This window comes from Methylobacterium sp. C33D, assembly GCF_053345825.1.
This window is the reverse complement of sequence record NZ_JBKFAV010000017.1, coordinates 56,382-111,429: the sequence shown is the minus strand read 5'-3', so window position 1 is coordinate 111,429 and position 55,048 is coordinate 56,382. Positions and strand designations below refer to the sequence as shown.

Annotated in this window: 57 protein-coding genes and 2 pseudogenes (2 of these 59 only partly in view); 17 read left to right on the top strand and 42 right to left on the bottom strand. The window is 68.6% G+C overall.

Annotated elements, in window-relative coordinates; translation table 11 throughout:
- The 5 genes from ACLBXO_RS15685 to ACLBXO_RS15665 all read left to right on the top strand — a co-directional run.
- A protein-coding gene (locus tag ACLBXO_RS15685; RefSeq protein ID WP_447685905.1) for a hypothetical protein crosses the window boundary here: on the top strand, positions 1-375 show its 3' portion. The gene continues 90 nt to the left of window position 1, outside the view; 375 of the gene's 465 nt are visible here — the last part of the coding sequence; its start codon lies off the left edge, out of view; its stop codon occupies positions 373-375.
- 267 nt (positions 376-642) lie between these two features.
- Positions 643-1,755 (top strand): ABC transporter substrate-binding protein, encoded by a 1,113-nt coding sequence (locus ACLBXO_RS15680; protein ID WP_244435107.1) that lies wholly within the window; start codon positions 643-645, stop codon positions 1,753-1,755.
- 11 nt (positions 1,756-1,766) lie between these two features.
- Positions 1,767-2,627, top strand: a complete 861-nt coding sequence (locus ACLBXO_RS15675) for an ABC transporter ATP-binding protein (protein WP_331319072.1) — start codon at positions 1,767-1,769, stop codon at positions 2,625-2,627.
- A 97-nt stretch (positions 2,628-2,724) separates the two neighbouring features.
- Positions 2,725-3,474 carry an ABC transporter permease gene (locus tag ACLBXO_RS15670; RefSeq protein WP_419149842.1) on the top strand — a complete coding sequence of 250 codons (750 nt, stop codon included), beginning with the start codon at positions 2,725-2,727 and terminating at the stop codon, positions 3,472-3,474.
- Between the two features lie 47 nt (positions 3,475-3,521).
- Positions 3,522-4,442: an acetamidase/formamidase family protein gene (locus ACLBXO_RS15665; protein ID WP_331319071.1), complete on the top strand. Its 921-nt coding sequence runs from the start codon at positions 3,522-3,524 to the stop codon at positions 4,440-4,442.
- 342 nt (positions 4,443-4,784) lie between these two features.
- On the opposite strand, the gene ACLBXO_RS15660 is transcribed toward ACLBXO_RS15665, so the two are convergent.
- From ACLBXO_RS15660 to ACLBXO_RS15640, 5 genes are all read right to left on the bottom strand, one after another.
- Positions 4,785-5,117: a nitrile hydratase accessory protein gene (locus tag ACLBXO_RS15660; RefSeq protein WP_331319091.1), complete on the bottom strand. Its 333-nt coding sequence runs from the start codon at positions 5,115-5,117 to the stop codon at positions 4,785-4,787.
- 11 nt (positions 5,118-5,128) lie between these two features.
- On the bottom strand, positions 5,129-5,752 hold the full coding sequence (gene nthA, locus ACLBXO_RS15655) for a nitrile hydratase subunit alpha (RefSeq protein ID WP_331319090.1): 624 nt from the start codon (positions 5,750-5,752) through the stop codon (positions 5,129-5,131).
- A gap of 10 nt (positions 5,753-5,762) precedes the next feature.
- On the bottom strand, positions 5,763-6,497 hold the full coding sequence (gene nthB, locus ACLBXO_RS15650) for a nitrile hydratase subunit beta (protein ID WP_447685904.1): 735 nt from the start codon (positions 6,495-6,497) through the stop codon (positions 5,763-5,765).
- 29 nt (positions 6,498-6,526) lie between these two features.
- Positions 6,527-7,534: a CobW family GTP-binding protein gene (locus ACLBXO_RS15645; protein WP_447685903.1), complete on the bottom strand. Its 1,008-nt coding sequence runs from the start codon at positions 7,532-7,534 to the stop codon at positions 6,527-6,529.
- A 215-nt stretch (positions 7,535-7,749) separates the two neighbouring features.
- Positions 7,750-8,427: an HD domain-containing protein gene (locus ACLBXO_RS15640; protein WP_331319085.1), complete on the bottom strand. Its 678-nt coding sequence runs from the start codon at positions 8,425-8,427 to the stop codon at positions 7,750-7,752.
- A 118-nt stretch (positions 8,428-8,545) separates the two neighbouring features.
- Here ACLBXO_RS15640 and ACLBXO_RS15635 point away from each other — a divergent pair, with 118 nt between their 5' ends.
- Entirely contained in the window at positions 8,546-9,511 is a 966-nt protein-coding gene (locus tag ACLBXO_RS15635; protein WP_331319083.1) for a GlxA family transcriptional regulator, read from the top strand.
- Between the two features lie 82 nt (positions 9,512-9,593).
- Here ACLBXO_RS15635 and ACLBXO_RS15630 read toward each other — a convergent pair whose 3' ends face one another.
- From ACLBXO_RS15630 to ACLBXO_RS15600, 7 genes and pseudogenes are all read right to left on the bottom strand, one after another.
- Positions 9,594-9,788, bottom strand: coding sequence for a tautomerase family protein (locus ACLBXO_RS15630; RefSeq protein ID WP_331319082.1), 195 nt, complete (start codon positions 9,786-9,788; stop codon positions 9,594-9,596).
- An 82-nt stretch (positions 9,789-9,870) separates the two neighbouring features.
- Positions 9,871-10,137 (bottom strand): annotated as a pseudogene (locus ACLBXO_RS15625) (SDR family NAD(P)-dependent oxidoreductase); the annotation flags it as partial.
- Positions 10,138-10,163: 26 nt separating this feature from the next.
- Positions 10,164-10,868, bottom strand: coding sequence for an ABC transporter ATP-binding protein (locus tag ACLBXO_RS15620; RefSeq protein ID WP_331319080.1), 705 nt, complete (start codon positions 10,866-10,868; stop codon positions 10,164-10,166).
- The gene (locus ACLBXO_RS15615; protein WP_447685902.1) at positions 10,865-12,754 is read right to left on the bottom strand and encodes a branched-chain amino acid ABC transporter ATP-binding protein/permease; all 1,890 of its coding nucleotides are present in this window, start codon (positions 12,752-12,754) and stop codon (positions 10,865-10,867) included. Before ACLBXO_RS15615 ends, ACLBXO_RS15620 begins: the two co-directional genes overlap by 4 nt.
- Entirely contained in the window at positions 12,754-13,629 is an 876-nt protein-coding gene (locus ACLBXO_RS15610; protein ID WP_058606372.1) for a branched-chain amino acid ABC transporter permease, read from the bottom strand. The genes ACLBXO_RS15615 and ACLBXO_RS15610 overlap by 1 nt, the downstream gene beginning before the upstream one ends.
- Positions 13,630-13,639: 10 nt before the next feature.
- On the bottom strand, positions 13,640-14,947 hold the full coding sequence (locus ACLBXO_RS15605) for an ABC transporter substrate-binding protein (RefSeq protein WP_447685901.1): 1,308 nt from the start codon (positions 14,945-14,947) through the stop codon (positions 13,640-13,642).
- Between the two features lie 44 nt (positions 14,948-14,991).
- The gene (locus ACLBXO_RS15600) at positions 14,992-16,005 is read right to left on the bottom strand and encodes a carbon-nitrogen hydrolase family protein (RefSeq protein ID WP_447685900.1); all 1,014 of its coding nucleotides are present in this window, start codon (positions 16,003-16,005) and stop codon (positions 14,992-14,994) included.
- Between the two features lie 137 nt (positions 16,006-16,142).
- Between ACLBXO_RS15600 and ACLBXO_RS15595 the strand changes: the two genes are divergently transcribed.
- The gene (locus tag ACLBXO_RS15595) at positions 16,143-17,126 is read left to right on the top strand and encodes a LysR family transcriptional regulator (protein ID WP_447685899.1); all 984 of its coding nucleotides are present in this window, start codon (positions 16,143-16,145) and stop codon (positions 17,124-17,126) included.
- A gap of 598 nt (positions 17,127-17,724) precedes the next feature.
- Here the strand turns inward: ACLBXO_RS15595 and ACLBXO_RS15590 are convergent.
- The 6 genes from ACLBXO_RS15590 to ACLBXO_RS15565 form a co-directional block, all read right to left on the bottom strand.
- The gene (locus ACLBXO_RS15590) at positions 17,725-18,888 is read right to left on the bottom strand and encodes a GlxA family transcriptional regulator (RefSeq protein WP_447685898.1); all 1,164 of its coding nucleotides are present in this window, start codon (positions 18,886-18,888) and stop codon (positions 17,725-17,727) included.
- 90 nt (positions 18,889-18,978) lie between these two features.
- The gene (locus ACLBXO_RS15585; RefSeq protein ID WP_447685897.1) at positions 18,979-19,698 is read right to left on the bottom strand and encodes an ABC transporter ATP-binding protein; all 720 of its coding nucleotides are present in this window, start codon (positions 19,696-19,698) and stop codon (positions 18,979-18,981) included.
- The gene (locus ACLBXO_RS15580; RefSeq protein WP_447685896.1) at positions 19,695-20,486 is read right to left on the bottom strand and encodes an ABC transporter ATP-binding protein; all 792 of its coding nucleotides are present in this window, start codon (positions 20,484-20,486) and stop codon (positions 19,695-19,697) included. The genes ACLBXO_RS15585 and ACLBXO_RS15580 overlap by 4 nt, the downstream gene beginning before the upstream one ends.
- Positions 20,483-21,709 carry a branched-chain amino acid ABC transporter permease gene (locus ACLBXO_RS15575; protein WP_447685895.1) on the bottom strand — a complete coding sequence of 409 codons (1,227 nt, stop codon included), beginning with the start codon at positions 21,707-21,709 and terminating at the stop codon, positions 20,483-20,485. The genes ACLBXO_RS15580 and ACLBXO_RS15575 overlap by 4 nt, the downstream gene beginning before the upstream one ends.
- A gap of 28 nt (positions 21,710-21,737) precedes the next feature.
- Positions 21,738-22,649, bottom strand: a complete 912-nt coding sequence (locus ACLBXO_RS15570) for a branched-chain amino acid ABC transporter permease (protein WP_042669307.1) — start codon at positions 22,647-22,649, stop codon at positions 21,738-21,740.
- A gap of 23 nt (positions 22,650-22,672) precedes the next feature.
- A complete protein-coding gene (locus ACLBXO_RS15565; protein ID WP_447685894.1) occupies positions 22,673-23,839 on the bottom strand; it encodes a branched-chain amino acid ABC transporter substrate-binding protein in 1,167 nt (388 codons plus the stop codon).
- Between the two features lie 219 nt (positions 23,840-24,058).
- On the opposite strand from ACLBXO_RS15565, the gene ACLBXO_RS15560 reads away from it, so the two are divergent.
- Together ACLBXO_RS15560 and ACLBXO_RS15555 are read left to right on the top strand one after the other, a co-directional pair.
- The gene (locus ACLBXO_RS15560; RefSeq protein ID WP_447685893.1) at positions 24,059-25,036 is read left to right on the top strand and encodes a dipeptidase; all 978 of its coding nucleotides are present in this window, start codon (positions 24,059-24,061) and stop codon (positions 25,034-25,036) included.
- Positions 25,037-25,041: 5 nt separating this feature from the next.
- Positions 25,042-25,572, top strand: coding sequence for a DUF5943 domain-containing protein (locus tag ACLBXO_RS15555; protein ID WP_447685892.1), 531 nt, complete (start codon positions 25,042-25,044; stop codon positions 25,570-25,572).
- A 52-nt stretch (positions 25,573-25,624) separates the two neighbouring features.
- On the opposite strand, the gene solA is transcribed toward ACLBXO_RS15555, so the two are convergent.
- The 6 genes from solA to ACLBXO_RS15525 form a co-directional block, all read right to left on the bottom strand.
- A complete protein-coding gene (gene solA / locus ACLBXO_RS15550; RefSeq protein WP_447685891.1) occupies positions 25,625-26,785 on the bottom strand; it encodes an N-methyl-L-tryptophan oxidase in 1,161 nt (386 codons plus the stop codon).
- A gap of 286 nt (positions 26,786-27,071) precedes the next feature.
- Positions 27,072-28,010, bottom strand: coding sequence for an arginase family protein (locus ACLBXO_RS15545; protein ID WP_447685890.1), 939 nt, complete (start codon positions 28,008-28,010; stop codon positions 27,072-27,074).
- Positions 28,007-29,269 carry a M20/M25/M40 family metallo-hydrolase gene (locus ACLBXO_RS15540; protein ID WP_053622291.1) on the bottom strand — a complete coding sequence of 421 codons (1,263 nt, stop codon included), beginning with the start codon at positions 29,267-29,269 and terminating at the stop codon, positions 28,007-28,009. Before ACLBXO_RS15540 ends, ACLBXO_RS15545 begins: the two co-directional genes overlap by 4 nt.
- The gene (locus tag ACLBXO_RS15535; RefSeq protein WP_447685889.1) at positions 29,256-29,921 is read right to left on the bottom strand and encodes an amino acid ABC transporter permease; all 666 of its coding nucleotides are present in this window, start codon (positions 29,919-29,921) and stop codon (positions 29,256-29,258) included. Before ACLBXO_RS15535 ends, ACLBXO_RS15540 begins: the two co-directional genes overlap by 14 nt.
- A gap of 10 nt (positions 29,922-29,931) precedes the next feature.
- Positions 29,932-30,741, bottom strand: coding sequence for an ABC transporter substrate-binding protein (locus tag ACLBXO_RS15530; protein WP_042669297.1), 810 nt, complete (start codon positions 30,739-30,741; stop codon positions 29,932-29,934).
- A gap of 32 nt (positions 30,742-30,773) precedes the next feature.
- Positions 30,774-31,538 (bottom strand): amino acid ABC transporter ATP-binding protein, encoded by a 765-nt coding sequence (locus tag ACLBXO_RS15525; RefSeq protein ID WP_447685888.1) that lies wholly within the window; start codon positions 31,536-31,538, stop codon positions 30,774-30,776.
- Positions 31,539-31,647: 109 nt separating this feature from the next.
- Here ACLBXO_RS15525 and ACLBXO_RS15520 point away from each other — a divergent pair, with 109 nt between their 5' ends.
- On the top strand, positions 31,648-32,547 hold the full coding sequence (locus ACLBXO_RS15520) for a LysR family transcriptional regulator (RefSeq protein ID WP_053622295.1): 900 nt from the start codon (positions 31,648-31,650) through the stop codon (positions 32,545-32,547).
- Entirely contained in the window at positions 32,544-33,812 is a 1,269-nt protein-coding gene (locus ACLBXO_RS15515; RefSeq protein WP_447685887.1) for a M28 family peptidase, read from the top strand. The genes ACLBXO_RS15520 and ACLBXO_RS15515 overlap by 4 nt, the downstream gene beginning before the upstream one ends.
- Before the next feature lie 240 nt (positions 33,813-34,052).
- Here ACLBXO_RS15515 and ACLBXO_RS15510 read toward each other — a convergent pair whose 3' ends face one another.
- Positions 34,053-34,448: a tautomerase gene (locus ACLBXO_RS15510; protein WP_447685886.1), complete on the bottom strand. Its 396-nt coding sequence runs from the start codon at positions 34,446-34,448 to the stop codon at positions 34,053-34,055.
- A 14-nt stretch (positions 34,449-34,462) separates the two neighbouring features.
- Positions 34,463-35,275 carry an SDR family NAD(P)-dependent oxidoreductase gene (locus ACLBXO_RS15505; protein WP_447685926.1) on the bottom strand — a complete coding sequence of 271 codons (813 nt, stop codon included), beginning with the start codon at positions 35,273-35,275 and terminating at the stop codon, positions 34,463-34,465.
- Positions 35,276-35,393: 118 nt separating this feature from the next.
- Between ACLBXO_RS15505 and ACLBXO_RS15500 the strand changes: the two genes are divergently transcribed.
- Positions 35,394-36,347 (top strand): GlxA family transcriptional regulator, encoded by a 954-nt coding sequence (locus ACLBXO_RS15500; RefSeq protein ID WP_447685885.1) that lies wholly within the window; start codon positions 35,394-35,396, stop codon positions 36,345-36,347.
- Between the two features lie 425 nt (positions 36,348-36,772).
- On the top strand, positions 36,773-37,117 hold the full coding sequence (locus ACLBXO_RS15495) for an alpha/beta fold hydrolase (RefSeq protein ID WP_447685884.1): 345 nt from the start codon (positions 36,773-36,775) through the stop codon (positions 37,115-37,117).
- Between the two features lie 758 nt (positions 37,118-37,875).
- Here the strand turns inward: ACLBXO_RS15495 and ACLBXO_RS15490 are convergent.
- From ACLBXO_RS15490 to ACLBXO_RS15440, 11 genes and pseudogenes are all read right to left on the bottom strand, one after another.
- Positions 37,876-37,983, bottom strand: a pseudogene (locus ACLBXO_RS15490) (IS110 family transposase); the annotation flags it as partial.
- Between the two features lie 39 nt (positions 37,984-38,022).
- Complete coding sequence (locus ACLBXO_RS15485) at positions 38,023-38,160, bottom strand: hypothetical protein (protein ID WP_447685883.1); 138 nt, start codon at positions 38,158-38,160, stop codon at positions 38,023-38,025.
- Positions 38,161-38,307: 147 nt separating this feature from the next.
- Entirely contained in the window at positions 38,308-40,089 is a 1,782-nt protein-coding gene (locus ACLBXO_RS15480) for a patatin-like phospholipase family protein (RefSeq protein WP_447685882.1), read from the bottom strand.
- Complete coding sequence (locus ACLBXO_RS15475) at positions 40,086-41,312, bottom strand: pyridoxal phosphate-dependent aminotransferase (RefSeq protein WP_447685881.1); 1,227 nt, start codon at positions 41,310-41,312, stop codon at positions 40,086-40,088. The genes ACLBXO_RS15480 and ACLBXO_RS15475 overlap by 4 nt, the downstream gene beginning before the upstream one ends.
- Positions 41,313-41,320: 8 nt before the next feature.
- The gene (locus ACLBXO_RS15470) at positions 41,321-42,019 is read right to left on the bottom strand and encodes a glycosyltransferase family 2 protein (protein ID WP_447685880.1); all 699 of its coding nucleotides are present in this window, start codon (positions 42,017-42,019) and stop codon (positions 41,321-41,323) included.
- Between the two features lie 3 nt (positions 42,020-42,022).
- Positions 42,023-43,075 (bottom strand): radical SAM/SPASM domain-containing protein, encoded by a 1,053-nt coding sequence (locus ACLBXO_RS15465; protein WP_447685879.1) that lies wholly within the window; start codon positions 43,073-43,075, stop codon positions 42,023-42,025.
- The gene (locus ACLBXO_RS15460; protein ID WP_447685878.1) at positions 43,072-44,430 is read right to left on the bottom strand and encodes a glycosyltransferase 87 family protein; all 1,359 of its coding nucleotides are present in this window, start codon (positions 44,428-44,430) and stop codon (positions 43,072-43,074) included. The genes ACLBXO_RS15465 and ACLBXO_RS15460 overlap by 4 nt, the downstream gene beginning before the upstream one ends.
- Positions 44,427-45,170 (bottom strand): TIGR04282 family arsenosugar biosynthesis glycosyltransferase, encoded by a 744-nt coding sequence (locus ACLBXO_RS15455; RefSeq protein WP_447685877.1) that lies wholly within the window; start codon positions 45,168-45,170, stop codon positions 44,427-44,429. The genes ACLBXO_RS15460 and ACLBXO_RS15455 overlap by 4 nt, the downstream gene beginning before the upstream one ends.
- 19 nt (positions 45,171-45,189) lie before the next feature.
- Positions 45,190-45,720 carry a hypothetical protein gene (locus ACLBXO_RS15450; protein ID WP_447685876.1) on the bottom strand — a complete coding sequence of 177 codons (531 nt, stop codon included), beginning with the start codon at positions 45,718-45,720 and terminating at the stop codon, positions 45,190-45,192.
- A complete protein-coding gene (locus ACLBXO_RS15445) occupies positions 45,717-46,490 on the bottom strand; it encodes a molybdopterin-dependent oxidoreductase (RefSeq protein WP_447685875.1) in 774 nt (257 codons plus the stop codon). Before ACLBXO_RS15445 ends, ACLBXO_RS15450 begins: the two co-directional genes overlap by 4 nt.
- Positions 46,487-47,140, bottom strand: a complete 654-nt coding sequence (locus ACLBXO_RS15440; RefSeq protein WP_447685874.1) for a cytochrome b/b6 domain-containing protein — start codon at positions 47,138-47,140, stop codon at positions 46,487-46,489. Before ACLBXO_RS15440 ends, ACLBXO_RS15445 begins: the two co-directional genes overlap by 4 nt.
- A gap of 178 nt (positions 47,141-47,318) precedes the next feature.
- Between ACLBXO_RS15440 and ACLBXO_RS15435 the strand changes: the two genes are divergently transcribed.
- Entirely contained in the window at positions 47,319-48,305 is a 987-nt protein-coding gene (locus tag ACLBXO_RS15435) for a helix-turn-helix domain-containing protein (RefSeq protein WP_447685873.1), read from the top strand.
- Between the two features lie 276 nt (positions 48,306-48,581).
- On the opposite strand, the gene ACLBXO_RS15430 is transcribed toward ACLBXO_RS15435, so the two are convergent.
- Positions 48,582-49,271 carry an SDR family NAD(P)-dependent oxidoreductase gene (locus ACLBXO_RS15430; RefSeq protein ID WP_447685872.1) on the bottom strand — a complete coding sequence of 230 codons (690 nt, stop codon included), beginning with the start codon at positions 49,269-49,271 and terminating at the stop codon, positions 48,582-48,584.
- 100 nt (positions 49,272-49,371) lie between these two features.
- Here ACLBXO_RS15430 and ACLBXO_RS15425 point away from each other — a divergent pair, with 100 nt between their 5' ends.
- Complete coding sequence (locus ACLBXO_RS15425; protein ID WP_331319025.1) at positions 49,372-50,304, top strand: LysR family transcriptional regulator; 933 nt, start codon at positions 49,372-49,374, stop codon at positions 50,302-50,304.
- A gap of 13 nt (positions 50,305-50,317) precedes the next feature.
- Here ACLBXO_RS15425 and ACLBXO_RS15420 read toward each other — a convergent pair whose 3' ends face one another.
- A complete protein-coding gene (locus ACLBXO_RS15420) occupies positions 50,318-51,034 on the bottom strand; it encodes an SDR family oxidoreductase (protein WP_447685871.1) in 717 nt (238 codons plus the stop codon).
- A 37-nt stretch (positions 51,035-51,071) separates the two neighbouring features.
- On the bottom strand, positions 51,072-51,746 hold the full coding sequence (locus ACLBXO_RS15415; RefSeq protein ID WP_447685870.1) for a peroxiredoxin-like family protein: 675 nt from the start codon (positions 51,744-51,746) through the stop codon (positions 51,072-51,074).
- 120 nt (positions 51,747-51,866) lie between these two features.
- Here ACLBXO_RS15415 and ACLBXO_RS15410 point away from each other — a divergent pair, with 120 nt between their 5' ends.
- Both ACLBXO_RS15410 and ACLBXO_RS15405 read left to right on the top strand, forming a co-directional pair.
- Positions 51,867-52,772: a LysR family transcriptional regulator gene (locus ACLBXO_RS15410; RefSeq protein WP_447685869.1), complete on the top strand. Its 906-nt coding sequence runs from the start codon at positions 51,867-51,869 to the stop codon at positions 52,770-52,772.
- Between the two features lie 97 nt (positions 52,773-52,869).
- A complete protein-coding gene (locus ACLBXO_RS15405) occupies positions 52,870-53,640 on the top strand; it encodes an enoyl-CoA hydratase/isomerase family protein (RefSeq protein ID WP_331319017.1) in 771 nt (256 codons plus the stop codon).
- A 68-nt stretch (positions 53,641-53,708) separates the two neighbouring features.
- Here ACLBXO_RS15405 and ACLBXO_RS15400 read toward each other — a convergent pair whose 3' ends face one another.
- On the bottom strand, positions 53,709-54,689 hold the full coding sequence (locus tag ACLBXO_RS15400) for an alpha/beta fold hydrolase (protein WP_447685868.1): 981 nt from the start codon (positions 54,687-54,689) through the stop codon (positions 53,709-53,711).
- 302 nt (positions 54,690-54,991) lie between these two features.
- Positions 54,992-55,048, bottom strand: partial view of a LysR family transcriptional regulator gene (locus ACLBXO_RS15395; RefSeq protein ID WP_447685867.1) — the 3' end only. Its footprint extends 861 nt past the window's final position; 57 of the gene's 918 nt are visible here — the last part of the coding sequence; the start codon falls outside the window, past its right edge — the gene reads right to left on this strand; it ends in the stop codon at positions 54,992-54,994.

Here is a 55,048-nt window from a genome sequence, read left to right as displayed (position 1 = left end):
AAAGAACTCGACATTCCTGCAGCTGCGCCGGCCGCCTCATTCGTCCAGGAGGTGCAGGTAGCTCTCCTGCAAGCGAGCCATCTCAAGCGTGTTCTCCATCTCCTTGAGAACGCGCTCTGCGAAGGCCAGCGCCTCCGGTGGGCCAACAAGCCCCGCTACGATACGAGCCTGTTCATCGCGGCGTCTCTCCGCCTCGCGTATGAACTGGGATGCCCTCTGACGAGCTGTGCCCTGCTGGTCGCCCACGATCGCCTGTTGTCGCCCAACGCCCCCCGGCGCTCGACTCGGCTAGTACACGCGAACTGTTGCGCGCGAAAAGGCAGTGCCCTGCGGCGCAACACCACCGGACACGAGTCCGATTTCGGGAAACGCTGATGGCTCTCCGCTCGGCTGATATGGGTCGGAAGAAGATCGTCCGCTTTTCCCGCGGACCTTTTCCGAAGCGGACCGGCCGCTCTCGGCCAGATCTGGTCGACTGCTTCGGACCTGCTGCAGCCAAATGCAATCCTACAGCGCAAGCTGTGATGGCGGTGCAGCGAATTGGAAGCAATTGCATGCGCCTTCCGTCGCGGGCAACCCAAGGAGCAGCTTGGCCTCCCTAATGCACGGAGCACGCGCCTGATCTGGCAGCTAATTTGCGTCGTGAACCGGCCGACGGCGGTAATCGTACAATCATATACCGAAGCCATCGCACGTCTGCAGCAATCTACCGATCGCTTGCTCACGTCTCCCGGAGATCGTATGCCTCAATCTTGGTCGCCCATGCTCCATCGGCGCTCGATCCTGAAAGGCATCGCCGGCCTGGCGGTCGGCGCGCCGCTGGCGCCCTCGATCGCGCGCGCCGCGGGCCTCAAGACCGTCCGCTTCAGCGAGGCCGTCCACAACCTGGGCTACATCAACCTCTACGTCGGGATGCACGCCGGCATCTTCGAGAAGAACGGCCTCGCCATGCAGGTGAGTGCCGCCGGAGGCGACACGCAGACCTTCGCGGCTGTGCTGGGGGGCTCGGCAGATTTCGCCATCGGAGATCCCACGATGGTAGTGATCTCGCGCGAGAACGGCGGCCCCGGGATGGTCGTCGGGACCGTCGTTCAGCGGGCCCACTACTTCGCGGTCTCGAAGACGGTCGAGCCCTTCACCGACCCGAAAGGCTTCAAGGGCAAGCGGATCGCCACCTCGCCGGAGCCCAACACCAATTTCAGCGTCACCAAGCGGCTCCTCGAGAGCAACGGCATGAAGCTCGGCGCCGACGCGACGATCGTGCCGGTGAGCCCTGGAACCGAGATCGCTGCCATGCTCGCCGGCGCGGCCGACATCGCGGTCGCCTATCAACCCGGCGTCGCTCAGGCGGTGGCACAGGGCGCGAAAATCGTCTTCGATTTCTCGAACTACGTCGGGCCCTTCTGCAACACCGGGATCATGGTGCTGCCCGGCACGATTCAGCAGGCCCCCGAGACTGTGCAGGCTCTGGTGACGTCCTTCGAGGAGGCCGGACGCAAAACCTACAGCGATCCGGACTACGCCAAGAAGGTCGCGCGGCTGGAATTCCCGGATCTGCCGGGCGAGGTCGTGGATTCGGCAATCGACGCCGAGCTGAAGTACAAGATCCCGGCCTCCAGCGTCGTGACCGAGAAGGACGCCTGGGAGAGCCTGATGGGCATGCAAAAGTATCTTGGAAACATCAAGGGGACGCTCACTTTCGATCAGGTCGTCGACAATACGTTTGCCGACAAAGCCGCGAAGCGCGCCGGTTGACCGGCGCTCCCGTGTCCCAAGGTCCCCTGCCCGCCGCGCCCCACGTCGCACGCCCGCTTGCCGTAGAGCATCTCGCCAAGGCGTATAGGACGGGCGGCCGCCTCCTGCCGGTTGTCGGCGATCTCACCTTCGCGCTCGCCCGCGGAGAGATCGTCGCGATCGTGGGGCCCTCGGGCTGCGGGAAGACGACGCTCCTCAACGCCGTCTGCGGTCTCACGCCGGCGGACTCCGGCCGCATCCTCTGGAACGGTGTGCCCCTCGAGCGCCGCGGTCGCACGCCCAGCGGGATCGGTTACATGCTGCAGAAGGACCTCCTGCTGCCCTGGCGGACGGCCCTCGACAACGTGAAGCTCGGCACCGAACTGCGCGGGATGCCGCGCGGGCAAGCCGATGAGCGGGCGCGCGCGCTCCTCGACCAGCTCGGTCTGCACGGTTTCGCCGGGGCCTATCCCGCGACCCTGTCGGGCGGCATGCGCCAGCGCGTGGCGCTCGCCCGCACCCTGATCAACGATCCGGATGTCCTGCTGTTCGACGAGCCCTTCGCGGCGCTCGACTTCCAGACAAAGCTCCTGATCGAAGCCGACACGGTGCGGCTCGTGCGCGACGGGGCCAAGTCCGCGCTCCTGATCACGCACGACATCGAGGAAGCCGTCTCGATCGCCGACCGCGTCCTCGTGCTGAGTGGGCGGCCGACCACCGTCAAGGCCAGTTACGCGATCGACCTCGACTGTGCGCCCGACGACATGATCGGAGCCCGGGAGAGCGCCGGTTTCGGCGATTACGTCCGCCAGATCTGGGCCGATCTCGACATCCCACGCTCCACGCTCGGCCGCGCTGGGCAAGGCATCAGCCGTGCTGCAGCGAGGTCCTGAGATGTCGGATGCCGTGACCGGACCCGCGACCGTTGTCAGGACGAGCCGGGATGACCCGCCCGCACCGCCGCGCGACGGTGCGCGCCTGCGCTCAGGCGTGCTCGTTCTGCTCGTGCAGATCGTGCTCCTCGCGGCTCTGCTGACGGTCTGGGAATGGCAGACGCGCCTGAGCCCGCAATCAGCCTTCCTGTTCGGCTCACCCTCGGCCATCGGCCGGTTTCTCTGGCAGGGCCTCGCCGACGGCACGCTCCTGCGCGATGCCGGCGTGACGGCCCTCGAGACGGGGCTCGGGTTCCTCATCGGCAACGTCGTCGGCACGCTCGCCGGCCTGTCGCTCTGGTACTCGACCTTCGTGTCGCGGGTCGTCCAGCCCTTCATCGTCGCGATCGGCTCGATCCCGATCATCGCGCTCGCGCCGATCATCATCATCTGGTTCGGCACCGGGCTCGCCTCGAAGGTCGCGATGTCGACGCTCTCCGTCGTCGTGGTCGCCCTCGTGACCTCCTACAAGGGCGCGCTCGGCGTCGACCCGGACCAGATCAACCTGCTGCGGACTCTCGGCGCGCGGAAGCCGCAGATCTTCGCCAAGCTCGTCGTGCCGTCGAGCCTCGCCGACATCTTCGCCGGCCTGAAGCTCACCGTCGGCTTCGCGCTGATCGGCGCCATCGTCGGCGAGTTCATGTCCTCGTCCGTGGGCCTGGGCCATGCCATCTTCCAGGCGGGATCCCTCTACGCGATCCCGAAGGTCTTCGCCGCGCTGGTCGGCACGATCGCGCTGGCCCTCGTCCTGACCTTCCTGGTCGGCCGGGCCGAACGGCTGCTCATGCCCTGGCGGTATCATCTCTGACCCGCGCCACCCCTCAAGACCAACGCCATCGCCACCAGGAGCTCCATGTGACGCAGCGCATCAGCAAGCAGGGAACGATCAAGTACGCCCTCTCGGGCGACGAGCCCTTCGTGGCGACGATCGCACCGGGTGAGATCGTCACGGTCGAATGCGTGATCAACATCGGTGACGGCGTCATCAAGGAGCTCGGGCAGAATCTGACCGAAGCCGACGTCACCTTCCCGTTCGTGAACGGGGCGACGGGGCCGATCGAAGTCGCGGGCGCCAAGCCCGGCGACATGCTGAAGGTCGAGATCCTCGACATGGAGCTCGGCCAGCGCGGCTACAGCTCCCTCTGGCCCGGGCACGGCATGTTCCCGGACTGGGTGCGCCGCAAGGAATGGGGCATCCGGACCAAGGTCGTCGACGTGCACGACGGCCATATCATCTGGAACGACCGGCTCCGGCTGCCGGTGAAGCCGATGGCCGGCGTCATCGGCGTCGCGCCGGTCCACGGCGCGGTCCTCACGGTCGACAACGGCACGCATGGCGGCAACCTCGACGTTCAGGAGGTCACCACCGGCAACACGGTGATGCTGCGGGTGGAGAAGCCCGGCGCGCATTTCTTCATCGGCGATTGTCACGCGCTCCAGGGCGACGGCGAAGCCGTCGGCATGGGAGCAATCGAGATCGGCGCGAACGTCACCCTGCGGGTGAGCCTCGTGCCCGCACCGGCGCGACTCGGCCACCCGCGGATCGAGACGCCCACGCATCTCTGCACGCTCGGCTGCGCCCGCCCGCTTGAGGATGCGATGCGCATCGCCTTCGCCGACATGATCTACTGGCTCGCCGACGAGTGGAACATCCCTGAGCCGGAGGGTTACCTGCTACTTGCGCAGATCGCCGAGGCGCGCTGCACACAAATGGTCAATCCGAAATACACGTACATCTGCAAGGTGCCGAAAGCGATCCTTGCCGCTTTCGGATAAAATTGGAGTACATTGGTTCCAGCGCCCAGGTCTAGCCAGTTGAAGCCTGCCCACTTGCCCGGCCATCTTTCTCAGAAGCAGACTGGCGGCGTGCTGCCAGACTATGCCATGCCCGATGGCAGACGATCGCAAAACCGGCCGTTCAGCTTTGCGCCCATCTCGGCTGCTCAGCCGCGTCTCGCGGATTCTCCGAAGTGGTCGCTGTGGCAGCACAGCTTGTGTGTCTCAGCCTCGTCCATTGCTGCCGAACAGTAGTCCGCGGCCGAATCCCGAGATTAGACTTTACTCAGCAATGAGCCAGAACACAGAACATACGCATCCGTGTGGCCTTATAAGAGTGCTTTAGGTCGTTGGCATTGTCGAGACCAAAGCGGCGGCCTTGCCTGAACCGAAATGGATCCGCGTGACGCGTTCAAGAGCGTTCAGCCAGCATTCGTAGTAGTCCCAACCCGGGTCGTCGCGAGAATGGCATGATTCCCACGCCGCGATCTCCGCGATCAATGCCTGCCGGAAGTCTTCCCACTCGAAGTGGCCGTCCCGGGCAAGGGCCACCGCCAAACCGAACGCCTGCCGCTCCCAAGGTTGATGGAAGCAGAGGCTGCCGTTGGCACGGGGTGGGGTGTCGGGTTGCCCCATCATGCTGGCGACGGCGAAGTGCTCGAAGCTCGTTTGCACGACGGATGCCCTCAAGCCGCCTTCGGCATGGCAACGGCCACGCCCATCATCGCCTCGGGCGTAACCAGCTTCGCGAGGTCGTCCTCGCTCATTCCCTGGGTGCCGTCCGGCCGCTCGGGCACGACGAACCAGCGGATCTGGGCCGAGCTGTCCCAGGTGCGGATCTCTTTCGCGGGGTCGACCTCCAGGCCGAACTCCTTGAGCACCGCCCGCGGCTCCCGGGCCGCACGGGCACGGAAGGACGGGTCCTTGTACCAGTAGGGCGGCAGCCCCAGCACCGGCCAGGGATAGCAGGAACACAGCGTGCAGATGATGAGGTTGTGGACCTGAGGTGTGTTCGCGACGGCGCGCATATGCTCGCCCTCGGCGCCCGCCGCTCCTGTAGGCAGACCGAGTTGGGCGACGGCCGCCATCGTGTCGGCCACGAGCAGCGCCTTGAACGCGTCGTCGGTCCACGCTCTCGCCACGAGCTTGGCGCCATTGAACGGGCCCATCTCGGTTGCGAAGGTCTGCATCACTTTGTCGACGGTCTGGTCGGTGATGACGCCCTTCTCGATCAGCAAGGCTTCGAGCGCCCGCACACGCGCCGCGTTGCGCGCCTCACGGTCCGGGGGGTAGGCGAAGCGGTCGGTCATCGGTTCTCCCTCACGCGGCACCCCGGTCCTCGACCGGGCGCAGGTAGGCGTCGAACAGGTCGGCGTAGATGAAGAAGCCGGGCTCGGCGTTGCCGGGCCAGAGTTGCTGGGGGTCGAACTTCACGCAGTAGACTGGCATGGGTGGGCCGATGCCGTCGGGCCCGGTCGAGCACAGGTAGCTGAATGCGTCGTCGTAGACGGTCTCGACGACCCCGACCTTGTTGCGCAGGTAGCCCGGTAGGCGGGTGTGCTCGACCGTCGGTGGATCGGCGACCCGCACCGTGTCGCCCAAGGCGAAGCGTGGCTTGTGCGCCCACTGGTGCCAGGGTGAGTCGCCGTCCATCAGGTACTTGTGGATACGGTCGTCAATTTCCGGCGTGCCGCCCGACGGCAGCGGCTTGACCGGATCGGCGAGGTACTCGTCCGTGCGCGCGTCGAGCTCGGCCTGCGTGATGTACCCGTTGGCGACGCAATAGCCCGAGATGCCGCCGAGCCATTTCTCGTAGTAGCGGTACTTGAAGTAGTCGAACGGGTTCATGGCCTCGGCGCCTTTGCGCAGGTCGGCCCAGGTCCAGAAAGTGCGGAAGGTGCTCGACGTCTGCGGCAGGTTGAGATGCGGGCTGAGCGCCATCATGGCGGTATGGATGCCGAAGATGCGCTCCTCCCAAGTCTCCACGAAGACGCGCAGCTCGGGCTGAACGGGGTCGAGGCCTTCGAGGCCGCCAAGGGTGTGCTGGAGCTTCATGGGGCCTCCGTTCAGCTTCGTGAGCTCGCTCAGGCCGCCTGCGCCGCACGGCACTGCGCAAGGCCGGCCGCGATCTCCTGGGCATCGAGGTTGCGGCCGATGAACACGATCTCGCCGCGCCGTGGCTCGCCGGGTCTCCAGGGTTTGCCGGGCCGGCCGTCGAGGGTCATGTGCACGCCGTGGAAGACGTAGCGCCGAGCCTCGCCGACGAGGGCGACGATGCCCTTGATGCGCAGGATGTCGGCGCCCTTCGTCTGCACGAAGCGGTTCAGCCACCCGAAGAACGCCGTTGCATCAAGATCGCCCTCGGGGCGGAGCGAGACGCTCGCGATGGCGTCGTCGTGCGTGTGCTCCATGTCCGACAGGAGGTCAGGCTCGATGGCCAGCGCGTTCTTCAGGTCGAAGGCGCCGATGCCGAGCACCTCCGCGGCTGAGACCGTCCCGTCCCGCATGCGCCGGATGCGGGCGAGCGGATTGATGCGGCGAAGCTCGGTCTCGCAAGCCTTCAGAGCAGCCTCATCGACGAGGTCGATCTTGTTGAGGAGAAGGAGGTCGGCGAAGGCGATCTGCTCCCGTGCGACGTTCTCTCCGCCCGCCGCCTCGGCCTCCTCGCCCATCGACAGCCAGAGCGGGTTGTGGCGGGCATCAACCACAGTCACGAGCGCGTCGAGTTCGGTTCGGGCCCGGAGATTCTCGTCGAGCATGAAGCTCTGAATGACGGGGGCCGGGTCGGCGAGGCCCGTGGTCTCGATCAGGATGCGTCGCACCTGCTGCGGCCGCGCGAGCAGGCGCCCGATCGTGGTGACGAGGTCGGCGCGGACCGTGCAGCAAATGCAGCCGTTGTTGATCTCGATCACGTCCTCGTCGACGCCCACGACGAGGTGGCCGTCGATGCCGACCTCGCCGAATTCGTTGACGATGACGGCCGTCTTCTCGGCCTCGCCCTGCGCGAGCAACTGGTTGAGAAGAGTGGTCTTTCCTGATCCCAGGAAGCCCGTGAGCACCGTGACAGGCACTTTTACCGCCGTCGCCGCCATGCGTCACCTCGACCTTGTTCCGCTTCGGTGCCGCGAAGATTAGGCGGTCGCTCGTGCCGGCGTACAGTTCGGCATCACGACAGATCCTGCCAGATCAAACGCAGTTTCGGACACGCCCGAATGGGATGGGCACCGACCGGGAACCGATGCCGCGATCCCTGCAGGCGGCGTGCCATGCGGCCTGCCGGCCGGTCCGAGCGACCGGCCGGCGACGCTCAATCGTGCCCGCCGCAGCCGCAGCCCGGGGCATGCGTCCCGCCGAGCCAGCGGGACATGCGGATCACGCTACAGAAGTTGCCCTTGCGGAAGCCGGGCTCCTTGTCGGCGATGACGTCGGCCTTAACGTTGCCGAAGGTGGTGTCCGGCTTGTGCTTGATGCCGTCGTAGAAGGCCTGGATGATGTCCTCCTTGAAGTCCGGCGTGCGGGGGAAGGCCGAGACCACCGCCTCGCGCTCCGCGTCGGAATACTGCGCGTAGGTCAGGCCCAGCACGTCCATCTCGACGCCGGCCGTGACCAGGGCGACCACCGGATGCATGTGGACGGGGATGCCCGGCGTGGTGTGGAGCGCGATGGCCGTCCAGACAGTGTAAACGTCCGCCTCCGACACGCCGTGCGCCTTCAGGAACTCGCGGGCGGCGTTGGCGCCGTCCACCTCGAAGCGCTCCGCCGTGCTGCTGTGGTCCGGCATCAGGCCGAGATCGTGAAACATGGCGCCCGCGTATAGCAGCTCGCGGTCGAAGGTCAGGCCGCGATGGACGCCGGCGAGGGCGCCGAACTGATAGACCCGGCTCGAATGGTTGAAGAGCAGTTCGGTCTCGGTGTCCCGGACGAACTCGGTGATCGCCCGGGCGAGCTTGCTCTCGGGAATGGCGGCTTCGGACGAAACGCTCATGGACGAGGCTCCTTTGCGCTGCATGTCCTGTTGAGCTAGGGGGAACCGAGTTTGGCATCAATCATCGTGATACGATGATTGATGCCAACGTTCCTACATCCTCGGACACCGGATTCCCATGCCGTCCCGGTCAGTCGCCCTTCTCGCCTTGCCCGACGTCCAACTCCTCGACGTGGCAGGCCCCCTCGACGTCTTCGCCGAGGCGAATGCCCAGTGCGGTCGGGAAATCTACAGCCTCGCCCTCGTCGGGACCGCACCGGGCCCGATCACGACCTCGTCGGGACGGCGGTTGCTGCCGGACCTCATCGCTCCCGCTGAAGCGGGCCCGGCCTTCGACACGCTCCTGGTCGCTGGCGCACCGCGGATGCACGAGGCAGCGCTCGGGGCCGAGCTTCTCGCGTGGCTCCGCGCTGCCGCCGCCCGCTCTCGTCGCTACGGCTCGGTCTGCAGCGGGGCCTTCCTGCTCGGCCAGGCCGGCCTTCTGGATGGTCGCCGCTTGACGACGCACTGGGCCGTGGCAGAGGTGCTGGCCGAGCGCTTCCCTGAAGCGCAGATCGAGGCAGATGCGATCTGCCTGTTCGATGGGCCGCTTCGGACCGCCGCCGGCGTCACGGCGGGGCTCGACCTCGCGCTGGCACTCGTGGAGGAGGACCTCGGGGCTGAGGTCGCCCGGCGGGTGGCGGCTCAGCTCGTCATGTTCTTCAAGCGCGGCGGCGGCCAGCTCCAGTTCAGCCGGCGCGGGGTCAGCGCACCATCTGGTCGCTCGGCGCTACAGGAGGTCCAGCGCTGGGTGGCCGCGCACCCGGCCGAGGATCACGGTGTCGACAGGCTGGCTGCCCGGACCGGCATGAGCCCTCGCCACTTCGCGCGAGTATTCCGGGCCGAGACCGGCCTGACCCCGGCCGCCTACGTCGAGACCGTCCGGATCGAGGCTGCTCGCCGCCTCCTGGAGACGGGCGAGGTGGCCCTCAAGCAGGTCGCTGGCGCGTGCGGGTTCCGGGACGCCGACACGCTCCGGCGCGCCTTTGTCCGGCGGGTCGGCACCACGCCCGCCGAGTACCGGCGCCTGCATGCCCCCGGGTGACACTCAACCATGACGGCCACAGGAGCGCGTCTGTGGCGCGCCGCTTGGGAAGCCGCATGACTGTTTCGGCCGCGACGGGCGGTCATGGCTTCGGTGCGCGATAGTCTCGCAAGGGTAGACTGCCCTGCCCGAGGTCCTTGATCCCGTACTCGTGGAAGATGACGGTCGTGTTCTCGCGGGGCTCGCCCATCACGTCGAAGAGCAGATCGGCGATGCCCTCATAGACTGCGGCCTTCTGCGCATCGATGGTGCGGTCCGCACCCGGAGGCGTGCCCACGGGTCACGAGGATGTTCACGATTGGCATGCGGCTCTCCAGGACAGACGGGGAGAGCGCCCGATGCGTGCTCCCCGTAATGGGTCAGCGACCCGCGATCAGGCCACCGTCGACGTGGAGGATCTCGCCCGTCGTGAAGGAGACGTCCTCAAGATAAAGCACGGCGCGGACGATGTCCTCAACTGCGCCCATCTTGTTCATGGGGTGGAAGGCGGCCAGGGCACCGTAGTCCTCCGGCGCATGCATCGGCGTCTTGATGACGCCGGGGGCGACGGCGTCCACGCGGATGCCGCGCTTGACGTACTCGATGGCCAGGCTCTTCGTGGCGGCATCCATGCCCCCCTTCGTCAGCATTGAGCCGGTGTCTGTGGTCTCGCTCACGGCGCCAAGCCCATGAAATCTCGCATCGGAGCGGGATCCGTCCGGAGAGCCGAGGCCTGTCCCTCATAGACGATATGGCCGTTGTTGAAGCCGTAGACCCGGTCGGCGAAGCTCAGGACCGCCGCGACGTTCTGCTCGACCACGACGATCGTGCGCCCTTCCTGGACAAGACGCTTCGTCAACTCGACCAGATCCTGCACGATCAGGGGGGCCAGCCCCTCGAAGGGCTCGTCGAGGAGCAGGATGCGGGGGTCGCGGATTAAGGCGCGGGCGATCGAGAGCATCTGCTGCTCGCCCCCCGAAAGGGTCCGCGCCCGCGAGGTGCGCCGTTCCTTCAGGCGGGGGAAGATCTCCCAGATCCGCTCGATAGGCCACGCCCCGGACGCGGTCAGGCGGGCGACGCGGAGATTTTCCTCGACTGTCAGGCCACCGAACACCGCCCGCTCCTCCGGCACAAGTTGCATGCCAACGCAGGCGATCTTCGAGGGGGGAAGACCGTGGATCGGCTTACCGTCCAACCGAATCGTCCCGCGCCGGGGGCTCAGCACGCCCATGACGGTGCGCAGCGTCGTGGTCTTGCCCGCGCCGTTGCGGCCGAGCAGGGCCACCACCTCGTTCTCCTCGACCCGCAGGGAGACGCCGAACAGGACGTGCGAATCGCCGTAGAGGGAGTCGATGCCCTCGACTTCGAGCAGGCTCATGCGGCGCTCCCGAATTTGGCGCCGGCTTCCGCAGGTCCGGCTCCGAGATAGGCCCGTTGCACGGCGGCGTCCCGGCGGACGAGGTCGGTGGGGCCGTCGGCCAGCAGGCGGCCCTCGCACAGAACAGTGATCCGCTCGGCCAGTTCAAAGATGGCGTCGAGGTCGTGCTCCACGACGACGACCGTACAGGCCTTTGCGATGCGCCGGATCAGGGCGCAGGTCGCCGCCCGCTCCGACAGGCTCATGCCCGCCAGCGGCTCGTCCAGAAGCAGGACGTTCGGGCTGATGGCGAGCGCCATGCCGATCTCCAGCCTTCGCTTCTCGCCATAGGCCAGGACGCTTGCCGGGGTTTCGGCCCGCTCGCCGAGATCGAGAAGGTCCATCAGGGTCGCGACCTGCGCCTCCACCTGGGGGCGGCCATCGGCGGGGGCGAGGAGATCCAGGCGGAAGCCGCCCCGCGCCCGTGACAGCGCCGCCACCCGCAAGTTCTCCCGCACCGTCAGATTCAGGAAGAGCTGGTTGAGCTGGTTGCTCTTGGCGACGCCTCGCCGGGCCGCCCGGCTCACCCCGCCCCCGGTCAGCCGCTCTCCGAACAGCAGCACCTCGCCCGCGCTCGGGCTCACCTCGTCGGAGAGCATCTTGAACAGGGTGCTCTTGCCCGCCCCGTTCGGCCCGATCACCGCATGGATCGCCCCCCGGCGCACGGTGAAGCTCACGCCGTCCACCGCTTTCAGGCCGCCGTAGTGCCTGGCGAGCCCGCGCGCCTCCAGGGCGATCTCCCCGTGCGCGCTGCGTCCGTCCACCGCCGGGCGCGGCATCGGCAGGGCGATCTCGGCCGGGATGGCAGGGGCCGGTGCCCCGCCGGCCGCCTCGATGGCCTCCGTCCGGGCGAGCTGCGCGCGGAGGCGCCGGGCCTCTTGGCGGCGGTTCCAGAGATGTACGATCTCCCCGCAGATGCCCCGGCGCAGGCCGATCACGAGGCCGATGAAGGCGAGCCCCAGGACGAGCTTCCACAGGGGTCCGAGGCCGGGGATGAGTTGCAGGTTGTCGCGCAGCCAGAGCCAGAGGGCCGCGCCGACGAGCGGCCCGACCAGGGTGCCGACCCCGCCGACGATGGTCTGCACCACGAGCTGCCCCGAAGTCTCCAGGGCGAAGGCATCCGGCGGCATGTAGCTCTGGAACGGTCCGAGCATCGCCCCGGCGAGCCCGGCATAGAGGGCGGCGATGGTGAAGGCGGCGAGCTTGTAGGCCGGGACGTCGTGGCCGAGCATCGCCACGCGGGCGGTGTTCTCCTTCACCGCCCGCAGAATCAGCCCGACGGGAGATTTCGCGATGCGGCGGGCCAGGACGAAGCCGACGAGGAAGGTGGCCGCCAACAGCGCGTACATCGGCAGCCCGGCGGTGATCCGCACCGCATTCGCCCCGAAGCCGATCGTCGGAAGGGGCACCCCGGCGATGCCGTTCTCGCCGCCGGTCCAGTCGGAGAGCGGGGAATTCTCGATGAAATAGGCCATCTGGCCGAAGGCCAGGGTGATCATGGCGAAGTAGATGCCGATGCGCCGCACGGCGAGCCAGCCGACGAGGAGGCCGAACAGGCCCGCCGCCAGCGTCCCGGCCAGGAGGGCGAGCCAGACGCTCCCCACCGTGCCGGAGACAAGGAGGGTGGCGGCGACGAAACCGCCCGTCCCGTAGAAGGCCGCCTGCCCGAAGGAGAGGAGGCCCGCGAGACCGAACAGGATGTCGAGTCCAAGGCCGAACAGCGCCCAGTTGAGCGCCCGCGACAGCAGATCGTGCGAGAAGCCCAGCGGCGGCAGCAGGACGGGGGCGAGGATCAGGAAGGCAGCGAGGGCCCGTTCGGGGAGGATGCGGCGAAGGGCAGGAGGCATCACACGCGGCCCTCCGTGCCAAACAGCCCTTGCGGGCGCGCCACCAGAACGAGGGCCATCAGGCCGTAGAGCATCACCTCCGAGTAGGCGGAGCTGAAGGCGCTCGTCAGGCTGATCACCTCACCCGCGATCAGCCCGCCCACCACCGCGCCGGGGAACGAGCCCAGTCCGCCCAGCACGATGACCACGAAGGATTGCACCATGAAGCTCGCGCCCATGTCGGGCGTTACCGAGACGACGGGGGCGTAGAGCATGCCGGCGAGCCCCACCGCGACGATGCCGATGGCGAAGACGAGGAGGAAGGTGCGGCGCACATCGATGCCGAGGATGCCGACCATGCCGGCATTCTCGATCCCCGCCCGCACCACGAGGCCGATCGCCGTCCGGTAGAGGACGAGGTAGAGCCCGACGAGGAGCGCCGCGACGATGCCGATGAGCTGGAGCCGGTAGGTCGGGTAGACGAGGAAGCCGAGCTTGGTCGCCCCGACGCCCCAGGAGGGCACCGGCACGCGCTGGCTGTTCCCGCCGAACCACGCGCGCAACGCCTCCACGAGGACGATGCCGATGCCGTAGGTGACGAGGATCTGGTCCTCGTCGGGCCTCGCGTAGAAGTGGCGGATCACCAGCCGCTCCATGGCGAAGCCGAGGATCAGCATGATGGCGCAGCCGCCGAGCAGGGCGAGCAGGAAGGAATGCGTCGCCGACATCATCACGAAGGCGGTGTAGGCCCCCACGGCGAACAGCGCGCCGTGGGCGAAGTTCAGGACACCGAGCGTCCCGAGGATGATGGTGAGCCCGCTGGACACGAGGGCCAGAAGGCTTCCGAGGGCGAGGCCGTTGAAGGCCTGGGAGAGGAGAACCGCCGTGCTGGGCATGACCGGTCCCTCAGGTGTAGGGGCCGAGCTTGCAGCCGAACAGGTCGGGCGCGTTCATCACGCTCTCGCCCTCGACCATGTCCACGATCTCGTAGAAATCCTCCGGCCCCTTCATCGCGCCGGGCGTCTTGCCCTTCAGGATCGGTATCGGCCGGACCATCTGATGGTCCTCGGCGCGGTAATAAACCTTGCCGATGGTCGAGTCGTAGGGCTGGCTCTTCGAGGCCTCCATCGCCTTGATCATATCGACCGGGTTGAACCCGCCAACCCGTTCCGCCGTGAGCGCCCAAAGGTAAGTCTGCATGTAGGCGATGTGGGCGCCCCAGCGCGGGTGATACTTGTTCTTCTCCAGGAAGCTCGCCACGAACGTCTTGGCCAGGGGATAGCGGTCCTCCAGCGTCCACCAGAAATCGCAGGAACCGTAGACACCCTGCATCAACTCGGCGCCTAGTTCCTTATCCTGGAAGGAGGACAGGTTCGGCACGACGAGCTTCATGCTCGACAGGACACCGAACTGCTCGGCCTGCTTTGTCGAGGCGACCGCATCCGCGCCGAAGCAGATGTTCACGAAAACGTCGGCGCCGCTATTGGCGATGTTAAGGAGTGCCGAGCTGTAATCGGCGGTGCCCAGCGGCACGGTTTCCTTCAGAACCTGCGTCCAGCCCGCCTCCTTGGCGAACTTGGCGAAGGATTCGTAGACCGTCTGGCCGTAGGTGTAGTCCGGCACCAGAAAGGCCATCTTGCGCTTGGGGCCCAGCGCCTTGGCGACCACCGGGGCCAGCGCCTTGGCGGCCATGTAGGCGTTCTGCTGCGAGCGGAAGCCGTAGCGCTGGCAGTTCTTGCCGGTGACGTCGTTCGAGCCGGCGATGCCGACCATGTAGAGGACCTTGTCGCGGCTCGCGAGCTCTTCGAGGGCGATGGCCTCCGAGCTGCTGACCGAGCCCGAGAACTGAATCGCCTTGTCCCGCTGGATGAACTGCGTCGCCGCCTGCACCGCGACGTTGGGCTTCCCCTCCGTATCGGCGACCTTGTAGCGGATCTGGCGCCCGAGGACGCCCTTGCCCTTGAGGCCCCAGGCGGCCGGGATCTCGCCGCCCGCATTGATCTGTGCGATGGCAAGTTCGTAGCCGAGCTTGAGATCGCTGCCGTCACCGGAGAAGACTCCGGTCAGGGGCATGGTGAGGCCGAGGAAGACGGACTCGGCGCCGACGCCCTCCGGGAAGGTGCCGATCGTGGCGGGCGCCTGCGCCCGGGCCAAACCCGGCAGCATCAGTCCGGCGGCGCCCCCGAGGAGCAGCTTGCGACGGTCGAACAGCATGGCACATCTCCGCTCAGGCAGGGGTCGGGGCAAAGCTCAGCAAGTCACGCGCCGTCGCCGGGGACGGCCGCCGAGGGCGGAGCCGAGGCGGTATCGCGAAAAGTCGCGGGGGCGAGGCGGCGGCGGTTCACCGCGAGGTCGAACACGTCGAAGCGGTTGTAGTAGCCGACCACATCGTGGAACTGCTTCGGCTCGATGCAGGCCGCAAGGTCGATCTCGGCGTAGAGGATTCCCTCCTCCTGCAGCGCCTCGCCGATCTGGGTCCCGGTAGGATCGAGGAAGAACGAGGCCGCGCGCGGGGTCCCTTCCAGCACTTCGGCGGCCCGGGGATCGCAGGCAGCGATGGTATCGAACGCCGCCCGGTCGAGCACGCTCGCGGTGACGAGGCCGAAGACCTTGGCCTCGAAGCAATGGGCGCCCGCCCGGAGGCGGTTGGCGGCGAGGTTGTCGTAATTGCCCCCACCCGCCGGGCGCCGCGTCGGCCAGACCGGCGGCCAGGACGAGATGTGGAGCTGCTCGCCCTGCGCCATCAGGCTGTAGCGGGCCAGCGGGTTGGTGTTCTCGCCGCAGATGAGCTGGCCGATGCGCCCGATCGCGGTCTCGACCACCCGCAGCCCGGCCCCGTCCCCCGCAGCCCAGATCAGCTTCTCGTAGAAGGTCGGGACGAGCTTGCGGTGGTGGTTGAGGATGTCGCCGTCCTCGCCGATCAGCAGGTTGCTGTTCCACAGGCATCCGACGCTCACGGGCGACCGCTCGCTGATGCCGATGGACACGACGATCCCCGCCGCCTTCGCGGCTTCGCGGATGCGGACGACTTCCGGCCCGTCGACCAGGATCGACTGGTCGGCCATGCGGGCGAACAGGTCGTGGTTGTCGATCGGCGCCGCCAGGGCGGCCCAGACCGGAAAGGCCGGGATGAAGGTTTCTGGGAACGCGACGAGGGCCGCGCCGGCCCTGGCCGCCTCGTGGACGAGGGAGACCACCTTGTCCGTCGTCGCCGTGGCGTCGAGGAAGACCGGTGCGGCATGGACAGCCGCCGCCTTGAAACGGGGATGCATGAACGGGGATTCCTGGATTGCCCTTTCGAGGCCGAGCTTAGGCAGCCTGTCCGCCGCTTGAAGCGGTCAATTCCGCAAGCGCCCTTGCACGGATCCCGAGCCGCAGACGTGGCGCGACTCTTGCGGCGCGCGAGGCTATGCGTGCCCTCGATCAGCTCGACTGGGATGACCTGAAGGTCTTCGTCCATGCCGCCCGTGGGGGCAGCCTCGCGGGAGCGGCCAAGAGGCTGAGGGTCGATCAATCGACCGTCAGCCGGCGCCTCGCCCATCTGGAAGCCGCCCTGGGCGTCTCCCTGTTCGAGCGCGTGCCCTCCGGCCTGCGCCTGAGCGAGGCCGGCCAGCGCCTGCTGCGCCACGCGGAGCGGGTGGAGAGCGCCATCATCGCCATGGAGGAGGAGGTCACTCCCGGCTCCGGGCAGGCCGGAGGCCGCGTCCGTCTCGCGACGATGGAGGGCATCGCCTCCCTCTATCTCGCCGAGCGGTTCGTGCGCCTGCACGAGACGCATCCCGACCTCACCGTCGAGCTGCTGACATCGCCCCAGACGGTCTACGTGAACCGCCGGGAGGCCGACCTCTTCCTGAGCTTCTTCGAGCCACCGGGGCAGGGGCTCGTGTCCGAGCGGATCGGCCGCTTCCGGCTCGGGCTCTACGCCTCACCAGGCTACCTCGACCGGGCGGGAACGCCACGATCCATCCAGGATCTGGAGCGCCACGCCTTCGTGACCTACGTCGAGGATCTCGTGCAGGTCGACTGCGTGCGTTGGCTCGACGAGATCATCGCGAACCGGCGTACTGTGTTTCACTCGACAAGCATGATCGCCCAGAAGCAGGCGGCGGCCGGTGGGCTCGGCATTGTCCTTCTCCCAAGCTTCGCGGTTGCTGGACGTGACCTCTTGGTCCCCGTAATGCACGATGACCTGTCGACGACCCGGGATCTCTGGCTTAACGTCCACACCGACCTGCAATTCTCGCCCCGCATCAGGGCAGTCTCGGCCTTCCTGAAAACCCTGTTCCGCTCCGATCCCTCGCTGCAGGTTGGTCTTCGGCTTTCGCAACCGGTCTCAGTTTCAAGGCCTGCAATATCTTCGAGGGACTGGCGCGAAACTGCCAAGGCCGTTTGATTCTTGAAGACGAAAAAAATTCAACTGTCGTTTGACGGTAATTTGTCGAGTTATCCCCAGTGGACAATCAGCTTCCTTGCGGTTGAGCCGATCCTCTTTCTGCGATCCATCTTCCATTGCGATGAGAATATACGTTTTTGGCAACCGCGCCGATCATGTTCTGTGACCAGGTTGGGTCGATAGAAGCTTGTCCGCTTTTCCGGCGACCCAACTCGGAAGCCGCTCTTCCGCTTCCGGCCAGTCTACGCCACATCGGATCTCCGCCGGGTGCAAATCCGGACGTTCGACTTGGCGCCCATCCCAGTCATTCGCTCGCTTCCCGCAGCGTCTCCGAAGCAGACTTGAGTTTACCATGAGCTACCGTTCTCGCCGCCGTACTTCGGCCTGTCCCGTGGTCTGCGGAAAGTCGGAGGCGGTCATGCCGATCCTCAGCACTCGCTGCGCCGAAGCGGAGTTGCTCAGGCTCACCAAGGGGGCCCAGGACAGGATCGCAGATTGCCACTGCAGCGCCGTCCGCATGTAGAACGCTTGATTGTGTGCCGACGTCGGATGCGCCGGCGGCGACCCCGTCTAGCGAATCGCCAGCCGCGCCTGGGGGCTACTGGGCGTAGGGACGCCGCTCACAGTTCAGGAACCGATTGATTCCAAGAACTCCGGCCGGTTCGTCGTTCAGGTAGCGATGGAAATCGCCCTGGCTGTCGGGAGATCCGGCCAACGCCCGCAGGCTGTCCCACTCCTCCGACTCCTCCGCCGAACCTTGGCTGTCACCCCGACGCATGGTCGATGGCGAACATCCGAAGCTGCGACGGAACAGGCGGTTAAAGTGGGATACGTCCGAGAACCCGCATTCCGTGGCGACCTCCGTGATGGTCTGCGGCGAGTTCGCCAGGAGCCAGCGTCCATAGAGGACGCGAAGGTCTCGTGAGTATTCCTGGACGCTCTTGCCGACGAGTTTGCGGAAGACCCGTTCGAGCTGTCGCTTCGACAGTCCCACGGTCTGCGCGATCTTCTCGACCCGCTGGGGCGTGCTGAGATTCTGCTCGATTAGCAGCATCGCCCGGCGGACCCGGTTGTCCTCGACGATTCCGGCACTCGGCGGCTGGGGCTGGGCCCCGGCCGCGGGACGAGCCCGGTCGGTGACCATGATATGCAGGCTCTTCTGCGCATGGCCAGGACCGAGGTGCCGGTCGATCAGCCAAGCCCCGAGATCCAGGCTGGCGAGACCGCCCGCGCAGGTGATGAACGGGCCATCCTCCACGAAGAGCTGGTCCGCGACCGGAATCACGTCGTCGTGCCGCGCGACGAGATCGGTGAAGTGGTACCAGCTTACGCAGCAGCGGCGGCCGCGCATCAACCCCGCCTCGGCCATGGCGATGCCGCCGGTGCAGATGCCGATGAGGCGCACCCCGGCGGAATGGGCCTCTCGCATGAAGGCGAGAGTCCGGGAATTGTAGGGCTCCCGGTCGAGCAGCCCGCCGACGACGACGATGTAATCGAACCGGGTCGGATCCGAGAATGTCTCCCAGGGCATCACCTGGATCCCGCAACTCGACGTCACCGGCTCCAGATCCGGGGCCAACAAGCTCCAAGAGCAGCGCTCGGGCCGGCTGCGATCTCCCTCGTCCGCGGAGAGGCGCAGGATATCGATGAGCGTCGAGAAGGCCACGAGGGTGAAGTGGGGCAGCAACACGAAACCGAGCGACAGCTTGCGACGGCTCGGCGCCTGCACGGGTGTGGTCGACGGTGTCCGGGGTGTGGTCATGCCATCCGGTGCGTTTGCCCGGACTGTGATCCGGTCCACCTTCCGCTGCAAGAGGCGGACCAGGGGCGGGCGAACAGCGGGACGGCAGAGTCAGTGCACGGCGCCGAAATAGGCCCGTTGCAATTCGGGGTCGTCCCGCAGCGTCGCGGAGGAGCCCTGCGCCACGATGCGCCCGCCGGATAAAACATAGCCGTGATGGGCGATCGCCAGCGTCTGGTTCACGTTCTGCTCGACGAGCAGGACCGTGACGCCGGTCGCATTGATCCGGGCGATCACATTGAAGTTTTCCTGCACGAAGAGCGGCGAGAGCCCCAGCGAGGGCTCGTCGATCACGAGGAGCTTTGGATCGGTCATCAGCCCCCGGCCGATCGACACCATGGCCTGCTCGCCACCGGACATCGTGCCGGCGAGCTGGCGGGCCCTCTCCTTCAGGCGCGGGAAGACGGCATGCACGCCGTCGAGCCTGCGCCGGATCTCCCGCTCGGACGACACGCGATAGGCGCCGAGCCGAAGGTTCTCCTCGACGGTCATCTTGGAGAAGATCCGGCGGCCCTCGGGAATGCAGCCGATCCCGAGACCGACCACGTCGTGGGTCTGCATCCCGTCGAGCTTGCGCCCGTCGAAGGCGATGGAGCCCCGGCGCGGCGGCGTGAGGCGCAGGATCGAACGGATCAGCGTGGTCTTGCCGGCGCCGTTCGAGCCGAGGATACAGGTGATCCGCCCGGGAGCCACCTCGAGGGTGATGTCGTCGAGGACATCGACACGGTCGTAGGTGGTGAAGACGCCGTCGATGGTCAGGCGCGCGGTCATGAATGCCCCAGATAGGCTTCGCGGACGGTCGGGTCGGCGGCCACTTCGCGGAAGCGGCCCTCGCAGATCTTGCGGCCGTAATTGAGGACGACGCAGCGGTCGGTGATGCGCTCGATCAATCCCATCTCGTGTTCGACGATGATGACGGTCAGGTCGCCGCGGCTGCGCTGCACGTCGAGGATCTCGTCGATCAGCTGGTTGGTCTCGTCGTGGGTCATGCCGGCGGAGGGCTCGTCTAGCAGCAGGATCTTCGGCCGTCCGATGAGGGCGCGGCAGATCTCGACCCGGCGGCGGTCGATCATGCCGAGGGCGACGGCCGGCTCGTCGAGACGCCGGGCGAGGTCCGGGTTGAACAACCGGGCGAGGTCCCTGGCCTCCTCGGCGAGGGCCGCGACGGCCCGCGCCAGGGTGCGGCGGCGCAGGAGGTTGTCGATCACACCCTGCGGCAGGCGCTCCTGCGCGCCGAGCGCGATGTTGTCGAAGACGGAGAGCGGCAGGCACAGGCGCGAGCGCTGGAAAGTCCGGGCGAGGCCGAGCCCGGCGAGCGCGTGGGCGGGCTCCCGGGTGACGTCGCGGCCGTCAAGGACGATGGAGCCGGCCGCAGCCGGGTAGATGCCGCTCGTCACGTTGAAGAAGGTGGTCTTGCCCGAACCGTTCGGGCCGATCAGGCCCAGCACCTCGCCGCGCCGGATGGTCAGGTCGAGCTCGTTGAGGGCGAAGAGACCGCCGAAACGGACGGACAGGCCCTTCGCCTCCAGGATCGCGGGGGCCGCCGCCACTTCGCTCATGCCCGGCGCCCCGCGACGAGGGTTCGGGTCCGGCGGGGCAACAGGCCGCCGGGGCTGAGGACAAGGACGAGGATCACCAGCACCGCGAACAGCAACAGCCGGTATTCCTGGATGAACTGCAGTTTCTCCGGCAGCAGCACGACGATCAGCGTCGCCGGCAGCACCCCCCAGCGGTTGCCGATCCCACCCAGGATGACGATCGACACCATCATCAGCGAGTCGCCGAGGGTGAAGTTGTTGGGGGCGATGAAGCCGGTCATCTTGGCGTAGATCGCCCCGGCCATCCCGGCGAGCACGTTGCCAAGGGTGAAGGCGAGGATCTTCCAGCGGGCGATCCGCAGGCCAAAGACTTGGGCGGCGACCTCGTCGAGCCGCACCGCGTCCAGACGGATGCCGATCCACGATCGATCGAGGAGGCCGACGAGCGCCAGGGCCACCGCGGTGAGGGCGAGACAGAGCACGACGTAGTTGGCGTAGAAGGAGAACGTCATGCCGAACAGGTCGAGGTCGTTCGAGAAGTCCCAGCCGAACACGGTGATCGGCGCGAGCTTCAGTCCCTGGGGGCCGCCGAGCACTTCGTTGGCGTCCAGGAAGACGTTGAACATGACCCCGAAGGCCAGGGTCGTCAGGGCGGCGTAGTGGCCCCGCGTCCGCAGCAGCGGCAGGACGAGGAGCGAGCCGATCGCGACGGCGACACCGCCCCCTAGGAGAATGACCACGAGGTCCGGGATGGCGATCCCCTCAGCCCGGCCGAGGGCGGCTGCGGTGTACCCACCGCAGCCGAGGAAGGCCGCGGCGCAGAAATTCGAGAGGCCGGCATAGCCGAGCTGGATCGTCAGGCCGAGGCAGACCGTGGCGTAGATCAGCACCGTCGCCAGCATCAGGAGGCCGAAATTGTCCTCGCGCAGGACGACGATGACGGCGAGGCAGGCGGCCACCAGCACGAGCCGCGCCGGCCAGGGATGACCGGACGCGCCGCGCTCCACGGCGGCGATCACCCGGAACCGGGCAGCGGCGAACCACGCGATCCCGCAGGCCACAAGTGCCGAGAGGACGACCCGCTGGTCCTCCGCATGGACCAGGAAGGCGACCGCCCCGGCGCAGGCGGCCACGACGACCGCGAAGACCGCGAAATCCGAAGCCCGCCGGGCCCTCACCCCGGCCTCGAGCGTCGTCGCGTCCCGGGAGACCTCGTCTTGGGTGGGGCGGTGGCGCATCAGCATAGGTACGTCATCCGGGCGGGAGGGGAGGTCAGACGCGCTCGCTGGCGCGCTCGGCCAGCAGCCCGGTGGGGCGCCACGTGATCAGGGCGATGACGGCGACGAAGGCGACGACGTTCTTGTATTCGCTGAAGGTCGGCAGGGTGGCGACGACGACGGTCTGGAGCCCGGCGAAGAGGTAGCCCCCGAGGATCGCCCCCCAGAGGTTGCCGAGCCCGCCGACGATGGCCGCGCTGAAGCCGATCACGGCGATCAGCAAGCCCATGCCGTAGTTGATCTCGCTGTAGTACAGGCCGGAGATCACCCCCGCGAAGCCCGCCGTCGCCGAACCGAGGGCGAAGGTCAGGGGGACGACACGGAAGAAGTTGACGCCCATCGTCCGGGCGGTCTCCTGATCCTCCGCCACCGCCCGCATCGCGAGCCCGAAGCGGGTGCGGTTGATGATGTGGTGGACGACGGCGATGATCAGGAGCCCGGCCACCATCAGGATCAGCCCGTCGTAGCGGACGAAGACGCCGCCGACGGTCGCCCCCCCGGAGGGCAGCAGGGCGGGAAAGCGCTGCGAGTTGGTGCCGTTGGGGAAGAACAGCCGGATCGCCTCGCGGATCACGGTGCCGACCATCATCGTCATCAGCAGGAGGTTGAGGGGCGGGGCGGTGCGCAGGGGCAGGATCAGGAGGCGGGAGATTCCGGCGCCGAGGAGCGCGGCGAGGCCCACGGCCGTCGAGACGGCGGCCAGGATCTGTACCCCGACCGGCAGCCCTGCGGCGGCGGCGGCGGTCGCTGCGACCAAGGCGCCGAAGGCCCCGAATGTCATCACGTCCCCGTGGGAGAACTTGATGACGTTCATCACCCCGAAGAAGATCGTGAAGCCCATCGCCACGAGGCCGTAGATCGTCCCCTGCATGAGCCCGTTGAGGACGTATTGGCCGATCGCGCTCATCGCCTGTCTCCGATCGCTCGGTCTCAGCGGTGCAGCAGCTTGCGCTTGCCGCTCGCGTACTCGCTGTCCTCCCAGACCACCCATTTGCCGTCCTGCACGACGTATTTCGTGGTGAGCGGCGTGATGTTCTGGCCGTGGTCGTCGAAGGTGATCGGCCCGACGATCGAGGGCACGTCCTTCACGTCAGCGAGGGCCGCGGTGATCTTCGCCCGGTCGGGACCCACCGCCTCGATCTTCTGCATCAGCAGGTGGGTGGCGATGTAGGCGAAGGGGCCGTAGGCCTCCGGCGGCTCCCTGAAGCCCGCGGCCTTATAGTTCTCGGTGAAGGCCGCGCCGCCGGGCATCTTGGAGAGCGGCGGCGAATCGAAGAAGGTCACGGCGCCTTCGGCGAGGTCCGGTCCGACGGCGTTGATGAACGCATCGCCCATGATCCCCGAATTGCCTTCGAGCTGCGCCTTGATGCCGAGCTTGTCCATCTGCGTCCGCAGCCGCGTTCCCAGCGGCGTGAGGCCGCCGAAATAGATTACCTCTGGATTCAACTCCTTGATCTTCGTAAGCTCGGCGCTGAGATCCTGCTGGTCGGGCGCGACCGCGAAAGTTCCGAGGATCTTCCCGCCGTTCTCGTTGGTGAACTCGGTGAAATATTTGTTCATTGACTTGCCGTAATCGGTCGAGTCGGCGAAGGACACGAAGGTCTTGTAACCCTGCTCCTTCATGAACTGCGCACCGACCCGGTTTTGGCCGATGAGGATGCCGCTCACCCGATGGATCTCCGGGTATTTGTTGGCATAGGTGATCTCGGGCAGCACCGCCGCCCAGACCACCATCGGCAGCTTGAAGCGGTGGAACACGTCGACCGTGGCGATGGCGGTGGCCGAGCAGTAATGCGGCACCGCCGCCGCGATGCTGCGGTCCGACCCGAGCTTGGTCACGACCTGCACGCCGACATTCGGCTTGCACTCGTCGTCCAGGACCATGAGCTCGTACTGGTACTTATGTGCCGGATCGGCGTTGAACAGCTTCACGGCGAGTTCGGCGGAGTTGCGGGCGCCGATTCCGTGGGGGGAGTTCGGCCCGGTGAGGGGGCCGACGAACGCGATCTTCACCGTGTCCTTGGCCTCGGCCCATCCTGGGATGAGCAGTGCACCCGCCACCACTCCTGCGAGGCACCGCCGCGTGATCCGACCCATTCCGCCTCTCCGTCTTCGATCCGGAGGCAGACTAGGCAGCGGGGCCGTGGGCAGACTAGCACGCAAGCGCGCTGGCCCCTGAACGGATGCGCCATCGGTGCAACGGCCGGGCGCGGCGCGTGCGTACCGAGCCGATGACGGAAATGTCCTAGCTGCCGGCCAGCGGATGGGACGATCAAGGGCACCCCGAACCAGGGAAGCCCCCCGCGGAGACCGCGCATGCCGTCCGACCTGCACGACCGATCCATCGTCATCGACGGCCTCATCATTTCCGATTTCGGCCGGCCGGTCTTCGAAGACATGCGCAAGGGTGGCCTGACTGCCGCGAACTGCACCTGCTGCGTGTGGGAGAACTTCACCGAGACGATGCGAAACGTGATGCGCTGGAAGGCGTATTTTCGCGAGCATGCGGACCTGATCACGCAGATCTACACCACCGCCGACATTCAGGCCGCCAAGGAAGCCGGGAAGACCGGGATCATCCTCGGCTGGCAGAACATCACCGGCATCGAGGACCAGATCGGCTATCTCGGCCTGTTCAAGGAGCTCGGCGTCGGCATCATCCAGATGGCGTACAACACGCAGAACCTCGTCGGCACCGGCTGCTACGAGAGCCGGGACGGTGGCCTGTCGGACTTCGGCCACGACGTCTTGGGAGAGATGAATCGGCTCGGCATCCTGGCCGACCTGTCGCACGTGGGTCCGAAGACGAGCGAGGACGTGATCCTCGCCTCGCGCCAGCGGGTCGCTTACTCGCACTGCCTCCCGGCCGGGCTGAAGGCGCACCCGCGCAACAAGTCCGACGAGCAGCTTCGCTTCATCGCCGAGCGGGACGGGTTCGTCGGCGTGACCATGTTCCCGCCCTTCCTCAGGCGCGGGCCTGAATCGACGGTCGATGATTACGTCGAGGCGATCGAGTACGTCCTGAACCTGTGCGGCGAAGACAAGGTCGGCATCGGCACCGACTTCACGCAGGGTTACGGCCGGCCGTTCTTCGACTGGATCACCCACGACAAGGGCTATGGCCGCCGACTCACTGATTTTGGCGAGGTGATCAACCCCGAGGGTCTGCGCACCATCGGCGAGTGGCCGAACCTGACGGCGGCGATGGAGCGCCGTGGCTGGCCGGACGCCCGTATCGAACGGGTCATCGGCGGCAACTGGGTCGCGCTCCTGCGCGACGTGTGGGGAGCGTGAGGACCATGGGCAAGCCGCAGGTCGAGATCCACGTCGACGACGCCACCGGGCGCTGGTCCGTCGATGCGTTGCCGATGATCCTGGTGCCGCAGCACTTCTTCCTCAACAACCACTTCGCCCTTGAGACGGAGCTGGGGCCCGAACGGCTGGCCGAGGTGCTGCGGCCTGCAGGCCATCGCTCGGCCTACCATTGGTGCGAGAAGGAAGCTGCTCATCACGGGCTGGACGGCCTCGGGGCATTCCACCACTACATGCGGCGCATCACCCAGCGCGGCTGGGGGCAGTTCGAGGTGCTGGACGTCGATCTCGGGGCCGGCACCGCCTCGGTCCGACTTCGGAACTCGGCCTTCGTGGACGAGGAGCGCCGACGCCTCGGCCGCAAGGTCTGCACGATGTTCGCCGCGTGGCTCGAAGGCTCACTCGAATACGCGGCGGCGGCCTCGGGCCGGACCCTGCATCTCCAGGCCCGGGAAGCCTACTGCGCCGCGGAGGGCACGCACGACCATTGCCTGTTCGAGGTCACGCCGCTCAGATAGGCCACTTCCCCGTCCGATCCCGGCGGGCTCCTCGTCCGTGACGCCTCCGGCGCTACGGACCGGCGGGGCGCAGGCCGGGCCGGTCGAGGCCCAGGAAGCCGATCTCGTGGCGGGTCCGCCCGTCGCCGCTGGCGAGATCGGCAAGGATCTCGCCGATCACCGAGCAGAACTTGTAGCCGTGTCCCGAGCACGGCGAGGCCAGCACGACCTGCGGGAAGTCCGGGTGGTGATCCAGGATGAAGTGCTCGTCCGGGGTGTTGGTGAACATGCAGTCGCGCAGGGCCATGGTCGGCCCGCTGCCGGCGGGGAAGTAGCGTTCCGCGAAGTCGCGCAGGAGGCGCTCGTCGGCGGCATCCGGCTCCCGCCGCACGGCGTCCGGGGCGCCGGTCTCCCCGAGGTGATGGTAGCGCCCGAACTTGAACCCCGGAACCTCATAGACGGGCAGTCCGTAGTAGCGCCCCTCCGGCACCTGCAGGTTGAAGACCGGAAAGCGCGAGGGCTCGAACCAATCAGGCTCCTGCGGCTGGAGCCATGCCAGCACTTGGCGCTCCGGGACGGCGAGACCGGCCAGGGGTGCGGCGAGATCCGCCGCCCAGGCCCCCGCCGTCAGGACCAGCCGCCCGGCCTCGTAGGTCCCGTGATCGGTGCGCACGACAACCCCGCCCCCCGGGGTCGCCTTCCAGTCGAGAACCTGCTCGCGGGCATGGATCTCCGCCCCGTGGGCCTGCGCGGCCCGGACGTGGGCGACAATCGCCCGCTCGCTGGCCACGAGCCCGCCCTGGGGCTGGTAGACGGCGCGCATGCCCTCCGGGAGCCGGTAGGCCGGGAACCGCTCGTTGACCACCGTGGCGGTGAGGACCTCGTGGGGCAGGTCGTGCAGCCGGGCGGAGGCCAGGGCGCCCTGGAAGACGTCGCTCTCCTCCGCGCCGCCGTCGATGGAGCCGGTGATCACCAGGATCTCGTCGCCCGTCGCCGCCTCGAGGTCGCGCCACAGCGCGTAGGCCCGGTGCAGGAGCGGCACATAGGCCGGATCCTCGTAGTAGGGTAGACGGATGATCCGGCTGATCCCGTGCGACGAGCCCATGGCGTGGGGGATGTCGTAGCGCTCCAGCCCGAGCACGCGCTGGCCGCGCTTGGCCAACTGCCAGGCCGCGGCGCTGCCCATGCCGCCGATCCCGACAACGATGACATCGTAGGGCGTGTCCGAACGCATGGGGGCCTACATCATTGACCTGGGGGCAAACGATCGCGCCCCGCGCATGGTCATCTCCCGGAAGGCCGGGGATCGGCTTGGACGCAAGCGGCGCATCGGTAAGCTGCATGCGGCACGGGCGGCACCGCGCTTTGTCCACGATTCCCAACGATGAACCGTGGGTCACAAAAGGGCGTGCTCGCCGCCTGCGGGAGGGAGCAGCCTCTCCCGATGCCGCCGGCATCGCCTCTCCTCGAGGCATGGGAGCTAAGAGCCTCTCACGCCCAGCCGGTCCGGCCGACGAGACTCAGGCCACATCCGGGATCAGGTCATGTCGGCGGGCCAGCAGGAGCATCCCCTCCATGATCATGTGCGCGCACAGATGCGCGGCCATGTCGTTCACGTCCTGCGGCGGGCTCACGGTGTTGAAGTCCATCGCCACGATGTTCAGGCCGCTCAGGCTGCGGATCAGTTCGATTCCCTCCCGCGCCGTCAGACCGCCCCAGGTGGGCGTGCAGACACCGGGGGCGACCGACGGATCGAAGACATCCATGTCCCAGCAGAGATAGACCGGCCGTTCGCCCACGGTGCCGCGGAACTCGGCCATGGTCTGCGCGAAGCCCCGCCGCAGCAGCGTCTCCGCGGTCACGATACGGAATCCGAGATGGGCCGCGTGGACGAGAACGCCGCTGCGATAGGTGAAGCCGCGCACCCCCACATGCCAGGACCGGGAGGCATCGACCCAGCCTTCCTCCGCCGCGTTCGTAAACTGCGTCGCGGCGTTGTAGCGGTCGTCCGGCTCGTAGGGATAGGCGTCCGTGTGGCTGTCGATATGGAGCGCGACGAGCCCCTGGTGGCGGCGCCCCGCCGCCCGCATGAGCGCCAGCGAGACCGAGCCGTCGCCGCCGATCCCAACCGGCACGGCCCCCGCATCGAGGATCTCCCCCGCCGCCGCCTCGATCCGGGGCAGCGCGTCGTCGATGCGCCCCGGCGTGAGGGCGACGTTGCCGCAGTCGACGGCGCCGAGGAGACTCAGCACGTCGACATCCGCCAGCGAGGGGTGGAACCGGCGGATGAGGCCGGATTGGCGGCGCACGGCGGCCGGACCCTGCCGCGCCCCGACCCGGAAGGCATGGGTCCCGCAGTCGAATGGGACGCCAAGGATCGCCGCCCGGCATCCGGGACGGGGGCTCCCGGCGGGAAGCCCCATGAAGGTGTCCGGCGCGGTGAACAGCGGTTCGGTCAAGGCTGCGTATCCCTCAGGAAGTCGAAGGCGGTGAGCGCGTGGACGCGTGCGACCTGCCCGAGTTCGGCGATGGCGGCGAACTCGTCGGGGCCACCCATGCCGTGGGGGGTGGGCCCGTAGACCACGGTGGGGATGCCCCGCATCCGGAACCAGCGGGCGTCCGAGCCGCCGACCCGCATGTTTACCGCGACCGGGGCGCCCATCACCTCTCCGGCGGCGGCGGCGCAGAGGCGCACGAGGCGATGGTCCGGGTCCGTGTGGTTCGGCGCGAAGGTCCGCAACACCCGGACCGTCAGGTCCGGATCGTCGAGGGCGCCGTGGATCGCGGCCTCGACGGCCTCCGCCTCAACTCCGACGGGCAGGCGGATGTCGAGGGCGGCGCGGGCCCGGGACGGGACAAGATTGGGCGAGGTGCCCCCCTCGATCCGGCCGAGGTTGACGGTGATCCGGCCGAGCGTCTCCGCCTCGCCAACCCCGGCCAGGGGTTCGGAAATGGGTCGCGAGCGTTCAATCGCCTCGCTTACGGCGGAGGGCGCGGTCACCGGCACCGCCGCCAGCGCCGCGCCGAGGCGGTCCAGCGCCCCACGCAGCCGGTCGATCGCGTTGTCCCCGAGGTGGACGTGGGCGCCGTGGGCGGGCCGCCCCGCCGCCTCGACCTCGATCCAGAGGAAGCCCTTCTCGCCGAAGCGCAGGACGCGCGGCGAGCCGGCATCGCCGATGATCACCGCATCCCCCGTCGCGTGGGGTACGGTGTCGAGCAGCCACCGGGTCCCGAGGGGGCCCATCGTCTCCTCGTCTCCGGCGAGCGTCAGGACGACTTCTCCGGGCCATGCGTCCGCGACGTCGGCAAGCCCGGCGAGGGCGACGATGGAGGCGGCGATCCCGCCCTTCATGTCGGCGGCCCCGCGCCCGTACAGGCGCCCATCGATGGTCGCGCCGGCCGGATCGACGCTCCAAGCGCCGGTTTCGCCCACGGGGTAGGTGTCGAGATGGCCGTTGAGGATAACCCGCCGGCCCGGTCCCGCGCCCCGGACCCGGGCGACGACGTTCACGATGCCCTCCGCGCTCTCGTACTGCGCGATCTCGGCCGAGGGCACCATTTCGCGGATGCAGGCGACGGCGACCTCGGCGACCGCGCGGGTGTCGCCGGGCGGGTTCGGGGACGCGGCCGCGATCAGCCGCCGGGCGAGGGTGGCCACCTCGGAGGCACGGTCGGTGGCGAGGGTGCGGCGGGCGGCGGCGATGTCAGCGCGCGGCAAGACGGCGTTCCCAGATGCGGATCGACTGCGTGAGAGGCCAGCAGATCGCGAAGTAGATCACCGCAATGAAGGTGAAGATCTCCAACGGCCGGAAGGTTGAGGAGGACAGTTCCATGCCCCGCCGGGTGATCTCGCCCACGGAGATCACCGCGGCGAGCGAGGAATATTTAATGAGCTGCACGAAATTGGCCGCGAGCGGCGGCAGGATCAGGCGGACCGCCTGTGGCAGGACGATCCGGACGAAGCTCTGGCCCGGCGTGAGTCCGAGGACCTGCGCCGCCTCCCGGTGCCCGGCCGGGACAGCCTGGATGCCCGCTCGGAAGACTTCGGCGATGAAGGCTGAGGAGTAGATCGACAGGCCGAGGACGGCGGCGGCGAAGGCGTCGAGGCGGATCCCGAGGAGGATCGGCAGGACGTAATAGGCCCACAGGAGTTGCACGAGGATTGGGGTGTTGCGGATGATCTCGCCGTAGACGAGGGCGATCATCCGCAGGGGCCAGAGGCGGGAGCCCGACATGACCGCGACCAGAAGGCCCCCCGCCGTCGCGAAGACGAGGGTCAGCCCCGAGATGATCAGGGTGGTCTGGACGCCAGACAGCAGGAACGTGAGGTTCGCCGGTATCACATCCCAGCGGAACTGGTAGGTGCTCATCGCCAACGGCCTACGGCGCGACGATCGGGCCGAGCCCGTTCTTCTCGGCGAATCTGGCGAGCCGCCCGTCGAGCTTGATCGTATCGACGAACAGGTTGACGTAGTTGAGCCAGATCTGGTCGCCCGGCGCGACGACATAGGCGTAGGGCGTCACCGCGAGCTTCTCCGGCGGCAGCAGGAAGGTGACGCCGGGGAACTCCTTCTTCATGCGCAGGGCGGTGGGGAAATCACTCATGATGACGTCGGCCCGGTTCGTCATCAGCTCCGCTTGGCTGGTGGCCGGCGGCGCCACGGCGTTGACGGCGGCGTTCTTCAGGTAGCCGCGCATGAACGGCTCGATGTAGGAGCCGAGGGTGACCGCGGCTGTGATCCCCTTCTTGTCGATGTCGCCCCATTGCTTGATCGGGCCGTCCTCCTTAACCACCGCATAGACGTTGGTCACGAGATACGGCTTCGAGAACTCGACGGCTTGCGCCCGCTTCATGGTCGCGCCGACGCCGAACATCCCGATGTCGCATTTGTTGGCCTGGAGGTCGGCGATGAAGGTGCCGAAAGCCGTCTCGACGACCTCGAGCTTCACGCCCATGTCCTTCGCCAACTCCTTCATCAGGTCGGCATCGATCCCCTCGAGTTCGCCGGTGGCGGGGTTGCGAAAGGAGATCGAGTAGTAGAGCGGCCACGTGCACACGCGCAGCTTGCCGGACTTGGTGATGTCGTAGAGATGCGACTGCGTTTGCTGGGCGGCGGCGGGAAAGGCCGCTCCGAGAAGGGCGATCCCGGCTAGAACGGCCGTGAGGAACCCGGTGAAACGACACGTCATCGTGCAATTCTCCGTCTGAATGCGGGTGTCGGTCAGTCCTCGAACTGCGCCAGGAAGCGGCGCGCGCGGTCGGTGCGGGGCGCGGCGAAGAAGGACTTCGGTTCGCCCTCCTCGATGATCCGGCCGCCATCCATAAAGACGACGCGGCTGCCGACCTTCTCGGCAAACCCCATCTCGTGGGTCACGACCATCATGGTGATCCCCTCGCCGGCGAGGTCGCGCATCACGGCCAGAACCTCGCGCCGCAATTCCGGGTCGAGCGCGCTCGTCGGCTCGTCGAACAGGAGGACGGCCGGGCGCATGGCCAGGGCGCGGGCGATGGCGACCCGCTGCTGCTGGCCGCCCGAGAGCCGGCCCGGGTAGGCATCGCGCTTGTCGGACAGGCCGACCTTGGCGAGCAGCACCTCGGCCTGGGCGACCGCCTCGTCGCGCATCAGCCCCCGCACGCGGATCGGGGCTTCGATGACGTTGGCCAGCACGCTCATATGCGGCCACAGGTTGAAGTGCTGGAAGACCATGCCGATGTCGGACCGCACAGCGCGGGCGGCCCGCGCGACGGAGCGGTCCGCCTTGCCGCCGGCGACGACCTGATCGTGCATCAGCACGCGCCCCTGGTCCGGTGCGGTGAGGAGGGCAAGGCAGCGCAGCAGCGTGGTCTTGCCCGAGCCGCTTGGCCCGATGACGCAAACCACCTCCCGCTCGTGCAGCGTGAGATCCACGGCGTCGAGGACGCGATGCGACCCAAACGCCTTTCCGATCTCCTGCCCCACCAAAACCCGCCGCGTCGAAGCCGCCATGGATCATCACCATCCGTGATGCAGACAGACTGGGATGATTCATCATCGCCTGTCACGCTCGAATTTTAGGCTTGTCTCACAGGCCATTGCCGTCCGATAAATCACAGTTATGGATCTACGACAGATCGAACTCTTCACCGCGATCATCGAGCATGGGAGCCTGACGGCGGCGGCCCGCGCCCTCGGTGTCACGCAGCCGGCCGTCAGCGCCGGGCTGGCTCGCCTCGAACGGGCGGTCGGCTTCTCGCTCTTCCGCCGGGACGGCCGGCAGGTGGTGCCGACGCCGGAGGCGACGCTCTTCTACGAGGAGGCCGTCCGCGCCCTCGCCGGCGTCGCGCAGCTCGACGATGCGGCCGCCGCCATCGCCGCCGCCGCGCGGGGCTCGCTGACGGTCGCGACCAATCCGAGCCCCGGAATCGCTTGGCTTCCCCGCATCGTCGCGGAGTTCCAGCGGACGCGGCCGGATGTCCGCCTGAACCTGCTGACCCGGTCCTCGCGCGAGATCCGGGATCTCGTCGCGGCCCGTGCCTTCGATTTGGGCATCGCCGAGCCGCCCTTCGACAAGAAGGACAGCGTGGTCCGCCGCTATCGATTCGCGGCGGTCGCGGCCCTCAAGGCGAATCATCCGCTGGCCGTGCACGAGGTCTTGACCCCCCCGCGGCTCGACGGGGCACCGATGATCGGGCTGCTTCCTGCGCACGGCACTACGCCCGCGATCGCCCAGGCCTTCGCTGCGCAGGGGGCGGACCTGCGGATCGTGGTCAGGTGCGAGTTCTTCGCGACCGCGCTTAACCTCGCGGCGGAGGGGGCAGGGATCGCCTTGGTCGATCCGATCAGCGCCGCGTGCCACTCGGCGCCCGACATCGTCATCCGGCCGTTCACCCCGCGCATCGCCTACGAGGTGGCCGTGCTGAAGCCGGCGCAGAGCGGTCTCTCCCGTCTCGCTGAGGCCTTCGCCGGGGAGATCGACCGGCACGTTCGGCCCTACCTGATGGAGCACGGTTCGTGACACAGCCTCTCCCCGCCTCCGTCGCCGCCGCGATCCTGTCGGACCGCCTCCTGCCGGACGAGTTCGCGGCGATCTGCGATTGCGGCGGACGCCTCGCAGGCACATCCTCAGAGGCTGCCGCGAAAGCCCTCCTCCGGCGCCTCGGCGAGAAGGCGGCCGGGCGGCCGGCCGGGATCGTCCCCACACCCTATGACGGCTGGCGATCCGCCTCCGCCACGTTGGAACTCGTCGAGGCGGATCGAACCGTTCTGCTGGGCTGCCATCCCTTGGTACGCACCGTCGCCACGCCCCCCTCCGGGCTGGAGGCGGAGGTCGTGGATGTCGGGCGAGGCACCGAGGCGGAGTTCGCCGCGCTCTCCCCCCTTCTGGCAGGCCGCATCGTCTTGGTGCAGCACGAATACATGTTCGCGGCGGGGCACATCCACCGTCGATTGAAGTATGCCTGGGCACGAGAGGCGGGTGCCGTGGGCTTCCTGATCGCAGGCCCCCTTCCGACGCGCCCAGTTGCCGGGTCGTCCGGCCGGGGCCCAGAGGACGGAATCCCCGCCCTCGGCGTCGAGCCGGAGGCCGCCGCGCGCCTCGCGCCGACAGCGTTGGGTTACGCCCGGGCCCGGCTCACGATCGCCGCGACGGAATTCGCCGCCAGCACGGAGGCGATCCTGTTCGGCCTCCCGGGACAAACCGCCGACACCGTCGTGCTGAGCGCGCATCTCGACGGCCACGATCTCGCCGAGAGCGCGATGGACAACGCCACCGGTGTCGCAGTGGCCCTTGCCGTCACACGGGCGCTCGCCCCCCATGCGGGGTGTTTCCGGCGCGGACTGCGCCTTGCCTTCTTCAGCGCCGAGGAGTGGGCCCTGACGGGCTCGCGCGTCTATCTCGACGGCCTGCCCGTGGCCGAGCGCAAGACCCTCGCCATGAACCTCAACCTCGATTCCGTCGCCGGCTCCGGCCACCTGACGGCCTTGTGCAGCGGTCTTCCGGCCCTCGCGGCCTGGGCGGAGCGGACCACCCGCGCGGCGGGCGCGCCGGTGAGAACCTTCCTCCCGCCGATGGCCAACTCGGACCACGCCAACTTCACGCGACACGGCATCCCGGCCTTGCGCCTCGTCGCAGGGTTCGACGAGAGGCCCTCCAATCTCAGGTACGTTCTGACAACGGCCGATACGCGCGACAAGGTGACGGAGGGGCAACTGCGTCTCGCGACCCTCGCCGCCACAGCAATGGTGTGGTCCGCGCTCACCGATGAGCAGCTTCCCTACTAAGGAGCCTGCCCCCTCCAGGGGTGATCTTTATTGTGGGGAGCGCCCCGCAGCCATCGCAGCGCTCGTTCCACCGAATTGCAAATCGAACACGCGGCGCTCGCCGCAGACGTTACTCCGGTATCGCGTTCTTCGTAGGGCTGCAAAGCCAGTCGATCGAACTACGCCAGAATGTCCGGTTGCAGTAGCCCTTCGCCTGAAAGCGGATTTTCCGCTTTCGGCCAGAACCGTTCGCGACACGGATCATCGCTCGTCCGGGGACCACTCGGGGCTGTAGCCCCCGAGAGTCGGGTGATACATCTCGTCGCCGGAATGCTGCGTGAACTCAACGTTGAGGCGATCCTTGTGCAACCCCAGGATCTCGATGCAGTGGGCGCGCAGCGCCTTGGCGACCTCCATCCGCAACTCCGCCGAGCGTCCCTTGCGGATGTCCAGCATCATCACGGAGACCGGCACCGGCTCGCCGCCGGCTTCCGGTATCCGCCACACGCCGCCCTCGCCGAGTTCGCGGATGGCGACGCTGATCCGCCTGATGTCGACCGCCATCATCTCCGCATAGGTCCGGCTCATCTGCGCCGCGAGGCGCTTCTTGGAGGCCACAGGATGGGGGCCGATGACGTCCAGCTGAAGGTACGGCATGGATGGCTCCAGGTTCAGGCGGCGTTCGCGGTCGCAAGCCCGTAGCGCGCCGACGGCTTGGCGTTGCCGAACTTGGCGGCAAGGGCCCGGCGATCCTCCTCCCAGCGCGACCAGTCGGACGCATCCTGCAGGCCCGGGATGGTGACAAGCTCGCCCTGGTCGAGACCGGCCAAGGCCGCGTCGACCAGATCCGCCGCCGACATGGTGATCGCGGACGTCTTCTGCGCCGCGTAACCGGCGACATCCCAGAATTCTGTGGCCGTCGCGCCGGGCAGCACGGTCTGGACGCGGACGCCCTTGTCCGCGAGGTCCTTCTGCAACGCGTGGCCGAAGCTGAGGACGTAGGACTTCGAGGCGCTGTAGACGCCGTTCAGCATCTCGACCGCGATGCCGACCACGGACGAGATATTGATGATGGTCCCCGATCCGCGCGCCACGAAGGCCGGAGCGATTGCGTAGGTCAGGCGGGTCAGCGCGGTGATGTTGAGCTGGATCATGGCGTCCATCGTCTCGACGTCGGCCTGAAGGGTCGAGGCGACGGAGCCGATCCCGGCGTTGTTGACCAGCATGGTGATGCTCGCGTCCTCGCGCAGGCGAGCCTCCAGGCGCGCGAGATCGTCCTTGCGCCCCAGGTCGGCCTTGAACGGCTCGACCTTGCGCCCCGTCTCGCGGGTCAGGCGGTCGGCCAGTGCCTGCAGGCGCTCATCGTTTCGAGCGACTAGCAGCAGGTCATACCCCCGTCTGGCGAGGCGGTCGGCGTAAACCGCGCCGATGCCGGCAGATGCACCGGTCACGACAGCGAGGCCCTTCGTGGATCGAGTGGTCATCGTCGTTCTCCTCGTCATGCGCGCCACAGGTCGGCGGCCTTCCATGGGAGGAAGCTACCGTTGCCCTGGAGCGGCGCAAATGTCATAGTTGCGTCGATTTAGGTCATTGGAGTCGGGCATGCAGCGCGTGGGCTTCGTCGTCTATCCCGGCTACTCGATGATGGCGCTGGCGGCCGTGCCGGCCTTTGAGGTCGCCAACCTCGCGGCTGACGAAGCGACCTACGACATCCACTTCATCTCCGAGCATGGAGGTCCGGTCGGCACCTCGGCCGGCCTGAACGTGGAAACGGAGACATTTGGCGAAACGCCCTTCGACACGCTCGTCATCGGCGGCGGCACCTTCGTGCAACCGTCGACGCTGGGCCTCGTCGCGCTCGTTCAGCGTGCGGCCGCTCGGGCCCGGCGCGTCGCCGCCATCTGCACGGGAGCCTTCGTCCTCGGCGAGGCCGGACTGCTCGACGGGCGGCGAGTCACAACGCACTGGATGCATGCGCGGGAGCTACAGGCCCAATTCCCACAATGCACGGCCGACACGGATCGCATCTTCATCAACGACGGCCCGATCTGGACGTCGGCGGGCATGAGTGCCGGCATCGACCTCGCGCTCGCCCTGATCGAGGCGGATCTCGGCCACGCGGTGACGAAGGAGATCGCCAAGAAGCTCGTGCTCTACCATCGCCGGGCAGGTGGCCAGTCGCAGTTCTCGACCCTGCTCGACCTCGACGCGAAGTCGGACCGCATCCAGGCGGCCCTGACCTATGCCAAGCGGAACCTCCACCGCCCGCTCTCGGTCGAGGAATTGGCGCAAGCCGCCCACCTCAGCCCGCGCCAGTTCAGCCGTGTGTTCCATGCCGAGACCGGCCAGTCGCCGGCCAAGGCGGTCGAGAACCTCCGGGTCGAGGCTGCGCGAGTTTTGATGGAACGCAGCCGGCATCCTATTGACGCCGTCGCCGACCAAACCGGCTTCGCAGACCGCAACCGGATGCGTCGCGCGTTCCTTCGAGCGTTCGGGCAGCCGCCACAGGCTATCCGGCGCAATGCGCGTGGGGATTTGAATACGGCAAATGCGTAGCGTTGGCCACCCGCGGTCAAACACCCCTTGCAGAATAATTCGCCCCGAACGTCTGCTTCATTGCGAAGATTCGACAACTAAATCTGTCTGATTCGAATTTTGGCAGCTCGTCCGATTTTCCAGCCGGTCAGCGCAGAGGCAGGCCAGCGGTTTTCAACCACATTTGCCAGCACGAAGCGCTCACCTAAACATCTCAGATGGGCGGTTTCGAGACGGTCTACTTTCGGACAACAACGTCTTGAAGCCGACATCGCCGCCGGGACCGCTTTCGACCCACATGAGCCGTCCGCGGTTCAGGAAGCTCGATCTGAACGCCGACGTCCAATGGGACCTCAAACGCGCACTACGTGATCGAACCCCACGTGAAATCATACTGTAACGAGGCATGACAAAGATACACCGCCGTCCGCCAGAAAGGGTGTCGAATGGCTATCTACATACTCGTTGCTGGATCGTGGCACGGTAGTTGGTGTTGGTCGCAGGTCGTGCCGCTGCTCGAGCGAGCCGGACATCGCGTTCTGACACCCGATCTGTACGACGTGATCTCTGGTCAGCACTCCATGGCAAAACAGCCGCTCCAAGCTTGGGCGGATCAGGTTGCCGCGATTACCGCCGCCCAGAGCGAACCGGTCATTCTCGTCGGGCACAGCCGCGCCGGCCTCATCATCAGTGAAGTGGCCGAACGCATACCTCATAAAATCGCGTCACTCGTTTATCTATGCGCCTTTCTTCTCAAAGATGGTCAGACGTTAAATGATATCGTACAGTAATCGGCCAATGCCGAGGCCTTTAGTAAGGCGCTAATATTTGACGATGACGGAAACTGTACCGTCAGTCGCGAAGGAGTCAAAATATTTTTCTACAACGAAACGCCTGAACCGCTCGTGCAGTTCGCGCGCGAACGCCTTGTTCCCGAGACTACCGAGATTTGGTCGACGCCGATCCACGTTACTGAGCCTCGCTTCGGGTCGGTCCGACGAGCCTACATCACGTGCGCGAAAGATCAGGCGATCCCGATCGCTCGGCAGCAAGCCATGCAACGCGCCACTCCAGTTTCGCACACCGTCACGTTGGAGAGCGATCACTCGCCATTCTTTTCTCAGCCCAGCGAATTGGTCGCTGCGCTTGAGCATATTCGGCAAGCAGACTGAGCGCGGAAAAGCTTCTTGCGATGATAGCAGCGTCCGCTTTCCAGCAGTGCCTCTACCATACCGTTCCGACCGGGTTGGGTCGCAAGCAGGATGACCCCTGAGGGTGGTTTTGCGCCTGTCCTGTGTGGATGGCTCCCGCAGCGCAAGTGGCGAATTGAGCTTCTGACGCGTTGGTCGGTTGCAGTCTTGTGTCCGGCCTGTCGATGCAGTCGTTCATGTTGACCGCTGGCCCTGATGGTATCCGCGAGCTGGGTCCCACTCCGCTTTGCGGGCTATGACGCCCTGGACAGACGGCGGGGTGTCCCGGCTCCCGGTCTGACGGTTCGCCATCAACTCTCATCGTCCTCGCAGCCTGGAAACGTCTCCTCTGCGTGCTGTCAGGCAGCCCTGGCCGCCGGTGCGCGGTAGGTGCCGCCGCGGGTCATGATCGCCCAGGCGACCCGCGCCGTGCGATTGGCCGCCGCAACGGTCACCACGCGCAAGGGAGGCGCCTATCAAGACAATGCCCGGTCTGTGGCCGCCGTTCACAGTTTCATCGCCTCGGGGAAGCCGCCAGGCTCGACTGCGATGACCCGGACCGGGCAGGTCTCCTGAGCCCGCTCGATCTGCGCCCGCTTCGGATCCGGGGGCACCGGATCATAGAGCTGGATCTCGTCACCCACGGATCTCGAAATGGTCGGGCGCAGCGTAGCAGAACTTGGCTTAGCCCTGGCAGCGATTGAGATCGACGACACCCGTTCCCGAGCGCCGAGGCAGGGTACGGATGATCGGTGGACCGGAAGCCGCGATGGCGCGAGGTCCGGATTGGCTCATGTCCAGGCGCGCAGGCGGCCGGAGTCCAGTGCTTCCTGTGCGCAGCGATAGCCGAGCTCGGCCGTCGTCTCGAAGCTCGACCACGCCCGCAGGTCGACTCCGGCCAGGGCGGGTCTGAGCAGGACGGCGGCGCGGGTGACGGCCGCCATGGTCTGGGCGCCGCTCGACACCATGGCGGAGCGCAGGAGCAGGTGGGCGATGCCGGGAAGCTGGTCCGAGATGCCCAGGAAGCGCCGGAACGCCTGCGCGCCCCGACCCTGCCGCGCCATGACTTGGAAGGCGGCGTCGCTGCCGACATCCACCGCGAGGACCGGCCCGCGGTCGAGGTCAGCCATCACGTCGGCGGGCAGGTTGTTCATCATGCCGCCATCCACGAGGATCCCGTCCGCGCTCGCCACCGGAGGCAGCAACCCGGGAATGGCGATGCTGGCCCGAACCGCCCGGTCAAGGGGGCCCGCCCAGTGGACCATGGCGGTGCCGGTGGTGAGATTCGAGGACACGCAGAAGAACGGGCGCCAGAGATCCTCGATGCGGGCATCCCCGAAGCGCGCGGCCAATCCCGCATCCACCTTGGCTCCGCGCGTCAGGGCGTGGAACGGCAGGGTGTAGTCGTCGAGAGGATTGCGTCCGACGAAGGACGCGACCGTGTCGGCCTCGATCGCGTCGAGGCTCCAGTCCAGGGCGACGCTGGCGGCCAGGATCGAGCCCATGCTGGTGCCGCCGACGAGATCGATGTCGAGCCCGGCCTCGGCGAGCGCCCGCAGGACGCCGAGATGGGCGAGGCCGCGGGCCCCGCCTCCGCCGAGGACGAGGGCGCGGGCATGGCCGGACGCGATCCGGGCGAGCCGGGCGAAGTCGCCGGCGTGGTTCTCGCGGACCTGGAGCCGCAGGGAGAAGGGGAGCGCGGCGACGTCCGGATGCAGGGGGCGCGGCAGGCGCGCCTCGGCGGGCTGTGCTACCGCGAGGTCCATGCGGATCCAGGGAGAGCGGATCGCGGCCAGGTAGGCCGCCGCGCCCGGCCGCGGTGGCGCACCAGGCTCGGCCAGCAGCAGGACGTGGTCGGCATGACGCAGGCAGAGCTGGCACCAGGGGCAGTCGATCCGGTGGGCGACGAAGACCGTGCGGTCGTGCGCCTGCTCGTAGCGGTGGAACCAGGCCTCGTCGGCCTCGGGCGGCCACTCGGACAGGCAGCCGGTCCGCCCCGGCAGCGCGGCGTCGAGGGCCCGCGCCAGCCGCTCGCCGAAGGCCGTCGCCGTGCGTCCCTCGGTCACCGCCAGGACGGCGAAGCTCCGCGGCGCGTGGCGCAGGGTCACGCCCGTATGGGCGATGCGCAGCCGCGCGGCCAGGACCCGGGCGAAGTAGAGCAGCGTCCCGGGATGGGCGGCGATCAGATCGGCGAACGCGTCTCGGGAGAGCCGCAGGAGGTGCGTGTCGCGCAGGGCCGTCGCGGTGACCGAGCGCGGCTCGCCGGTGAGCAGGGCGAGTTCGCCCACGGTGTCCGGTGGGGACAGGCGGATGAGGCGGCGCACGCTGCCGTCGCGCGGGTCGCGGGTCGAGAGGCCGACCGCGCCGCTGACCAGCGTGTAGAGCGCGTCGGCCTCGTCCCCCTCCTCGAACAATGGCCGTCCCCCGGCGACCGCGACCGAGGTCATCCGCGCCCGGACCGCGTCGGCGGCCTCTCCGCCGAGGTCGGCCAGGAACGGGATCTCCGCGCGCCCCGACGCGATGGCGGCGGGGCCAAGCACGAGGTCGCAGATGTCGAGGCGTTCGGTGCTCATCGGCCGGCGCGCCGCAGCAGGTGATCCGCGAGGATCCCGAGCGCCGCACCGCTGCCGACGCGGCCGAGGCCGAGGCGCAGGCGGTCCGCGGGGATCGACGCCAGCGCAGAGTGCCACAGGGCGGAGGGCAACACGAGGACGCCGTCCTCCGCCGCGAGAATCCGCGCGAAGGTCGTCGCCCCCTCCCGCCCGCGGAAGCGGGGACAGGCGAAGGCGAGGTTCCTCGGCTCGTCCGGATCGAACAGGTCCGGATGGCGGTCGAGGAGCGCCCGCAGGCGGTGAAGGTTGCGTTGCCCGATCCCGCGGGCGCGGCCGGTCAGGTGCGGCTCGGCCTGCAGCGCGACCTGCGCCAGGATCTCGCTCGGCCGGGCGAGGCAGCTCGACAGCAGATTCTTGGCCGCGAGGATGCGGTCGAGCAGCGCGCGGTCGCGACAGGCGGCCCAGCCGACGCGCAGCCCCGGGAGCCCGAACCCCTTCGACAGCCCGTTGATGGAGATTCCGCGCTCGTACAGGTCGACGACGGGCGGAACGGCGCGCTCCGGGTCGCGGTCCGTCTGGCGGTAGACCTCGTCGTTGACGAGCCACAACCCGTGTCGGCGGCAGAGGTCGATCAGGCCGTCCAGGGTCGCTCGATCCAGCACCGCACCGGTCGGGCTGTTGGGGAAGTTCGTCAGCACGAGCCGCGTGTTCGGCCGGATGGCCGCCGCGAGGCGGTCGAGATCGAGGGGCCAGTTTCGGTCCGGGCGGAGCGCGACGCCGTCGGCCGCGCACAGGCGGGTCACGACGAGTTCCGAGGGCTGGTAGATCGGCACCACCACCACCGCGTGGTCGGCCGGACCGAGCAGCGCGCTCAGCACGCAGGTCACCGCTTCCTGCGCGCCCGCGCTGATCAGCACATCGTCCGCCTCGAGCCGATGGTAGCGGGCGGAGACGGTGGCGCGCAGCCGGGGGGCGCCGCGCGGGTCGGCGTAGCCGAGATCCGCCACCCGCCAGCGCCGACGATCCTCCGGACCGGCGAGGTGCAGCAACGCGGCGAGCGTCAGCGGTTCCGAATCCGAGGCCGCGAGGGCGTGGTGCGCGCAGCCCGACCAGCGGTCGAGATACGCCGCCAACGCGAACGCGCGCGACGGGGCGATCCCGTGATCCTGCCGCGTGTCGGGGACGGCCTCCTCCGTCCGGGGGGCGGCCCACAGGCCCGGTCCAGCGTCGTCCTCGAGCGCCATCGTCGACCTCACGCGCCCCGCGCCGGCCCTGCGGCGACGCGCAGGTAGGTCGCGCCGATCCGCGTGGCGGCCCGCAGCGTCCCACCGAGCGAACCGGCCACCTTCGAGGATCCGCCGAGACGGCGGCGGTAGGGCATCGGCACCTCGCGGATGCGCAGGCCCGCGCGGGCGGCCTGCATCTGCATCTCGATGTTCCAGCCGTAGGTCAGCTCGCGCAGGTCGAGGGCCCTCAGCGCGGCGCGGTCGATGGCGCGGAAGGCGCACATGTCGGTGTAGCGGACGCCGTAGCGCAGGCCGATGCCGAGGCCGGCGAGGCGGCCGGCGAGGACCTGGTGCCAGAGCATCGATCCCGGCTCTCGGCTCCCCAGCGTGCGCGAGGCGAGGACGAGGTCGTGGTGGCCGGCGAGCACCGGCCCGGCGATGCGGTCGATCAGGTCGCCGCGATCCGCGCCGTCGCCGTCGAGATAGACGATCGCGCGCGAGGCCGGATCGGCCGCGGCCGCACCGAGCGCGCAGGCCCGGCCGTAGCCGCGCCCGGCCTCGACCACCCGCGCGCCCGCGGCCCGGGCGATGGCCTGCGTCCCGTCGGTCGAGCCGCTGTCGGCGACGACGATGTCGGCCGCGTAGGCGGGCGGGATCTCGCGGATCACCGCACCGATCGCCGCGGCCTCGTTCAGGGTCGGGATGACGATGCTGACCGGGTGCATCGCTCAGAGACTCCAGCGCAGGCCGCAGTTGCGGCACGGAGCGGGCGGCGCGTCGGAGAGGAGCGACGTGCGGAAGTCGCGATAGGCCGGTCCGTTCCAGATCTCCCGGAGCGTGGCCTGCGTGGCGTCGCCCAGCGTGTAGTTGGCGTAGCCGCGCACCGAGAAGGGCGCGATGCAGCAGGGCAGCGCCCGTCCGTGGGCGGTGACGTACATCAGGGACCAGGGTCGCCGACAGGTGGCCCAGGTGCGGTCCTCCTGCCGTTTCAGGCTGATCCCGGGCTCGGTCGCGCCCGAGGCGTCGAGCGTCACCCCCAGCGACCGGCCCAGGGCCTCGGCCTCGGCGATCGCCGCGGTCTCGTCGGCCCGCGCGCTCTCGAACAGCGACAGGTCGGCGCGGGCCATGCCGTACCCGGCCTCATCGAAGACGAGGCGCTGCAGGTGCACCTCGGTCACGCCCATCTCGGCCGCCAGCCGCACGAAGGCCGGGAGCTGGTCCACGGTCTCCTTGAGGCCCGTCAGCCAGAGCGAGACCCGCGGCGTCGTGGCACCACTCGCCTTCTGGAACGCGACGAACTTGCCGACGTCGCGCACGATCCGGTCGAAGAAGTCCTTGCCGCGCACCCTGCGGTACGAGGCCCGGTCGGCGGCGTCGAGGGAGACGCGCAGCTCGTCGAGACCGGTCTCGATCAGCTCCCGGAAGCGCTTCGGCTGCATCAGGGTGCCGTTGGTGTTGAACAGGACGTAGGTGCCGCGATCCTTGAGGTAGCGGACCATCCGCGGCAGGTCCCTCACCAGCATCGGCTCGCCGACCCCGTGGAGCACGACCCGGGCGACGTTCGGCACTTGGTCGACGATCCGCGTGAACAGATCCCAGCTCATGTCGGCCGGGGGCTCGAGGGTCTCGAAGGTGCGCGGGCAGGTCTCGCACAGCAGGTTGCAGCGGTTCGTGACCTCCAGGTAGAGGCAGACCGGCGGCGCCACGGCCTCGGAGGCGCGGTCGGCACCGATCGCCTCGAAGTAGCGGCGCGGATCCTTCAGGGCGGCTGAGGCCGTCATCGGGCGGTTCCTTCCGGGAGGGCGGCGAGGGGTGCGGTGCGGGCCTGCCACAGGGAGCGGGCGGCCAGGACGAGGGCCGGGACGAAGACCAGCGACGGCCAGAGGAAGCGGTCGTTGAGCGGATCGATCAGGAACAGGATCGGCGCCGCGCCGAGCCAGATCAGGGCCGGGGCCGGCGCGACCACCGCGGGCAGCGCCAGCCAGGGGTAATACCAAGCGTAGTGCGGGCTCGCCGCGCAGGTGGTGAGGGCGGCGAGGAGCCCGGCATCGCGGCACAGCGCGACCGCGTCGCGCGCGGGTGCCCGGTCCCGGCCGAAGGCGATCCGGAGCGCGAGCGCGGCGAGCGTCAGGCCGGCGCAGACCAGGTAGGTCCGCAGCAGGCCCGGGGGGCCGAGCCCGAGATGGCCGAGCCCGGCGAGCAGCCAGTAGCCCGCGCCGGTCTCGTACCCCTCCTCGGCCCCGTAGCCTCCGGCGAAGCCGAGCACGTTCGCGCCGGCGCCGAGATAGGGCAGGTAGAGGACGGCGATCACGGCCGCTCCGACGAGCATCGGCCGCCACAGCCGGCCACCGCGCACGAAGGCGGGCGCCACCGCGACGGGCAGCAGCTTCACCAGCGTCGCCGCGCCGAGGAGCGCGCCCGCGAGTCCGTACCGATGGCGGGTGCGGGCCAATAGCGCCAGGCCGAGGAGACCGATCGCCACGGCGTCGACGTGCCCGTCGCAGGCGAAGGACCACAGGGCGAGCGGGTTCCAGGCGTAGATCAGGATGCGCGCCGACGGCAGGCCGGCGCCGCGCAGGATCGCGAGCATCGCCAACACGCCCAGGGCCTCGAAGCCCAGCATCGCCAGCTTCATCCCGGTGACGCCGTGCGCGAGCTGGCCGACGGCGGCGAAGACCATCTGCGCCGCGGGCGGGTAGATCGTGCGGGCGTAATCCTTCCGGTTGATCAGCGGGTAGACCGCCGGATCGCGCAACTGTTCGAGGGCCGGATCGGCCGGGATGTAGCGGTAGGGGTTGATCCCGGCCGCCTGGACCTGCCCGTCCCAGACGTAGCGGTAGATGTCGCTCGACAGGAATGGCGGCACCGGCAGCAGCGCGGCCCGCATCAGCACGGCGACGCCGAGGATCGTCCACAGGGCCGCCCGCGGCAGCCGTTCCCGCAGCACGAGGGCCACGGCGAGGAGGTAGACCGCGAGGCCGACCGCCACGGTGCCGACGAAGACGTTGGCGCGGGTGACCGAGCCGACCGTGTCGGCGCCCGGCACGTGGATCGCGAGCGCGCCGACATTCACGACGAGCAGCGCGAGGCCGAGAGCCGCGAGCCGGCGCGCGGGGCTGGCGAGGAGCCGGGTCATGCGGGCACGGCCTCCGACGTCTCCGCCAGCCGCGCCAGGACCGCGCGCGTCGCCGGGGCGGCGAAGCCGGTCCTGTCGACCGAGAGCCGGGCGAGCGCGGCCGCGTCGTCGACGTCGAACCAGGGCTCCAGCTCGACGAGATCGAGGCCGATCTCGCGCGCCCGGGCGCGGGTCGCGGCCGCGACGGTGTCGGTACTCCAGGCGATGTCGGCGAACAGGCGGGCATGGGCCTGCTTGAGGCCGAGAATGTAGTAGCCGCCGTCGTCGCAGGCGCCGAGCACGGCGCGGTCTCCCGGCGCGAGCAGGATCCGGGCGGCCTGGACGAGAAGGCGCGTCGGCAGCGTCGGGATGTCGGCGCTGAGCACGCAGGCCGCCGCATGGCCCTCCGCGAGCATGCCCCCGACGGCCTGCAGCAGGCAGCGGCCGAAGCCCTCGACCGCCGGCGGGGCCGGGATGTCGCCGTCCGCCGGGACGAGCTGCGTGCCACGTGCGAGGTTTGGGATCACCAGCGCCTCGGCGCCGCGCGGCGCGTAGGCCGCGTAGGCGGCGATCGGCGCGGTGCGCGCCGCCTCCAGGATGTTGGCGGTCGTGTCGCGCAGGAAGGCGGCGCTCAGGCGCGCGGCCTGGTCGGGACTCAGCGGCGGGCACAGCCGCGTCTTGGAGCGGCCGCTGCGCGGCGCCTTGGCCATCACGCCGATCGCGCAGGTGGCGGACGATGCGGATGTCGGTCTCGGTAGCATCTCCCAGAATCCTCCGCGCTCAGTGGAAGGGCCGGACGATCCCGATGCGGAGCGTCTCGTCCGGCGGGATCGCGGTGGCCGAGCCGGGCGCGAAGGTCGGCAGCGCGTGCAGGCGCTCCGGCGTCAGGCCCATGAGGGCGACGTGCTCGCCGAGCAGCGCCACCGCCTCGACCGGCACGGCCACGAGCCGGGGGCCGATCCCGCTCCAGGCCACCGGCCGGAGGCCGAGCCAGGTCAGCCCGAGGGCGCCGTCGAGGCGCACGATGACGGCGGTGCCGCCGTCGGCGCGGCGGACGAGCCCGGTCACGCGGCCGAGCACGGGCTGGGACTCCTCCGGCTGGAGCAGGAAGCGGCCCGGGAGATCGCCGACGCGCACCGGCTGGGGAAACCGGTCGGCGGCACGACCGGCCATCTCGGGGGCGGTCATGCCGGGCTTCGGCATGTGGTCGGGGGTCGGCGAGGGACCGGCCGTCTGCGCCCGCCCCGCACCGGTGAGGGCGAGGGTCAGCAGGATCGCGCCGCAGGCGCAGGGAAGCGCGCGGGTGCTCACAGGCCGGCGAACCAGCTGAAACCGCGGCTCTCCCAGTAGCCGCCCGGATAGGTGTTGGTGACCTCGATGGCCGTGATCCATTTCGGGTTCTTGAAGCCGAGCTTGACCGCGGTGCGCAGGCGCAGCGGATACCCGTAGGGATCCGGCAGGTCCTTGCCGGCGTAGCGGGTGGCGAGCAGCGTCTGCGGGTGCAGCGCGCTGGCCATGTCGATGCTGCTCGGGTAGTCGTCCGCCGTCTTGAAGGCGACGTACTTGGCGGTGAGGTCGGCGCCGACGCGCTCCAGGAAGGCGCGGAGCGGCACGCCCGACCACTGCCCGATATAGTCCCAGCCCTCCACGCAGACGTGGCGGACGATGATCTCGCGCTCGGGCAGTTCCGCGATCTGCCGGCGCGTCCAGGGCCGCCTGTCGGAGATCAGCCCGGCGAGCTCGAGCCGCCACGCCTCGCCGTCGACCGGCTTGACGTCCTCGACATCGTAGTAGGCGTTGAAGCGCGGCGGCTTCAGAACCTGGGAGGCGGGGTATTCCGGCGCGAGCTTGCGGGGATCGAAGAGGGCGGCCTGGACGCCGTCGGTGAAGTCGGAGACCGCGCGGAGCGCGCGGCCGACCGCGGTCGTGTCGGTCACGTCGCAGCCGGTGAGCATAGTGAGCGCCCCCAGCGTCAGGCCGCCGCGCAGCAGACCGCGCCGCTCGATCTGCCGGATCAGGGGCCTGTGGTCGTCGAGGATGCCGGGATCCGGCACGCTGAGGGGGCGGAACGGCGACCTCATCGCGCCGCCTCCCGCGCCACGGCCGGGAGGGCCGGACGGCGGACCGGGCCGCCGGTCAGCATCGCCCACAGCGTGCGCGGCACGAGCAGGGCGAGCACGACGTGGATGGCGAGAAAGCCCGCCAGCACCGCCATGCCGGCGAAGTGGACGAGGCGCGCGCCCTGGAAGCCGCCGAGCAGCGCGACGAGACCGGAGAACTGGACCGGCTTCCAGATGGCCAGCCCGCTGACGACCTGGCCGATGCCCGCCAGAATGGCCACGATGTAGAGGATCTTCTGGACGGCGTTGTAGGTCGTCAGATCCTCGTGGGCGAGCTTGAGCCGCAGCGCGTCGCGGACCGTCTGCACGATGTCGCGCGGCCGGATCGGCAGGAGGCGCTCGCGCAGGCGCCCCGTCGCCACGCCGTAGACGAGATAGGCGCCGCCGTTAGCAACCAGCAGCCACATGGCGGCGAAATGCCAGAGCAGGCTCTCGGCCGCCCAGGACCCGAGCCGGATCGCCTTGGGAAAGTACACGCCGTGGATGATGACGGAATCGTCGTAGATGCCCCAGCCGGAGCCGATCAGCACCACCATCGCCACGGCGTTCGTCCAGTGCATGACCCGCACCGGCCAAGGGTGCAGGCGGGAGGCGGAAGCGCTGCCGTTCATCCTCATGGTCCGGATGTCCCCTGTGATTTCCGATCCCGTGCGCGAGATGTATTCGAGCGACCGCGCGCCGACCTTCGGTATTGGATCCGCATTTCACGACGTCTCTCGGTCGAGGCGACGATAATTTGCGAGATCAGATGATAGATTTCGTGTCAGCATAAGGCATAAAGAGGAATCTATGTCCTGCGATACGCTCTCAAATCTGTTCTCGACCCTGTCGGTGCAGGTTCACGCTTTCGCATTCTGCGAGATTCAGGCAGGCTGGCAGCTGTCGAAGAACGGCATGCCGGACGCGATCCTCGTTCATTACGTTCTGGCAGGGTGCGGGACGATTGCCGTGGAAGGTCAAGAACCTCTGCGTTTCGGGCCGAATTGCATCATCATCCCGCCGCGCGGCATGCGGCACGCAATCGGTTTCGCCGGAGCCAGCCGTGCGGTTACCGCTGACGATGCGCGCAGAGTACTTCCAGACGGCCTCATCGCACTGACGGCCGGCGATGGGAGTCGCGACATTCTCCTGGCCTGCGGATCCATCTCGGCGCGCTATGCCGGCGCGCTCGGTCTCTTCGATCGCCTGCACGACGCGCTGGTCGAGGATCTGTCGGGCAGCGATCGGTTGCGCCACGCCTTCGCGTTCATGGTCGAGGAACTGGTTCAACCGAGTTTCGGCACGCAGGAGGTGACGAGCGCCCTGATGAAGCAGTGTCTTGCGATCCTGCTTCGCGTTCACCTGAAGGAGAAGGGCGCGCAATCGCCGATCTTCGAGACATTGCGCGATCCGAGGCTGGTCCCGGCGATCGCGGCGATCCTCGATGCGCCCGGGGCGCCGCACACAGTCGACAGCCTGGCTGCGCTCTGCGGGATGAGCCGCTCCGGTTTCGCCGAGCGCTTCTCCGCCATCTTCGACGAGGGACCGATCGAATATCTGCAGCGGGCGCGCCTGCAACGGGCAGCCAAGATGCTGACGGCGTCGCCCATGCCCGTGAAGGTCATCGCCGAGAGTGTCGGCTACGCCAGCCGCAGCTACTTCTCGCACGCTTTCAAAGCCGCCTACGGCTGCGATCCGAGCGCCTACCGCACGCGGGCGACGCGACTGGTCCAGGCGCTGGAACCCCTGGCGCCGCGCGGAGCCGACGTCGCGGGCCCGGATTCCGCGAAGACTTGAGGGGGCGCGCGGGCCGATCGGTCGCGGGTCGGACACGAACATCGAAGACACTGTCACCATCAATGCTGACAGTCTCGCCAAGACGATGAAGCAGTGGAAGCCGCTCGACGTGCTGTATCGTGCAAATCTGGTGCTGTGGTGCGAGGGCGATCTCGGACTCGGTGCGACCCACAGGGAGCGGCGGGCGCACCGGCTCGGCCCGTGCCCGGCGACGGTCCGCCCGGGTCACAGAGGGCGGCAGGTTGCGGCCGCGCTTCCATCGTCACGATGGTTCAGTCACCAGGGAAGCGGATTGTTGAACCGGTCGACGTAGCGCAGCCCGACCAAGCCGCGGTTCGCCGCGATCATATCGACCACGCGCGGGATGCTCTCCTCGACAGACAGGGTTGCATCGCCGCCGCCCATCTCGGTCCGCACCCAGCCGGGGGCGACGAGGAGCAGGGCGTGCCCGTCGTCGGGGTGCTTGGCCGCATAGCCCTGCATGAGCATGTTGAGGGCGGCCTTGCTGGACGCGTAGAGCTGCCAGCCGCCGGTGGCGTTCGCGATGCTCCCGAGTTCGGAGCTCATGATCCCGATGGTGCCGCCGGCCGGCACCAGATCCCGCAGGAGTTCGACCGCGCGCACGGGCGAGAAGGCGTTGGTCAGCATCATGTCGAGAAAGTCCGTCTCGCGCGCGCTGACCGGGCTGGCCTCGATGTCGCGCGCGATGCCCGCATTGATGAACAGGACATCCACGCATCGACCGCTCAGGCGCTCGCGCAGCGTGCGGACCGAGCCCGCATCGTTGATGTCGACCGGCCGGATCTCAAGCCTGTCGGGGAAGCGGTTCGCGAGCGTCTCGAGCTGGTCGGAGCGGCCGCGTGCCGTTGCGATCACGCGCCACCCGCGCCCGAGCCACTCCGCCGCGAGGGCGAGACCCAGTCCGCGCGAAGCGCCGACGATGAGCGCCGTGGATTGCCCTGTCATGGGAGCCTCCTCTGAATTGCCTCGGCTCCATGTGGCGCAGCGGCGCTCGAGAAATGAGCGCCGTTCTGTCAGATCATTCCGGACCCGGAGTCATGGAACGATGCCGTACGATGGCCGGCTGCTCGCCGGCGTGACGATCCTGATGGCGGTGGTCGAGGCCGGGACCATGACCCGGGCCGCCGAGGCCCTCGGGCTCACCCAGTCCGGCGTCGGTCGCGCCATCCAGCGCCTGGAGGCGCGTGTCGGCGTGCGCCTGCTCGACCGCACGACCCGGACCTTGCGGCTCACCGACGAGGGGCGACGCTTCTGGGAGCGGGTCGGCCCGCATCTCGACGGGATCGAGGCCGCGGCCCTGGAGGCGGCGGGCAGCGCTCAGGCGGTGCGCGGCCGCCTGCGGGTGAATGTCGACCCGTTCTTCTCGCGCCTGGTCCTGTCGCGGCAACTGGCGCACTTCCTCGCGATCCATCGCGAACTGCGGCTCGAACTGATCATGCGCGATCAGATCGGCGACCTCGTCGCCGACGGGTTCGATATGGCGCTCCGGTTCGGGGATCCACCGCTGGCGGGCTTCACCGCGCGCAAGCTCCTGGAGACGCGGATCCTGACGGTCGCGGCGCCGGCATACCTGGCTGCGCATGGCCGCCCCGCGCACCCGCGCGACCTCCGCGACCATGCCTGCATCGACTATCAGGATCCGTTGACGGGCCGTCCCTTCGCCTGGGAGTTTCGCCGCGGCGACGAGGTCGTGCCGGTGCGGCAGGCGGCGCGCCTGATGGTGTCGGACGTCGAGACGATGATCGGCGCCTGCTGCGAGGGCGCGGGGATCGCGCAGGTGATGCAGCTCGGCAGCCGGAACATCGTAGCGAGCGGCAAGCTCGTCGAGATCTTCCCGGATTGGCCCGACGAGACCTTCCCCCTGTACGCGATCTACCCGTCGCGCCAGCATCGCGCCGCCAAGGTCCGCGCCTTCACCGAATGGTGCCTGCAACTGGTCGGCGGCGACAACGCGCTCGCGACCGCCGCGACCCGGTGAGCCGCGCCCGGGGCTACAGCGCCGCCCGGCCGATCGAGGCACCGCCGTCGACGTAGAGCGTCTGCCCCGTCATGAACGCCGCCCCGTCCGACATCAGGAACGCGATGGCCGCTGCGATCTCCTCCGGCCGTCCGAAGCGGCCCATCGGCACCCCGGCGAGATAGCGCGTCTCGCCCTCGCTGCCCGGCGGGTTGTTCGCCCGGAACAGCTCGGTCTCGGTCGGGCCCGGCGCGACCGCGTTGACGGTGATCCCGGTCGTGGCGAGCTCGAGCGCCCAGGAGCGCGTGAAGCTGACGAGCGCGGCCTTCGCGGCCGCGTAGGCCGTGCGCTCGACGCTGCCGAGGACGGTCAGGCTGGCGATGTTGACCACCCGGCCCCAGCCGCGCTGGCGCATGCCCGGCAGGGTCGCCTGCACGGTCTGGACCGCCGGGTGGAGGTTGACGCGCAGGACCTCGTCCAGCGCGGGGATCTCGACCGCCCCGAGCCGCTGCGGCCGGACCAGTCCGACATTGTTGACCACGCCGTCGAAGGCGAAGCGTCCGGTCAGGTCCGCGAGGACCGCGTCGGTGGCGTCGCCGTCGGCGAGGTCGACCGGCACGAGCGTTCCGGGGAAGCCGTCGAGACCGCGGCGCGCGATGCCGACGACGTGGTGGCCCTCACCGGCGAGACGGTGGGCCAGCGCCAGCCCGATGCCCTTGCTGGCACCGGTCACGAGAAAGGTACGGGACATCCTGGATCTCCTCAGGGTCGTGGGTCCGTCGACGGGGTCAGGCAGCGATTGAGGCGGCGCGGCGGAGCGCCGGCAGCATGTCCGCGGGCTCGGGGCGGCGGGTGTAGTCGGGGTTCACCTCGGCGTAGAGGATCACGCCGTCCTGCCCGACGACGAAGCGTCCGGGCATCGGCAGGGTCCAGCTCGCGTCGCCGTTGAACGCCGGCAGGTCGTTCTTGAGGCTCTTGTAGAGGTCGACCAAGTAGTCGGGCAGGGCGAAGCGCAGGCCGAACGCGGCCGCGACGTCGTTGTGCGGGTCCGACAGGATCGGGAAGCCGAGCGCGTTCTGGCGGACCGATTTCCGGCTGTTGGCCGCCGTCTGCGGCGAGATGGCGACGAGGCTTGCGGCCAGGTGTTCGAATCGCGGCAGCGCTTCTTGGAGCGCCTGGAGCTCCATGTTGCAGTAGGGGCACCACACGCCGCGATAGAAGCTGATCACGAGCGAGCCGCGGTCCAGCAGGGTCACCGAGGAGACGGGCTGACCCTCCGGATCGTTGAGCCTGAAGGCCGGAGCCCGGTCGCCGGCCCTGAGGGCGCGGGCCGCCGCGCCGGAGGCGATCAGCTCCGCGGTGGCCCGGTGCATCGTCCGGATCACCGAGGGCGGGACGTTGTAGGGGGGCTTGCCGGCCTCGAAGTCGGCCTTGAACGCGTCGAGCTCGGATTGCAGGGTCATGGTGCGGCTTCCGGATGCATCACCGCGGCGGCGCGGCGCGGACGACCGGAGTGATGCGCCTCCCCCGATAGACAGGGCAGGCGGCCCAGGGCGATAACGCTCATTCCAGGGAGGAATGGCGTGGACCGGTATCAGGCGATGGCCACCTTCGTACGGGTCGTCGAGACCGGCTCCTTCTCGGGCGCCGCCCGGCTCCTGAACGTCGGCCAGCCTGCCGTCTCCAAGACGATCGCCCAGCTGGAGAACCGGCTGCAGGTCAGCCTGCTCGTCCGCTCGACCCATGGCCTGAGCCCCACGGAGGCGGGCCTGCGCTTCTACGAGCGGGCCCGGGCCGCCATCGCCGAGGCGGACGAGGCCGAGCGCGCGGCCCGCGGCGCGGGGGCCGGGCTCTCGGGCCGGCTGCGCGTCTCGGCGGCGACCACCTTCGCGCGGCTCCACGTGGTGCCGCTGCTACCGCGCTTTCTCGCCGCGCACCCGGACCTCGACATCGAGATCATCCTCGACGACCGGGTGATCGACCTCGTCAGCGCGGGGATCGACCTGTCGCTGCGCATGGGCGCCCTGCCGGACTCGACCGCCGTCGCGCGCAAGCTCGCGACCGGCGCGCGCTCGGTCCTCGCCACACCCGGCTACCTCGCCCGCGCGGGCGAGCCGCGCAGCCCGGCGGACCTGGCAGGGCACGAGGCGGTGATCTACAGCCAGCTGCCCGATGTCTGGTCCTTCACCCGGGACGGTGCCGCGGTGTCAGTCTCGGTCCATGGCCGCGTGCGGGTCAGCGCGGCCGAGGGCCTGCGGGCTGCGGTCCTGGCCGATATCGGACTCACCGTCACGTCGGACTGGATGTTCGCCCCCGAGTTGGCGAGCGGCGCGGTGCGGCGGCTGCTGGAGGCCTGGACGCTGCCCCCGATCGATCTCTGGGCGGTCTTCCCCACCGGCCGCATGGCCAGCGCCAAGGCACGGCTCTTCGCCGGCTTCGTCGAGGCAGCCATGGCCGAGACCGCGGCGGATCATTCCTCGGCGGCATAAGCCTTATCGCTCCGCGCCGTCATCCGTCGCCGGACGGAGCCGTCTACCTCGTCCTCACGCCGACCGAACGGGGCCGGCCACCACGAGGACAGCACCGATGGCCCGTTTCGACACCTACCGCGACGCCTTCCCCAACGCCCGCCTCACCCGCGAGCCGAACGGCGTGCTGGAGGTCATGCTCCACACCGAGGGGGGCAAGCTCGTCTTCGACGGCCACACCCACGAGCAGTTCGTCGACCTGTTCCACGCCATCGGCGAGGACCGCGACAACCGGGCGGTGATCCTGACCGGGGCGGGCGACGCGTTCATGGACGCGATCAGCCCCGAGGGCTTCGATTTCTTCACGCCGCAGGGCTACGACAAGATCCTGCGGGAGGGCCGCAAGGTGCTGGGCAACATCCTCGACATCGAGGTGCCGATGATCAGCGCGCTCAACGGCCCGGTCCTGCTGCACAGCGAGTACGCGTTGCTGACCGACATCGTTCTGGCGACGCCCGAGACGGTCTTCCAGGACAAGCCGCACTTCGAATTCGGCATCGTGCCGGGCGACGGCATGCACATCCTGTGGCCCGAGGTGATCGGCTCGATCCGCGGGCGGTACTTCCTGCTGACGCGGCAGGTCCTGGACGCGCAGACGGCCAAGGATTGGGGCGTGGTCAACGAGATCGTGCCGCAAGACCGGCTGCTGGCCCGGGCGCACGAGATCGCGGACGGGATCGCCGCCCTGCCGCCGCTCACCGGCCGCTACACCCGGATCGCCCTGACGCAGCGCCTGCGCCGACTCGTCGAGGAGGGCACCGGCTACGGCCTCGCCCTGGAGGGCATCAGCGCCGCCGACGTGGCCCGGACCATGGCCGCCCAGGCCTGAGCGCACAGCCTCTCCGAACCACCCCACGGTGTGCCGGGTCCGCGAGGATGGCCCGGCGCGCCGGCGGTTCAGAAGTAGGCCCGGATCTCCCGGGCGATGTCATCCACGTTCGTTTCCAGGGCAAAGTGGCCGGTGTCCAGGAAGCGCACCCGTGCGTCCGGGATGTCGCGTTTGAACGCCTCGGCTCCCGGCGGGACGAAGAACGGGTCGTTGCGGCCCCATATCGCGAGGAGCTTCGGGCGGCGCTCGCGGAAGAAGGCCTGGACCAGCGGGTAGCGTTCCAAGTTGCGCTTGTAGTCGAGCTTGAGCGTGACTTGGCGGTCCGCGTTGCCTGGCCGGGCCAGGATGGCGGCGTCGAGCGTGTACGCCTCGGGCTCGATGACGGACGGGTCGGGCACCCCGTGGAAGTAGGGTGCCTTGACGCCGTCGAGGGTCATGCGGGCGCGGATGGACTCCACGGCGGCCTCGTTCGGCTTCGCCCAATAGGCCCTGAGAGGCGCCCAGGCCGCCTCGCCGAGACCCTCCAGGTAGGCGTTGCCGTTCTGGGACACGATGCCGGCGATGCGGTCGGGATGCGCGAGCGCCAGATCCCACCCCACCGGAGCCCCGTAGTCGAACGTGTAGAGGAGGTAGCGCCGGAGGCCGAGGACGTCGACGAAGGCCTCGATCGTTCGCGACAGCGACGCGAAGTCGTAGACGTAGCCGCGCTCGTCCGGGACCACCGTGAAGCCGAAGGACGGGAGATCCGGCGCGATCAGGCGAAACCGGTCCGCGAGCCTCGGCAGGAGATGGCGGAAGTAGAAGGACGAATTCGCGAAGCCGTGCAGCAGCAGGAACACAGGGGCATCGGGCCGGCCGGCCTCGCGATAGAAGACGTCCACGCCGTCGGCCCGGACCGTGCCGTGGCGGACTTCTACGACCCCGGCGGGCCGCGTTTCCGCCGCGTCGGTACCGACCGGGCCTAAGCCTGCCGCCATGACGCTGCCGGCGAGAATGCTCCGGCGCGTCGCTTGGGCACGCCCCTCTCGGAATGCCGTGTCCTGTCTCATCGCTCCACTCGCGTCCGTGCGGGCCGGGGAACGTCCGGATGGCTCGCCTCGCGACCGCGGATGGCGCGCATGTCGGGGAGAGGTGTACGCGCCATCGCCGCGATCCCCCGATCGTGCCGCGGCTCTCAGGCTCGGGACCGGACAGTGGGATCACGATGAACTCTCTCGGCACTCGCGAGAACACAGAGTTTTAGAAACTCAGCCTTACGGATTCCGAGAGATGGGTGGCCCGGCCTCCCTGACGTGGCCGGCCTTTCCTCACCCGGCGGACGGTCGTCCCAAGCCGACGGGTGCGCCGGCCTTCAGACGGGTGGAATGACGGCACCCAGGGACGCGCGGATGCGCGGCGTCGCGAAGTC

Coding starts and splice junctions, on each gene's coding strand:
- nthA (WP_331319090.1), bottom strand. CDS start 5,752: ATGACCGACCGCTTCGCCTACCCCCCGGACCGTGAGGCGCGCAACGCG.
- nthB (WP_447685904.1), bottom strand. CDS start 6,497: ATGAAGCTCCAGCACACCCTTGGCGGCCTCGAAGGCCTCGACCCCGTT.
- ACLBXO_RS15645 (WP_447685903.1), bottom strand. CDS start 7,534: ATGGCGGCGACGGCGGTAAAAGTGCCTGTCACGGTGCTCACGGGCTTC.
- ACLBXO_RS15640 (WP_331319085.1), bottom strand. CDS start 8,427: ATGAGCGTTTCGTCCGAAGCCGCCATTCCCGAGAGCAAGCTCGCCCGG.
- ACLBXO_RS15635 (WP_331319083.1), top strand. CDS start 8,546: ATGCCGTCCCGGTCAGTCGCCCTTCTCGCCTTGCCCGACGTCCAACTC.
- ACLBXO_RS15620 (WP_331319080.1), bottom strand. CDS start 10,868: ATGAGCCTGCTCGAAGTCGAGGGCATCGACTCCCTCTACGGCGATTCG.
- ACLBXO_RS15615 (WP_447685902.1), bottom strand. CDS start 12,754: ATGCCTCCTGCCCTTCGCCGCATCCTCCCCGAACGGGCCCTCGCTGCC.
- ACLBXO_RS15610 (WP_058606372.1), bottom strand. CDS start 13,629: ATGCCCAGCACGGCGGTTCTCCTCTCCCAGGCCTTCAACGGCCTCGCC.
- ACLBXO_RS15605 (WP_447685901.1), bottom strand. CDS start 14,947: ATGCTGTTCGACCGTCGCAAGCTGCTCCTCGGGGGCGCCGCCGGACTG.
- ACLBXO_RS15600 (WP_447685900.1), bottom strand. CDS start 16,005: ATGCATCCCCGTTTCAAGGCGGCGGCTGTCCATGCCGCACCGGTCTTC.
- ACLBXO_RS15595 (WP_447685899.1), top strand. CDS start 16,143: ATGCGTGCCCTCGATCAGCTCGACTGGGATGACCTGAAGGTCTTCGTC.
- ACLBXO_RS15590 (WP_447685898.1), bottom strand. CDS start 18,888: ATGACCACACCCCGGACACCGTCGACCACACCCGTGCAGGCGCCGAGC.
- ACLBXO_RS15585 (WP_447685897.1), bottom strand. CDS start 19,698: ATGACCGCGCGCCTGACCATCGACGGCGTCTTCACCACCTACGACCGT.
- ACLBXO_RS15580 (WP_447685896.1), bottom strand. CDS start 20,486: ATGAGCGAAGTGGCGGCGGCCCCCGCGATCCTGGAGGCGAAGGGCCTG.
- ACLBXO_RS15575 (WP_447685895.1), bottom strand. CDS start 21,709: ATGCTGATGCGCCACCGCCCCACCCAAGACGAGGTCTCCCGGGACGCG.
- ACLBXO_RS15570 (WP_042669307.1), bottom strand. CDS start 22,649: ATGAGCGCGATCGGCCAATACGTCCTCAACGGGCTCATGCAGGGGACG.
- ACLBXO_RS15565 (WP_447685894.1), bottom strand. CDS start 23,839: ATGGGTCGGATCACGCGGCGGTGCCTCGCAGGAGTGGTGGCGGGTGCA.
- ACLBXO_RS15560 (WP_447685893.1), top strand. CDS start 24,059: ATGCCGTCCGACCTGCACGACCGATCCATCGTCATCGACGGCCTCATC.
- ACLBXO_RS15555 (WP_447685892.1), top strand. CDS start 25,042: ATGGGCAAGCCGCAGGTCGAGATCCACGTCGACGACGCCACCGGGCGC.
- solA (WP_447685891.1), bottom strand. CDS start 26,785: ATGCGTTCGGACACGCCCTACGATGTCATCGTTGTCGGGATCGGCGGC.
- ACLBXO_RS15535 (WP_447685889.1), bottom strand. CDS start 29,921: ATGAGCACCTACCAGTTCCGCTGGGATGTGATACCGGCGAACCTCACG.
- ACLBXO_RS15530 (WP_042669297.1), bottom strand. CDS start 30,741: ATGACGTGTCGTTTCACCGGGTTCCTCACGGCCGTTCTAGCCGGGATC.
- ACLBXO_RS15525 (WP_447685888.1), bottom strand. CDS start 31,538: ATGGCGGCTTCGACGCGGCGGGTTTTGGTGGGGCAGGAGATCGGAAAG.
- ACLBXO_RS15520 (WP_053622295.1), top strand. CDS start 31,648: ATGGATCTACGACAGATCGAACTCTTCACCGCGATCATCGAGCATGGG.
- ACLBXO_RS15510 (WP_447685886.1), bottom strand. CDS start 34,448: ATGCCGTACCTTCAGCTGGACGTCATCGGCCCCCATCCTGTGGCCTCC.
- ACLBXO_RS15505 (WP_447685926.1), bottom strand. CDS start 35,275: ATGACCACTCGATCCACGAAGGGCCTCGCTGTCGTGACCGGTGCATCT.
- ACLBXO_RS15500 (WP_447685885.1), top strand. CDS start 35,394: ATGCAGCGCGTGGGCTTCGTCGTCTATCCCGGCTACTCGATGATGGCG.
- ACLBXO_RS15495 (WP_447685884.1), top strand. CDS start 36,773: ATGGCTATCTACATACTCGTTGCTGGATCGTGGCACGGTAGTTGGTGT.
- ACLBXO_RS15480 (WP_447685882.1), bottom strand. CDS start 40,089: ATGAGCACCGAACGCCTCGACATCTGCGACCTCGTGCTTGGCCCCGCC.
- ACLBXO_RS15475 (WP_447685881.1), bottom strand. CDS start 41,312: ATGGCGCTCGAGGACGACGCTGGACCGGGCCTGTGGGCCGCCCCCCGG.
- ACLBXO_RS15470 (WP_447685880.1), bottom strand. CDS start 42,019: ATGCACCCGGTCAGCATCGTCATCCCGACCCTGAACGAGGCCGCGGCG.
- ACLBXO_RS15465 (WP_447685879.1), bottom strand. CDS start 43,075: ATGACGGCCTCAGCCGCCCTGAAGGATCCGCGCCGCTACTTCGAGGCG.
- ACLBXO_RS15460 (WP_447685878.1), bottom strand. CDS start 44,430: ATGACCCGGCTCCTCGCCAGCCCCGCGCGCCGGCTCGCGGCTCTCGGC.
- ACLBXO_RS15455 (WP_447685877.1), bottom strand. CDS start 45,170: ATGCTACCGAGACCGACATCCGCATCGTCCGCCACCTGCGCGATCGGC.
- ACLBXO_RS15445 (WP_447685875.1), bottom strand. CDS start 46,490: ATGAGGTCGCCGTTCCGCCCCCTCAGCGTGCCGGATCCCGGCATCCTC.
- ACLBXO_RS15440 (WP_447685874.1), bottom strand. CDS start 47,140: ATGAACGGCAGCGCTTCCGCCTCCCGCCTGCACCCTTGGCCGGTGCGG.
- ACLBXO_RS15435 (WP_447685873.1), top strand. CDS start 47,319: ATGTCCTGCGATACGCTCTCAAATCTGTTCTCGACCCTGTCGGTGCAG.
- ACLBXO_RS15430 (WP_447685872.1), bottom strand. CDS start 49,271: ATGACAGGGCAATCCACGGCGCTCATCGTCGGCGCTTCGCGCGGACTG.
- ACLBXO_RS15425 (WP_331319025.1), top strand. CDS start 49,372: ATGCCGTACGATGGCCGGCTGCTCGCCGGCGTGACGATCCTGATGGCG.
- ACLBXO_RS15420 (WP_447685871.1), bottom strand. CDS start 51,034: ATGTCCCGTACCTTTCTCGTGACCGGTGCCAGCAAGGGCATCGGGCTG.
- ACLBXO_RS15415 (WP_447685870.1), bottom strand. CDS start 51,746: ATGACCCTGCAATCCGAGCTCGACGCGTTCAAGGCCGACTTCGAGGCC.
- ACLBXO_RS15405 (WP_331319017.1), top strand. CDS start 52,870: ATGGCCCGTTTCGACACCTACCGCGACGCCTTCCCCAACGCCCGCCTC.
- ACLBXO_RS15400 (WP_447685868.1), bottom strand. CDS start 54,689: ATGAGACAGGACACGGCATTCCGAGAGGGGCGTGCCCAAGCGACGCGC.